Source organism: Aeribacillus sp. FSL K6-3256 (assembly GCF_037965805.1).
Lineage (GTDB): Bacteria > Bacillota > Bacilli > Bacillales > Aeribacillaceae > Aeribacillus > Aeribacillus composti.
Genome location: NZ_CP150188.1, coordinates 3,214,391 through 3,272,061 on the forward strand (window position 1 = coordinate 3,214,391; position 57,671 = coordinate 3,272,061).

Sequence of the window (57,671 nt, forward strand, 5' to 3'; positions counted from 1 at the left end):
AGCTGCTGCTAATTGTATTGCTGGAAAAAGGCTGCAATATAAGTGATCTTGAATAAGATTAATACTTTCAATGATATTCTGGTTCCCTACAGCAAATCCAACGCGCCAGCCGGCCATATTGTAGGTTTTCGACAATGTGTACATTTCAATGCCGATGTCCTTAGCTCCTTCCGCTTCAAGAAGGCTGGTCGGTTTTTTGCCGTCAAAGCCGATCGCACCGTACGCAAAATCATGGACAACGGTAATTCGATGCTTCTTTGCAAACGTAACCGTTTCCTCAAAAAACTTAAGATCGGCCGTTGCTCCTGTCGGATTGTTCGGGTAGTTTAAATACATCAATTTTGCCGCTTCTTTATCCTCCAACGGAATGGCGTTGTAATCAGGTAAAAACCGATTTTCTGCCAACAGCGGGAACGTTTTAAATTGAGCCCCGGCTAAAACAACGCCTGATAAATAGTCTGGATAACCCGGGTCGGGCAATAGCATTAGATCTCCTTCATTTAATAGGCACATCGGCAATTCAACAAGTCCAGTTTTCGTACCGAATAAAATCGCCACTTCTTTTTCTGGATCTATATCGACTCCGTATTGTTTCTTATAATATTCACTAGCCGCATGTTTTAACTCGATCAGACCTGAAAATGGTGAATATTTATGTGTTTTCGGGTCTTCTGCTGCGGTTTGCAGCGCTTTGACGATATGCGGGGGAGTCGGCTGGTCAGGATTTCCTTGTCCTAAATTAATAATATCTCTTCCTTCGGCTACAGCGTTATTCACTTTTTTCACAAGGGCAGAGAAAAATTGTGTTGGAAGCTTTTTTAAACGTTCTGAAATCTCCACTCTAATCCACCTTTTTTTATAAAAATAGTTGAAATTATCATAAAAATTCTATAGTCTTTATATAAAAATGTCTAGGGGCTGAAAATCATGAAAGTTGCTTGTATACAAATGAATATCATTTTAGGCGAACCGGACCAAAACTATGAAATCGCTCAAAAAAATATAATAGAAGCAGCAAGCCATCAAGCGGATACAATTGTTTTGCCTGAAATGTGGAATACAGGATACGCCCTTGATCAGCTTGATGAGCTTGCAGACAAAAATGGAGAAAAAACAATTGAGCTGCTGACATCCCTTGCTAAAACATATCATGTCAATATTGTCGGCGGTTCAGTTGCAACGGAAAAAAACGGACAATTTTTTAATACCATGTACGTTGTCAACCGATTCGGAAATATCACCGCTGAATACGACAAAGCTCATCTGTTTAAATTGATGGATGAGCATAAATTTATGAGTGCCGGCCAAAAAGTAAATATATTTGAGCTGGACGGCATCACTTGCGGTGGTGTTATTTGTTATGATTTGCGTTTTCCGGAATGGATTCGCACCCATGCATTAAAAGGTGCAAACATTATGTTCATTCCTGCCGAATGGCCGAAAAAGCGAATTGACCATTGGCAATTGCTTCTCCAAGCACGGGCAGTTGAAAATCAAATGTTTGTTGTAGCAGTAAACCGGGTCGGAGCGGATCAAAATAATGAATTTAATGGACACTCAATGGTCATTGCCCCTTGGGGCGAGCTTCTTGTTCATGATCAAACAGATGAAGGAATTTTTTACGCCCAACTGGATCTTCAAGAAATTGACCGTGTAAGAAAAACCATTCCTATTTTTCAAGACAGACGTCCGGAATTATATTTCGAATAAAATTTTACACCCCTTAAAAGAATGTGAAAGCATTCCCTTTTAAGGGGTTTTTGTATGAAAAGGCAATTAAACGCTTTTCATGTGTTTTAAACTTTTGGTAAAGGGTGGATAGGCAATCCCTTTTTCTGTAATAATTGCCGTAATGAGTTCATGATCGGTCACGTCGAATGCCGGATTATATGTTTGCACATTTTCCGGCGCCATCGGTTTTTCATACCATTTTGTCGTGATCTCCTCTGCTTTTCTCACTTCGATCGGTATATGTTCCCCTGTCGGACAATCTAAATCGATTGTTGAAAGCGGAGCACAAACATAAAACGGGATTCCATAATATTTTGCTAAGATTGCCACTCCGGAAGTTCCAATTTTATTGGCAGCATCTCCGTTTGCGGCAACTCGATCACACCCGACTAAAACCGCTTGTACTTTTCCCTCCTTCATCACAATGGATGCCATGTTGTCACAAATTAACGTTACATCCACACCAGCTTCCTGCAATTCCCATGCAGTTAGACGTGCACCTTGAAGAAGCGGTCTTGTTTCATCTGCAAAAACTTTGAAATGGTAGCCTCTTTCTTGGCCTAAGTAGATGGGAGCTAACGCAGTCCCATACCTCGCCGTCGCAATTGTTCCTGCATTGCAATGGGTCAGAAGACCCCAGCCGGGTTTTAATAATGACAGGGCATACTCCCCGATCGAATAACAGACTTGCTCATCCTCATTACGGATATGTTCTGCCTCTTCCTTCAGTGCGTTTTTAATTTCCTCGATGCTTTTGTCTTTTTCTACTTTCAGTCTATCCTCCATGCGATCTAAAGCCCAAAATAAATTCACTGCAGTCGGCCGCGATGAAGCCAAATACTGTTTGATTTTTTGAAAATCATCCAAAAGCTGTTCATAAGTCGACGCTTTTGATTGCTTCGTGCCTAAATAAACACCGAATGCAGCAGCAATTCCGATCGCAGGCGCTCCTCTAACCTTCAGATGGTAAATGGCCTCCCATATTTCTTCTGGAGTAGAAAGATGCAGAAATACTTTCTCATTCGGCAATAACGTTTGGTCGAGTATGATCACCGTATTGTTTTCATCATCCAGTTGTACGGATTGAATGGCTTTTACTGCTGTCATAAAACTTTTCCCCTTCAATAAATTTGCGGACACTTTGTAATAAAACATTCACAAAGTCGTCGCCTGTACGAATGTTTGCACGTTCAAGAATAAAGGTTTTACCAGCTGTTAAACAAATTTTTTCAGCCAAAGCTCGGGATTCTTTATTTTCAATTGACGTGATGTCTTTTACATGGGCGATCCCAATAATTCTTCTGCATAATTCAAGTCCGGCAGCGGCTGAGGCATCCTCAAGGATGGAATTTAAATACCATTCTTTAAAACTAGGTGCACTTGCAGTTCTTTCTTTTATATTCTCATCCCAAGCATGTAAAAATTTTTTTGTAAACAGCTCTATTACGTCTGAGATTGTTTGTTGAATATATTGCAAGTAGTCTTCCTTTGTTTCTTGATCTTCAATTGTAAAGCTTGCATTTACATAGGCGAAAATAAGGTTTGCAATCACATTCCCAATATCGAACCCAGCAGGTCCATAAAAAGCAAACTCAGGATCGATTATTTTTGTTGAATCTTCCTTTATAAAAATGGAACCGGTATGAAGGTCGCCGTGGAGGAGGGACTGTGCTTTTGTCATAAAATCAAACTTCAGTTTAGCTGTTTCCAATGCAAGCTTTGAATCATTCCAAATTTCTTCACGGATGAATTCTCGCGTTTCTGGAAATATATCATTTTGCTCACAATCGTAAAAAGGTTCTGTATACACGAGATCTTCTGTTATTTCACATAATTCTGGGTTTGTAAATTTTTGCACCAATGCTTTCTTCTCTTTATGATCGATAACGGCATCTGAAGTAAGCAATAAGGTGTTGACAAGAAACGTTGTAATATGGTCGGCAAACAAAGGAAATTTTTTATGTTTTAAAAGAGCTGTCCTCATAATTTCATGGTCAGATAGATCATCCATCACACAACAATTCATAATCGGATCATACGAATAAACCTTAGGTACAAATCCAGGCGCTAATTCCCCTTGCAGCTTCAATGCTTCGCTTTCAATCCGATTGCGATCTGGTGAAACTTTAAAGGCGTCTGAAATACGCGCAACCGGACCAGCTTGTTTAATAATGACAGACTGGCCGCTATTTTGATCAACGACTCGAAATACATAATTTAAGTTGCCATCGCCAATCTCTCGGCATTCCAATTCTGCGTTTTGTTCAAAAATATCGAGTTTTTTCTGTACATATTCGATGACATCTTGCTCAGTCATCGTAAAATATGTTGTAAAATCCTTCAAAAAAATTCCCTCCTCTATCTTTGTTTGTCATAAAGCGAAAAAAGAGTCTTTCATAATATCCATTCACAATATGGGGACGACATTATTACAAGACCACTTCGTCACCTGCTTGTAAAAGCCGATTTCGGCAAATGCTCCAAATGGATTCGGATTTCTAGATCCAAAGCAGCCGCCGCATCCATTAAATAGAGGGGGCTGTCTAATAAGTCGATTTTCCGGCTTATAGACGCCCCTTTAATGTTTTAGAAACGTTGATATATCAATGCTTATGATGTTTCGTTTTCAATGGATTTTGACTTTTGAAGACAGCCCCTTCCTAAAAATATAAATCTGCATCATTTATTCTTGATTTTCCCCATCCCGCCATAATACTTGATAAATTATCTGTGTTTACTTGGTTTTCAAGTGAAACTATATCCTCTTGTAACATAAGACAAGCCTATTTTTGTGGTGCTCTTTTAGCTGCAAGCTTCTTCGCAAAAATGTGTAAACCTATTAAAACCGGGTCAGCAGCCGCTGTGGTATTTTCATAGTTTCTTTGCATTCAGGAACATTGTTCACTGAGCTGGATGAATTGTGTATCCGAAGAGCAGCCAGTTATATGAAAAAGATGATGTTAAGCTTGCAGCTGTGAATGTTTAAAGCCGCTTTTTCATAAATTTTTTGTAAACTTAATTTACTTCTTCTTTTTCGTAAACTGGCACCCAGCCTTCTTCTGTCACAAAGATGCGGATCGCAACAACTTTTCGGTCATCAGCTAATGTGAAATAGTGGCGTCTGCCCTCTGGAACAGAAATAAGGTCTCCCGGATTAAGATGCACTTCAAAAAATTTCCCGTCCTGTCCTTGAATAACAAAAATTCCATGGCCGCTTACAATAAAGCGCACTTCATCATCTGTATGATGATGTTCACGCTGAAAATTTTTCAGCAGCTCTTCAAGGTTTGGCGTATGATCTGCTAAAGAAATGACATCCCAAGCTTTGTAGCCGCGTCTTGCTGAAATATCTTTAATTTCATTTTCAAAAGATTGTAAAATCGTTTGTTTTTCCTCATCATTTAAAAGATATTTCTCTTTTAAATGCTCTGGTAATTTGGCAATATCCCATTGCTCGTAAATAACACCTTGTTGATTTAAAAATGAAATCACTTCCTCTTGATTGCTGATAACTTCGTTTGTTCCTTGAATTTTAATCGTTGTCATGTAAAATACCTCCTTAAAATGTTTAATTATTTAAAGCTCCTGTACTCGCAAGGAGACCGGCTTTTGCTTGAATAAGAGCAAGCTGATACTGAAATAAAAATTCACAAGCTTCTAAAATTTTCTTCGCTTCAAAGCCATCTTTTCCCCATACAGTAATTCCGTGGTTGCGAATAAGAACTGCCCCTTTATCCTCCTTCACGAAATCGCCCAAAGTGCTTGCTAATGTAGGAATATGGGCATAATTATAAATAATCGGAATCTGTAATTCTGCATCTTCCTCCCAGCGGTCAAACGCTTTTATCAGTTCTTGTCCTTGAAATACAATTTTTCCAGCGTCACCATAAAGTTCGGAGATGACATTATTTGCAACCGTATGTACATGCAGGCTGCAGCCGGCTTTGCTTCTTTTATATATTTCGCAATGCAATAGCGTTTCTGCCGAAGGCTTCAGCTGTGTTGCGCCTACAGGATTTCCTTCTCCATCTACAAGCAAAAAATCTTCCTTCGTTTTTTTTCGTTTATCTTTGCCGCTTGCGGTCACAAGAAACTGAAGCGGGGAATCTTGAACTTTTATGGCTAAATTGCCGCTTGTCCCCATAAACCAATCCCTCGCAGCAAGCTCCTCTTTAATCTCCGCAAGCTCATGAACACGAGTTAAAACGACACTCATTTTGCGCCACCTTTTTCTTCTATGAAATTTGTTTTGTTTATTGTCTTCTCTAAAATGTCAATACAGTCGTAAAATGTTTCGAAAGATTGATAAGGAATAGAAAATTCTTGACATTTTTTTGATAAATAATCACGTGCAATAACTGTATCTGCAATCTTCGCGGCTTCTAAATCTGTGACGGAATCCCCGATGATGATGGAATGAGTGTCAGCATTTGCAATTTGCCGAATAATTGTCGGTTTGCAGCACCCACAATTTTGGTTGGGACACTTTTCATCACACGTATAAGGCCAATGAATGGTGATCGTTTCTCCGCTAAAATCCGCTTTATTGCAAAACAGTGCGGTAATAGAATCAAAAGGCTGCAACAGCGGTTTAATAAAAAAATCGATTCCGCCGCTGACAATGTATAAAGGAATGTTCATGTTTTTCGCATAATGAACAAAGTCGCGAAATCCTTCCCTTATTTCTGCAGTTTCTAAAATATAGTGAATGATGTCACCCTTTAAAGAAGATGGAAGAAGTGCAAACATCTTGCCGACTCCTTCCTGAATACTAATCGACTGGGAAAGGACGCCATCCTTCAATTGCTCCCACTCTTTTGGAGCGAAACGCTTCATGATGCTAACGATGTTATCTTTTTTTGTCACCGTTCCATCAAAATCACAAAATATTACTGGCTTCAATTGGACGGTGCCTCCTTCCATCCCCAGAGCCGAATTGCTTCTTGTAATTCTATGTCTTCAGCTGCTTCATTAAGGGGAACACCCCGGGAAACAGCGTCAACTGCCTGACGGAAAGCTTTTCCTCCGCCTTTAGCACCTTGCGGGTGACCGTGAACACCGCCTCCTGCATTAATGACACAATCTTTTCCAAAATCATGAATTAAAATGGGAACAAGACCCGGGTGAATGCCAGCAGATGGAACAGGAAAAACTGGTTTTAAAACTGATTCCTTCACCAATTCTTCTTTCACTTTTAAAACTTTGTCACGCTCCAATGCAACGCTGCCATATGGTGAAGGGAACAACGAAAAATCTGCTCCAGCAATTCTTATCAATTTTCCAAGCAATAAGGAATGAGAGAGCCCATATTTTTCGGATGAAGTAAACGATCCGCTAAACGCCGGATGAGCCATAATTGGGAGGGCGATTTCATCATCTTCCCTTAATGCTTGCAGCACATCGAGGCCATATGTAAAAACATTAAATAGCAAAATATCGGCACCTAATTCTTTTGCTTTTCTTGCCTTATCTTTCAATTCAAATGTTTTTCCCGTCAAATTGACCGCATACAAAGTTCGGTGCCCTTTTTCTTGATACACGTTATCAAGAACTTTTTTGCCTTCCTTTATTCTTGTTTCAAATGATGTGAGCGAATTTTCAAAAAGTATTTCGTCATCCTTTACTAAGTCGACGCCCCCGAGAGCCTGCTCCCGCAATTGGGCAAGAAGGTAATCCATATCACGTCCAATTACACCTTTAAAGATGCTCATCACTAACGGTCTGTCGTAAACGCCAAGTTTTTCTCGTAACCCCTGAATTCCAAATCGAGGACCTGGAAAATACCGAAAGATCTCATCGTCAAACTGCAAATCTAGTAATTTTATTTCTCCATCTAGTGATAATTTTCCAAAAGTTGTCGTTAAGATGGCAGGAATGTCTTTAGAAAAGTTTTCTCCCGGAAAGCGAATGTGAAGCTGTGCAATCGTTTTGCCGGAGGATGGATCCTCGCCTGTTTCTTTTATCTCAACCACTTGTCCTTTATGCTTTTTTAACTGCTCTTGCACTAAAAGAGGAAGGTCAGTCCACGAACCTACCGTTAATCCAAGAGCAATGCCTTCTGCTTTTTTTTCTAAATCTTCTCGTTTCGCAATGATTTGGTATACTGCTGTTACGTGACCCATTTTTTCAATCCTCTTCATTCAGATTTTTTTATATAAATAAAACCTCTTCAATAAGAAGAGGTTTTTTGTCAAAACAACTTCTTATCTTTCAACATCTCTGTTGGGAGAATTAGCACCGTGCTCATCATATGAGTCGGTTGCCGGGCTTCATTGGGCTCATCCCTCCACCTGCTCTTGATAAGAGTTTTATTATTAACTTTATAATTCTTATTCGTTTACTTGGATTATGCCACTATCCTTCCCCTCTGTCAACACTTTTTTACATCATATTCGATTCAAATTCGCTTACATTTTTCTGATGGCATGCTACAATTATTTAATGGTGCAGTTTACAATTTGAGGTATTTTCCGGAACTTGAGGTTGAGCCAAAACAGGAAAGCCTAAAAAAAGAGGACGAAAAAAGAAGGTACAACATCTTTTTAACGTCTTCCGATCGCATCATGCTAGATTACTAGACTTAGAAAAACTGGTTGAATTACGCAATTATAACGTTACTGGTTATCGTGAGACAATTTGTTTCTTGTACCGTTATTGGTTATGTTGCTTTTTGAATGATCCAGAAGAAGCCTTAAAACAAACGCTAACGTTTAATTTACAGTTTAATGAGCCTTTAAGAAGATCCACCAGAAGCGCTGAAAAGGCCTATTATGCACGGAATAACGAAGAAGCAAACCGAATAGCTAGAGAAAAAGGGTATCCTGGCGCTGGATATAATATCAGCAATAAAAAATTAATTGAATGGTTAGATAAGATATAACAGAGGACGAACAACGCCATTTAAGCACGATTATAGATGCGAATGAAAAGCGGAGAAGGAAACAAAAACGCCGGGAAATGGGCGTAAAAAGCCGTGAGGAGTATTTAAAAGAACAGCGCAATAAAACGGATAAGAACTTAGAAAAACTTAGACAAGCAATTGAGTTGAATCCTGATTTCTCGAATTACAAATTAGCTAAATTGCTAGGAATAAGTGAATCGTATGTAAGGAAAGGATGTTATATGTTATTTACTGGAACGGATGATTTAATTAAAAACGAGGATCGATCAATTAAAGAACATGATGTTTTATATTCTAGAATTAAACCTTTATCTTCACAAAAAATGGAAGGGTTAGTGGTGTACTTTCAACCCCATTGATGAAATTAAACCGTTTCTCAACTGAACAATTAATAGAAGTTTCATATAAAGTTAGGGAAATCCACGGTATGGTACACAAATGGATACCAGAGACAGTTATTGATGATACATTTATTAAGCAATATGTTGAATCATTTACTGTTGCCTTTGAACAGGAAATCACTGTACTTCCAAGGACATTTTTACGTGAATTTATATTCGTATTAGACGCTGCAAAAGAGGGGAACGATGTCCATTCTCTTTTAAATTATTAGTCCTAGTACTGTAGAAAGAATTAAACTGGATTTAAGTCAGTATTTTGGACACCAATAAGTGAAATTTAATTTTGATCTCATTGACATCGCTTGTCGCTTGACATGGAGCCTCTGCGGGCGTGGTGTTATGCGAAGGGTGAAAGGGGCAATGAATTCTTTCGCATGGCAAATAAGCCTACCACACCCGCCACTCCATGTAAAGCGGATGCTTGTAAAATTGTGAAGAGCACTACGCTGCCCTTTGATACTGTCTACTGTTTCTTGTGGCGTCATATAGCCCAGGCAGCTATGAATCCGTTTCCGATTGTACCAGCCTTCTAAAAATTCGAATAAGGCTCTTCTGGCAGCTTGAAAGTTCAAATAGTTGATTCTATAGATCTCTTCCTTTTTCAGAATTGCATGGAAAGACTCAATGCAGGCGTTATCGTATGGGCAACCTTTTTTTACTGAAGGAGTGTTTGAACTGCTTCTTTTCCATGTATTCTACAAATTTCTCGCTTGTATACTGGGATCCCAAATCAGAATGCAAGATCAATCCCGGACCTGGACGTTGTGCCTGATAAGCGTTTTCTACTGCCTTTAAAGCCAGTTCAGTCGTCATGTGACGGTCAAAAGCGTAACCAACAATCTTTCTGGAATGTAAATCCATTACGGAAGCCAAGTAGCACCAACCGTCTCTCAAAGTATGAATGTACGTAATATCCGTAACCCATTTCTCGTTGATGGTTGTCGTTGAGAAGTCCTGGTTCAGCAGGTTATCGTGTTCTTCCATCTTGCCCTTATTGGAATGGGGGCGATACTTTTTTCTGATAATGGAATAAATGCCTGCAGCCTTCATCAAATGCTGAACCCGTTTCAGGCTGACTTTGAGCCATTCTTTTTCAAGCATATGGTGGATCTTCGGTTCTCCGTATCTCTGCTTGCTTTCCGTATGGATTTTTCGTATTCTGTCTGTCAGCTCCCGGTTTTCCGTTTTGTTTTTGATTCTGTTTTTTGTTTGGATTGATAGTAGGTACTTCTCGGCACGCCAAGGACCGTACACATGGTTTTAAGGTCATAATGGTGTCTGGCTCTTATCTCGTCAATCATGGATATAACAGTGGTTTGAATCTACTTCTTTGCGAATATGACCATAGCTTTTTTAAAGATTTCATTTTCCTCTTTCAGCCGATGCAATTCTTTTTGCAGGTTCAGAAATTCTTCCGGGGTAAAAGAGCCCCCGTCATCCACCTTAACCGGTTTTTGTTTTCTGATCCATTTGTAGAATGTCGTTTCAGACAGGCCATATTCGATCAAGATCTGTTTTACTAGTGTTCCAGTTTGATAAAGCTCAACCACCATTTCCTTAAATTCAGCATGATAACGTTTACGTTTTTCGCTTGTGTTACCTATATCAGGACACATCCCTTCGTTAATATTATATTTCACTAAAGGGTGTCCATGAAACTATACTAGCATCAGTAGTTATATTATTTAAAAAGATTCTTAATCCAATTTCTGTCTGACACATGTAATAAACTCAACACTCTTGATGCGACTAAGTCAAAATCTTCTTCATTCTTTGCATCCTCATAGTTAAACCAAGTTTCATTGGATTCTTTTATATTTTCTGTGAGTCTATATCGGTAATCTATACCTACATCGTGTGCAGTCACTTTACTTGGCGGAATTTCTTCTCCCCAACTCGTTGTTACTCCTTCAATTGGGCAAATAGCTAAAACTACAACAAAAGATCCACCATAACGATTAAACTGAAAAGTTATTAAGTCAATATTATCTTCATTTTTCCTTCTAAAATGTGGAAATGAACCTTTAAAACCATGTTCTCTTAAATAAGGAACAACAATCTTTTTTAATGCATTAGTCATATTTAGACGGTCATTGGAAGCCATATTTAGTATTCCTCCAAAAATTCATTTTGTCTTTTATATCTTAATTATATATTATTATTAAAAGAAAGAGGTTCCCATGTGATTCAAAACGAACTAGTACACTTAAAATTCACAATTCTAATTTTAGTGACCTCTAGTCTAAATATTATTTATAAATTTTATAAGGTATTCCTTTAGATTTCAAATAGTTTAGTACAGGTTTACTTGCCCCTACTTTTCCTGTAGTATCACTTCTAAAGAAATGCCATTTAGCACCTTTTAGTTCCTTCTTTTTGATTAATAAGGCGTCTTTATCAATCTGTTTTCTTATAGTTGAAGTTAACGAAACATAACCAACTTTAGATTCATGTCCAATTCCAGAAGTATCGAGCACGTCTATATATCTACCACCTAAAGGAGTTCTAAAATATTCTTGTTTACTTCTTACTTTTACTAATGTTTCTAAATACTTCTCTCCAGCTCTTCCACTACTAAAAGATAATTTAGCTTTTTTTGCAGCTGATTTTGTAACTTGTTTACCTGATTGTTTGGAAACATACTTAATTGCTCCGCCAATTATACGTACAACAACACTTATTATAGATGCTTTAGCTTCATTTTCAGAGATGGTTATTTGTTCACCAGTATTTTTTTCTATTAAAATAGCTTTAAATTGTTCTTCAGTATTTTCAATTATTTTTACATCATATACTGTTTTTTCAATCTTATCCCCAACATCTAATACGGAACTAACTGTTATATCATTACCTTTTAGATTTGAATCTATAATTAAATCCGTAGCATATTCATCTGTATCAATATCTAATTGAAGTTTGATTCCATTGCTGTCTAGGTTTTGAATAGTAGGTTTAATTTTTTCTGCATTATTAATCCCGATACGGATCATAGGCATATTCGTTCATCAAAAATTCCTCGAAGCCTTCCCACACCTCCCTCTTGCCCTCATGGACGTAATGGCGCTGATTCACGAATTCGATCCGTGAGCCGTTGCGCTTCCACCCTTCGTGAACGATCAGGATTTGTCTTCCTTGGCCCGTTTTCTCTTCCCTTGGCGAGAGACAAACAGTCCATCGGCCTCCCACAAACAGCATCCGTCCATATTGCTGGTCAACCGGGCAGTGCAGCGGAGCTTCGGCTTCGAGCACCAACTGGCGGATCGCCTCATGGCTTATCACCGGATACCCGACCATCTGGGCAAGCGTACAAGCCGCTTTGCGATAAGAAGAGCACTCCACAACCAATCCCACCGCCGTTTCTTCTAGACAAGGACTGATTGACTGCGATCCATCAAACGCTAGAAGGGAGTCAAGCAAAAACGTGTAACGGTTTTGTTCTCGGTCTAAATAGTAGTTTCGCTCAAAGGTGACTTCGCCAAACAGGGTTTGAATCGTGGAGCGTCGTTTGTCTTTCAAGTGGTACCGGCGCTTGTCCCGGGTTTCCGCCAATTGTCGGTCGATGTCCTCCAACAAAGCCGTAAACAGCTCGGCGAAGGCGTTTTGCAGGGCCGAAACAAATCAAGTTCGATCTCTTTCCATGTCAACGAATTTGTGGTAAGATGTTGTTGAATATTCATGGGACTCTCTCCTCCTGTTTGATAGTGTGGTCAATAATCATCTTATCAGGGAGAGAGTCCTTTTTTCATGTTCCTGCTTGGGATCCTACCGCGCTTTCGCTTGGTGACCCCGATGAGGGGATTACGAACCTACGTTCCTACCCCCCTCATCGGGAATTCTAAGAATTTCTCCCACAAACATTTTACGCACACCAGAAAATATTTATGGAAAATGCAAAAAGGCTAGATAACGCTAGATACCATGCATGGTTTCATCATCATAACTCTGATTGATGGATTACTGTTGCAAAGAAAAAAGAAGGTAAATTCATCCAATATCATTACAAACCACAGGAATTGGCTGAAAAACTAACAGAATGGCTCGAAGAGGATGTTTATTTTAGCTAGAATACAATTTTATAAGCCTAGCCGACAAATTACGAATATAAGGCAATTAAAGTCGTTATATGTTGATTTAGATTTTTATTTGTTTAATTATAATTCGAACTGGATAATCGGCAAATTAGAATACGATTATTTTGGCCAATCGATTCCAGAGCCGAATATAATCATTTTTAGCGGTCAAGAAATGGTTTTAATTTGGCTTAAAGAGCCTGTTCCTTACAAAGCTTCACCGTTATGGCAAGCGGTACAAAATCACTTCTTAGAACAATTAAAAGAGCTAGGGGGCGACTCTAGGGCGGTTGATGCTTCAAGGGTATTCCGCATTGCTGGAAGCATTAATTCAAAAAACGGTGTAGAGGTAACAGGGCAATATCGTCATAAGGAACGTTATGTCTTGAGAACGTTAATTAAAGGAGAAATGATTTTTATGGAAACTTATACAACCCTCAAAAAGATTACTCCTTCCTATGACCCTTGGGAAGCTTATTTAGATATGAAGGAATACGGTGAATTAACATTATCAAATATAGAATTTACCACCACCACAATCTGCAATATGCGATGTGAGCATTGCGCTGTAGGATACACTTTATCTCCGAAAGATCCGGAAGGGCTGCCGCTCGATTTACTTTTAAAAAGGCTAGACGAAGTGCCGACATTGCGATCCCTTTCGATTACCGGCGGGGAGCCGATGCTTTCGATAAAATCTGTGGAAAATTATGTCGTTCCCATTTTAAAATACGCACATGAACGCGGGATACGAACCCAAATCAATTCCAATTTAACATTGGACTTGAAACGCTATGAAAAAATTATCCCGTATTTAGATGTTTTGCATATTTCCCATAACTGGGGAACAGTCGATGATTTTGTTGAAGCCGGATTTGCAATGATGAAAAAGAAGCCTCCATATAAAGAACGTGCAAAATATTTTGAACGAATCATTGAAAACTCTAGAGCTCTGGCTGAAGCGGGAGTAATTGTTTCAGCGGAGACGATGCTGAATAAACGGACGGTTCCTCATCTTGAAAAAATCCATAGACAAATTGTAGACGAAATGAAATGTCAACGCCATGAGGTGCATCCAATGTATCCAAGTGATTTCGCTAGCAATCTTGAAACGCTCAGCTTGGATGAGATACGCGAAGCAATTCATAAGCTCTTGGATATCCGCGACGAATCAGTGTGGATGCTGTTTGGAACACTCCCGTTTTACGCTTGCAGCGACAATGAGGAAGATTTAGCATTGCTGAAGCGATTGAGAGAAAGCAAAAACGTGACTGTTCGAAATGACCCTGACGGCAGATCCCGTCTCAATGTCAATATTTTTACAGGGGACATTATTGTGACAGATTTCGGCGATGTACCGCCGCTTGGAAACATCAAAAAAGATACTCTTTTATCAGCCTATGAAAAATGGATGCAATCCCCGATTGCCCAACAGCTGAATTGCCATTGTCCAAACGTAGCGTGTCTTGGACCGAATCTTTTAGTGAAAAATAGTTATTACCGAGACTTAGATTTTACAAAAAGAAAAGCGCGCATATAAATAAAAGGGCTTGGGCTTCTTTCGGCAATATATTTGCCTTTCGCCCGCCCTTTTCTATTATCTAGGCTGATTGGTAATAAGAAAGTGGAAGGATGCCCGATCCTGCACAGGAATCCATGCTCCAATGCCTTGTTGCGTAACATTTTTGACAACAATTTGCTTCTTGCTTCCCTTTAACATTAAATACACTTCTCCGTAAGTGACTTTTCCTTTTTCGTTGACAGCGGGAACGTATGCGTATAAATACCCCATTTTTTTCGGCGGGATATTATATACTTGATTTTTTTTCGTCCCGAAGCCGACAATTGTTTCAAATGCTAGCGGCATTTTCGATTTCTTTGCCGCCTTCATCAGCATCATTTTTTTGACATCTTTATGATCAGAAATTCTAGCGGTTAATCCTCCTTTTACCCGTTTTTGCGCCTCCTGTTTATAGCTAATTTGAACGGGCGACTTACCGCCTCGATTGTCAAAAAAGTTTGTATTGATTTTTTGATACTCCCAATTGACTGTTGTTTCCTCAGATTCATAATTCAATGCCCACCGTCCCAAGTAAATGGCGGCTCTATATCCTATGGCGGTTGGAGAAGGTGTAATGGAAGACTCATTTAACATTTTAATTAAAACAGGATTTTCAATCGGGACGTTGGATGTTTTGATTAACTCTTTTGTTAATTCACTTGGCTGTAAATAAGGAAGATTTTGACTCGGATTTGGATACGTATTTTCTTTTGAAATATCCATCACCGATTTGGGGATAGTTGGTGCTTCAGCGAAGCTTAAGCTTGAAAAAACCGATGCAAGCATGACTGAAATAAATAACGTCATTAGCTGTTTCATGTGGTTATCTCCTTTCAAGTAGCCTTTGCTTGTAGTTTTTTCAAGCTATTTGTATTTTATCCGCAAAATATCTTCCTATAATAGATAGAAGCCTATCCCCATGATGACATAAGCAGCAAGCAAAGTAGCCCCTTCAAACCAGTTCGTATCGCCGTCATTGGAAATTACAATCATGAGCAGTACTCCTGTCGCCATGGCAATCAACTCAGGAAGTGTAAAGACGAGCGGCATTTTTTCTGAAAACAGAAGCGAAATTAATACAAGCAAAGGCGCAACAAACATGGCAATCTGCAAGGTTGATCCGATGGCGATTTCAACCGCTACATCCATTTTATTTTTGTAAGCCATAATAATCGCAGACGCATGCTCCGCTGCATTTCCAACAATGGCAACGACAATTACCCCAATAAATAATTCACTCCAGCCAAGTTCATGTGCGACCGTTTCAAACGTATGTACAAGATTTTCCGAAACATATGCAACCGCAATTGTTGCCAAAAACAAAATGATGGTTGCGATCTTGCCAGACCATTCCGGGCTTTCGTGTTCTTCGATCTGCTCCTCTTTTTTCTGATAAACTCCCCGATGGGTTACCAATTTAAAAAACAACGCGGCTAAATAGAGCCCGATCATAATGATGGAAATGCCAATGCTTAACGTCAATGTGTCCGTATCATTCATTGTTTGTGCAAACACTTCTGGAATGACAAAGGCAACAATGACCGCAAACATTAACAATCCAGAATTATGTCTTGCGTCGTATTCATTAAACTTCTGCCGCTTGTACTTTAATCCACCAACAAAAAACGATAAACCTGCAACAAGCAGCAAGTTGCCGATTACAGAACCTGTGAGAGATGCTAAAACAACTGAAATTAAACCTGCTTTTAACGCAAAGATTGAAATAATGAGCTCAACAGCGTTCCCAAAAGTTGCATTCAACAGTCCGCCAATTCGTGGACCTGCCACAATCGCCAAGCTTTCTGTCGCTCTTCCCATAAAACTGGCGAGTCCGATAATCGTTAAACAATAAATTGCAAATAGAAGCAGTGCATTCCAATGCATCAAACTGCCAATAACGGACAACGGCAATCCAACAACAACCAAGATCGATAATATACGATTGAACATAAAGCTCACCACCCATATTTAGCAATAATTTTCCCGAAAACTTCGCTTACTTATTTTAACAAAAGTTGTTTAAAATAAACATTTCCTTCTAAAAAAAGGCCGTTTACAATTATGGAAAAAAATTTGTCCGTAAAAATTATTTTTATTCTGACATAAGCAATATATTTTGACAAATCTAAAAAATACAACAACAAGAAAAAAATGATGTCTGAAGCAGAAGCCTTTTGCCGATTACAGCTTCGGATGATTGACGGTATACTATAATGTGGTGGTTTTTGCAAACATTTCACAACGTTATCGTGCTTGGACCTTCTTCCCTTTTTAAAAATGAGGACAGCCGCATGTGTAAAGCCTGTCGATCATTTTGTAAAAAAACCCCTTTATTTTAATCAGGAAATATAGTATGATAATTTTAACGAAATGACCAAAATGTCCATTTAGTCAATCAAGAGGATGAGGAGCATGGCTATCGATCGAAAACAAAATATTATTGATGCGGCGACAAAATCTTTTTCCTTATTCGGGTATAAGGCAACGACGATAGAACAAGTGGCGAAACTCGCGAATGTAGGCAAAGGAACAATTTATACGTTTTTTAAAAGCAAAGAGGATTTGTTAGACGAAATTATTTCCTCAGTTATTGTAGAAATAAAAGAAACGGCAGAGCATGCAATGGACCCCGATCGTCCATTTCTTGAAAACGCCCATCGCGCTTTATATCGCATTGCAGAGTTTCGAAAGCAACATCCACTAACAATTAAGCTTCTCCAAGAAATTCGGGATATCGGGACTCCGGCCGTTCAAGAAGTGATGAAAAGATTGGATCGGGCGATTATCGCCTTTATCCGCGAAAAAATTGACAACGCCATAAAAAAAGGAGAAATTCGCAACTGTGATTCCGAAATCACCGCCTTTTTAATGTTAAAAATGTATATCGCCCTAAACTTTGATTGGGAAAAGGAACATGAGCCGCTGCCAAAGGAGAAAATCGCTGAATTATTTGAGCTGTATTTTTTAAAAGGATTGTCGAAATAGATAGTCCTTCTTCTTTTATCATAAAATGACTAAATGAGCAAAATGGTCAAAAGTACGAAAAAGGAAGGAGATAACCGTTGCGTGGAATCTCATTATTTTTACATGAGCTAAAAATGATTGTAGCGAATCGGAAAATTTTGATTCCTGTTATCGCTATTTTATTTATCCCCATTATGTATAGCGGAATGTTTATATGGGGATTTGGAGATCCGTATGGCCACTTAGAGAGATTGCCGGTCGCTGTAGTCAATCAAGACAAAGGGGCAACATTGAATGGGGAAAAGTTAAAGATCGGCGACGATCTAGTGGAAAATCTAAAAAAGAAAAAGCAGCTTTCTTGGGAATTTGTTGACGAGAAAGAAGCGGAAAACGGATTAAAAAACCGGAAATATTATCTAGTTATCAAAATTCCAGAAAACTTTTCAAAGCATGCAACTACGATAAAGGACGAACACCCTCAAAAAATGGAGCTCATTTATATGCCGAATGAGAGCATGAACTTTTTCGCAGCACAAATCGGGGATAAAACCATTGAAAAACTGAAAGAAGAAGTTGGTGATACATTAACGGAAACATATGCCGAAACAATGTTCCAAAATATTAAGAAGCTGGCAGAAGGGCTCGAATCGGCAAGCGAAGGAGCAAAGAAACTGCATGACGGCATTGATTCAGCAAAACAAGGAGCAATAAAGCTGAAGGACGGGGTTGATTCGGCCAAAGATGGTTCACAAGAGCTGTACAACGGCGCGCTCTCTGCGGAACAAGGAGTTCAAGAAATATATGGACATTTAAAAACGATGGCTGAAAAATCATTGATATTTAAAAATGGGCTGCAATCCGCTAGTTCCGGAGCCGAGCGTCTGAACAGCGGAATGAACCGTTTTAATTCCGGTCTTGAACAATTGATTGCAGGCCAAGAGAAATTGCTCGATGGTGCAGAAAAGGCAAGAAATGGTTCTCAGCAGCTGGCGGATGGATTAAAGCAATCACTTCATGGAATGAAACAAATAAATGAAAAAGCTCCTCAGCTCGCAAACGGAGCCGAGAAAGTACGAAGCGGAGCCAGCAATCTGTCGTCATCACTCGGACAATGGGCTAAGGGAGCAGAACAAACGAAAACGGGAGCGGCACAGGTGAGTGCCGGACTGGAACAACTGACAGCCCGGCTTGATGCTATGATCGCTCAAACATCTGATCCGCAGCAAAAAACGGCACTCAAAGAACTGCGTGCAAGTGTAGGGCAGCTGGCGGATGGAAGCAAACAAGTAACAAGCGGTATCAGCCAGCTTTCCGAAAATGCTGCAGCATTGAAAGATGGAGCTGATCAGCTTTCTTCTGGATCAGCGCAATTGCATAGCGGAACAGTCGCTTTAAGCGACGGTCTCAAACGACTAGTAGCAGGGCAAGAGCAGCTCGCCGCAGGTGCCGAATCATTAGCTGGCGGACAGAAGGAGCTCTCCCAAGGATTATCGACATTCGGTGAAAAAATGAATGAAGCGAAAAGCGGAATAACCCAGCTGATGGAAGGAAGCGGACAATTATCAGCCGGCTTGCATGATCTCGCTTCCGGTTCTGATCAACTGCAAGATGGCACTAATCAGCTTGCTGCTGGTTCCGGCGAATTAGCAAACGGAATGGAAAAACTCACAAATGGGTTAGGAAACTTTTCACACGGAATCGAGCAGCTCTCTAACGGGTCTGGTCAATTGACGGAAGGAATGACGACGCTGGATAAAGGTTCTAATGAATTGGCAGAAAAATTGCACGATGGAGCCAAAGATGCCAGCAACGTCAAAGCGGACAAAGAAATATACGATATGTTTGCAAAACCTATTAAAATTAAAAACGAAAAATTAAACGAAGTTCCTAACTATGGAACGGGGATTGCTCCGTACTTCTTATCGCTGGGATTGTTTGTCGGCGCCTTGCTCGTAACAATTGTGTACCCTCTTCGTGAACCAGCAACTACACCTAAAACGGGAATGAGTTGGTTTTTTAGCAAGTTTGGTGTTCTCGTTATGATCAGCGTCATGCAATCGTTGATAGCCGATACAATTTTACTAGCAGGAGTAGGCATTGAAGTGCAAAGTATTGCGAGATTTATCGTATTTACGATCATCACAAGCTTAACGTTCATGACGTTAATTCAGCTGCTTGTCACAACGTTAAGTGATCCGGGAAGATTTTTAGCAATCATTATCTTAATCTTACAATTAACTACAAGCGCCGGTACCTTCCCGTTAGAGTTAATCCCAACAGCGTTGCAGCCGCTCCACAACTGGCTGCCAATGACATATTCCGTAGCCGGCTTCCGTTCAGTCATTTCGAGCGGCGATTATGCGTTTATGTGGCAAAATGCATTTATTTTGCTCACTTTTATGATCGTGTTTGTTCTCGCAACGATCACCTACTTTACAATCCAACATAAACGCCGTTTTAGCGAGGCCGTATAACATTTTGTTTTTGAATTTGCCGGACGAACTTTTACACCTTCGACTCTAGCGTAATATCTGAAAGGAAATTTTTCAGAACTAAATGTAGTAAATCGGCAATGCCACAATTCCTCTTCATAAAAATGAAATAGAAGCAGATCTCTATCATCTGCTTCTATTTTTTGTTGAAACTTTTATTCATTCAGCGATTCGCCAAAAAGGCCTTCAAAAATGGATTCTTTTATAGGACGACGAGGGGTTGGTGCCTCTCTTTCCTGCAGGCTTTCCGGCAGAGCTTCTTTTTCCCCTTGATAGCCAATTGCAATGAGCGCATTGATTGCATACTCTTCAGGGATGTTTAAAACTTGACGTGCTTTTTCAAAGTCTATGCCTGTCATCGGATGCGTAATCAAGCCTTTTCTTGTTGCTTCTAATGATAAATAGCCCCAAGCTGCACCTGCATCAAAGGCGTGGGAACCGATTTCCCCCCGCTCGCTAGTCTTTTTAGAAATAATCAAGGCAAAAACCGGGACGTTTTTGCACCAAATTTGATTAAACTCGCCAATGAATGACATAAATCTTTTGCGATCTTCCTCTGTGCGAGCGATAATAAAACGCCACGGCTGGAAATTGAAAGCAGAAGGCGCCCAGCGTGCTGCTTCAAAAAGGCTTAGTAACACATCCTCCGGAACCTCTTTAGTTAAAAACGAACGCGGAGACCAGCGTTTTAAATAAATAGAATCAATTTCATATTCGGCCTGGCGGGCAAGCTTCGTTTGTGTCATCACATTACCTCCTAGAAATCAGATCGGAATTATACACATTTATTGTATTACATTTTTTTCTAAAAACAATTTTTTTGCTCATAAAAGCTTTTATTTTAGTTCAAATGTTTCCGTAATGTTGATGCTGCCTTCTACTGATTGAACCATTGGACAATTTTTGTGCGCCAGCTCCAAGCATTTTTGAATTTGCTCACGGTCCAAATCCTCGCTGGAACTTGAAATGATGAAATGAAGATGAATTTTTTCAATTCTGTTCGCTTTTTCTTCGTTCCGTTCAACTTCAGCTTGAATCGTAATATCGTCATAAACGATTCTTTTTTTATCTAAAATTTTTCTGAAAACACTTCCGCTGCAGCCAGCAATGGCGGAAACCATCAATTGAAATGGACGGAATCCGTATGTAACATCACCTGCCACATGCAGTTCTCCGTATTCAAAAGTTGTTTTATATCCAATTTCCTTCATTTGAAATTCCATGCTGTATCATCTCCTCCATTAATATCTACAATTTTATTGTAATTGATTAATTTTTTTATTTGCAATTAATACAAATTGCGGGAAAAAAATTAAAAAATAAGTTGAACATCTACTCCATCTGTTATATAATAGTTTCAAAATAAAAAAACTGTATCATAACATTATAGAGGAGAGGGGAAAAATGATGAAACGGCAGGAAAGAAAAAATATGATTGATTTTATTGAAAAAATAGGAAATATTGATCGGGAAACGCTTATGTATATGACGGATGCGGACATTGAACACATTTATGCTTCTATTTATGATCGATATTTAGAAATGGCTGAGTAGAAAACGCAAAAGAAGCCTTCCGCCGCCGGAGGTCCGATGCGAACATTCCCGCAAAAAAAGAAGCTTAAACGCGCAGACACTCACCTCTTGCCGAACTTTATTTAATATAAAATTAAAGCTCTGAACTCATGGCAAACATAGCTAAATTCTTGCTGAATACAAAAAAACCTGGGCTGTCGAAAAAGTCGACAGCCCGAGGAATGCGCTTGATAATATCTCTTTTAATGGTAGCCGTTTTGGCCGTTCGCACTTCCGCTTGTTTTATGCTTCGGCTTGGATTTTGAGTTTTGCTTGTTGTGTTGACCGCCTTTTTTTGATTGCTTTGCCACTCGTATGTCCTCCTGTTTACGTCAATTTTTTCAGCCTCATTTTTAATATGACCATGTGAAATGAAAAAAAGTCTTCGAAATAAATGGCGGCCTTTATTAATTATTGGAATTTTTTGATAAAATTGCATTGATCTCCCCGCCTAATATAATAATAACCGCGGAAAGATAAAACCAAATTAGAAGAATGATCACCCCGCCGAGGCTTCCATATGTCACGCTGAAATTCCCAAAATTTCCGACATAGTAAGAAAAAAGAAGAGAAACAACAATCCAGCCAACGGTAGCAAATAAAGCGCCTGGATATGCTTCAGAAATTTTCATCCGTTTATTTGGCGCAATAAAATACAGTCCTGTAAAAACGATGCACAAAATAACAGCACTTAATAACCATCTTATCGTATTCCATATCGTTAAAAACACTTCTGTAAATCCGAACGCCCGAAATATAAACAAGCCTATCTCTCTGCCAAACACCGGAAGCAGCAGTGCAACTAAAATGACTAAAATCATGGCAAAAGTCAACAAAATAGACATCAAGCGAGCTACCAGGAAATGACGGTTTTCTTCCACTTGATATGCTTTATTAAAAGCTCTGACAATCGCATTAATCCCATTTGAGGCAGACCAAATTGTTCCAATGACTCCGAACGACAAAAGGGTCACATTTTGAGTTTCAATAATATGCCTCACATTGTTTTCGATCAATTTCATTGTATTTCCCGGTGCATATTGTGCGACAAAATCAAGAACAACATCTGAAGAGAGGGGCAAATATGCAAGGAGATTCATTAAAAAAATAAGGAATGGAAAAAGAGACAAAAGAAAGAAGTAGGCTAACTCCGCAGCTAAACTTGATATTTCATCTTCTTTAAACCGTTTAAAAAGCTCTTTAGCGATTTGAAGAAGGTTGATGTGGTCATCCATCTTGGCACCTCATTTCAAACTAGTTTCTGTCAAAGGCGCTCCTTCCATTTCTCTTTTGCTTCTTTCATTATTTCCATTACTTTCGGTGTCGTTTCTTTTAATTCTTTCACTTTTTCAGAAACAAATTCAATATCTTCGATTGTTTGCTCGATTGTTCTTTTGACAGAGTTCATTTTTTCCTTTGTTTTATCAGCAATCTCCATCGGATTTTCTGCGCACTGCTTGATTTTGCTAAAAGCTGATCTGCTTTTGCTGATTACATCGTCCCTTGTTTTTTTATCCAATAAAGAAAGCGCTGCGCCTGCGATCGCTCCGATGAACAGCCCTTTTAACAATTTATTTTGCGATTTCATTTGACTTTCACCTCTTCTACGAAAGATGGTGTTCTTCTTTGATCTTCTGGAGCAGCCCTTTGCAGCCTTTGACAACCATGTCATAAACCTCTTCAAAGTTCCCAGTATAATACGGATCAGGGACGTCCAAAATATCAGCATCTGGTACGAAATCCATTAAACGACTGATTTCACCCGTATTGTTATATCCTGCCATCCGGCGCAAATTTCCTAAGTTTTCTCCATCCATGGCAATAATATAATCAAAATCTGATAAATCATTCTTATGAATTTGACGTGCTTTTAAACCTTCATAAGAAATTTGGTAACGGTCTAATATTTCTCGAGTCCCTCTATGCGGCGGGCTTCCTACATGCCAGCCTCCCGTTCCCGCTGAATCGACAAAAATTTTATCTTCCAGACCTTCCCGTTTAACTAAATCACGAAAAACCGCCTCAGCCATTGGCGAACGGCATATATTTCCTAAACAAACAAAAAGTACTTTTATCATTGCTGAAACCTCCTGAAACCATTGCTTCAATCGTTTTTTCATAAGCTGCAAAGAATAGTTTGGAAAGATCAATTTTTTTGATCATAATATTCAATCTTTCATAATACATGATACAATGAAACAAATAAAAAAACGAGAGGATGAAATCAATTGAATTTATGTGAAAAATCAGCAGAAAATATGGAATACATGATTAAAAAAATTACAGAAAAATTGAATATGATCAACATCAGTGCAGTTCAACCAACACATTTTAATGTAAATATGTATGAAGACCTAAAAGAAATTTATGACCATGTAATGAAAAAAAATACTTTCAGCCCCAGCGAAATGCAAGCAATTGCAGAGGAATTGGGGAACCTACGAAAGAGCACTCTTTAAGTGAATTGAGCTTTCTGCTGCTCGTTGCGAATGGGCTTGTGCAAATGACGGCAATTAGTGTTTAACTTAGCGATGTTGAAGTGTTGTGAAAACTCGCAGCTGCTGTCCTCATCAGCTTGCTTCAGTTGATTTGTTATATGTGGTTCTATACGCTTCTCAAAACGATGTTCGAGTCACATTAGGAACCGCCCAATCTGCCATCCATCAGAGGTTTAGCTTGGATTCTAAAGCAGGCGAATCGTGTACACGCTCCATTTTCATCATTCTCTTTTTTCTTTTGCAGGAGAAAAATAAAGATAGACCTCCTTGTTGTTTAGATGCCAGATTTCAGAAGAAATCGTTTTTACTTTAAAGCAGCTTTATAAATTCAGTATAAGCTGCTTTTTGTATAATAACTTTTTGTCAAAACGGTGTCTATTTTTTGAACAAAATGTGAATTTTTTGTTTCGTTTTTGTGACAAATGATTTATAATAAAAGAAAACGTTTTCTTTGTTTGGGGGTCAAAAAAATGGTCGTGACACTTATGAAATATTTTTATTTATTCGTTGCTCTCTTCTGTTTATTGTCTGGAATTTTGGTCGGTTTTGCAAAGGAGCTTCCGCTTTCGGTGATAGTCATTTTCTTAGGCTTTTTCAATCTTGCTTTATATTATGTCTTCCATAGAGAAGCCTTGAAAAAACAGCAAATTTAAAAGAATGGCGAAAATAAAGGCACCATTCTTTTTCGAAAACGTCAAATAAGCTTTTTATAAACTTTATCTTTATAAAATTGAGATGCAGATGTGTTGAATATATTCCTTTTCTTCACGATTCGTTCCAATGCTAATTGTTTTTCCGACAGCTTTTGTTGTAATTTTTTCCTTTCTGCTTCATCTTCACAGCATTTTAGTAAATCTTGAATAGTTAATAGTTCCTTTTTCAAGTCATTTTCTTGATCGACCATACCGGCGTTTCTCAAAAGACGATAAGCCATTCGGAGTTCTTCCGGAATATCAGACAAATCGTCATGCGGGAGAGGCTTCCCCATCCCGGGAAGTTCTTTAAACTCTCCCTCTTCATATGCCTTTTTGATCCGATCCTCAGCAATTTGTGCAAATATATCCACGCTTCATCCTCCCTTCGACCGTTATGTTCGTTCTTTTTCTAAACGCTTTACCCGCTTTTTCATCGCTTTTGTTAAATATCCGCCTTTAAAAGAACGAATTTCATATGAGCTTAAAAACGCTTTTGGTTCTATTTCATTGACAAGTTTTAAAAATTCTTCCTCCCGAGACCGTTTGGCAACAACTTCCAAACGATACCTAATCGAATTCATTCCTTCTCCTTGAAAGACCGTAACCCCAAAACCAGCCTCCCTCAATTTTTTTACTAATCCGGAATTTTTATCCATTAAATTCACATTGTATGTTACATATCCAAAAGCCAGCTTTTTCTCCAGTTCACCGCCCAACAACAGCCCTGCACCAAAACCGATAATATATGCACTAATATTGTAAATATTAGATAAATCTTGAAAAACTATTCCTAAAGCGACAATATAAATCGCTGCTTCTAGCAAACCTATACCAGCAGCAGCCTTTGTTTGATTTTTCACTAACAAAATAGTTCGGATCGTCAATACTGGTACATACAATAATTGCAGCAAAAAAATAAAAATTGCTTGTAGAAACATGTTGCCTAGACACTCCTTTGTTCCATCATACTATAAATTATTTTCAAAAAGAAAGAGCTATCATAAACTCAAAATCTGAGATTTGAAACTACATTTTTACAATTCATCTTGATCTGTTATTATGCTTCGAAACTTCCTTTTTCATGCGAATAGGCTGGCGCTTGAAATACATCGCTGTTCTCCATACCCACTCCAACGGCCCTAATTGAAAATATTTAAACCAAATATGGCTGATGATAAGCTGCACGGCAAAAATTGCGAGTGCAAGCCAAAAACCGGCGAAGGGGTATACTTTACCGTACAATCCCAATCCGTAATGATAAAAAATATATGTACAAATAACAGATTGCATGATGTAATTTGTCAATGACATGCGTCCAACAGGCGCAATCTTCTTAACAATTTGCCGACAGATTGGGTGAAAATATAAAAATATGAGAGAGATCACATAAAACAACATGAGAAATGGTGCACCGAACACCATGTAAAAACTATTTTTAGCGGTGACCGCAAAAATATTTAACGGAAGCCCAATGATAAGCCCGAAAAACCAGATGGCTGTTAATAACCTTCGATGCTTCTCCGGTTCTTGAAAAAGCTTTTGTTTCGCAAATATCATGCCAACTAAAAACATGCTGATATATGGGAGCATGTTTATTATATAGACAAGCGGTTGAAAAGGCCACATGCCAGACATAGACATGTAAAAAAGCCGATCATGAATACGCTGATGGAAAATATCAGTAAAACTTCCGTTTTGATATGAATGGATTGCGTTTCTTGCCTCCTCTTCCAGTAAGGCAGCCTGCTCTCTTTTTTGGACTAAAGCATCCTCACCATTGGATACAGCCGTCATCAAACCAATAAGGAGCAAATATAAACTAAATAAACATACAGTCCATACCAAAAGGGTTTTCCAGGAACACTTCCGGAAAAAAAGGAGAAGAAACCCCAGCACAGCATAATCCATTAAAATGTCTCCATCCCAAATGAAAAATGAATGAATTAGTCCAAATACAAAAAGCACCACCAGTCTGCGTATATATATAGAAACAAAGTTCCTGCCGTTTCCTAAAGCCCGTTCCTCCATGATGATGATTCCAAATCCGAACAATAATGAGAACATTGTAATAAACTTCATTTGTACAAATATTTCCAAAATATTTTTCGTTAGAAAATCCCATGTTCTCCATGTTTCAGTAAAAAAATTTTCGCTGCCTATTTGGTATAAATATACATCTGGATAGCTGAAATGCGCCATATTCACAAGTAAAATGCCAAATATCGCAGCCCCCCGCACCACATCCACTACTTCATAACGCTCACGTTTAAGATTCAAACCAAAACCCCCATTCTGAAAAAAGTTCTTATTGTTAACGCCCTTTTTTCATTACTTTTTGTCCAAAGGCTGCATTTCAGCTTTATCGTGTTTAAATTTATTTGAATATAGCGAAAAAAGAATGACAATTTTCTTATAGTCTATTATGATAGACATAAGATTCGAATATCAACAGATCCACAAGGGGAGCTATATGCTGAGAGTGGACGGATATTTCGTCCAGACCCTTTGAACCTGTTAGTTAATGCTAGCGTAGGGATGTGGAAGTATACTGATCCATGATACAGCCTTTTTCCCCCTTATGGATATTTGTTGATAGCAAATAATATACAGGGGGTTTTATTTTTGGAAAAAAATCGCTTATTACTATTAATAGAAGCAGCAATCTTTGCAGCATTGGCAGTTATACTTGATCTTCTCCCTTCCATTCAATTATCATCAGCCATTTCTATATCCATTGCCATGGTGCCTGTACTCATATTATCGTTTCGATCCGGTGCAAAGATTGGCTTCATTTCCGGCTTTTTATGGGGATTATTGCAAATTGTATTAGGTGATGCATACATCCTGACGCCTGTTCAAGGCTTCATCGACTATTTTCTAGCTTTTTCCTTTATCGGTTTAGCCGGTCTTTTCAGCAAAACTATCCAAAATAAGCTGAAAGATGGAAAGAAAAGCTCTGCTCTTGTTTTCATCATCTTTGGCGTCTTCATCGGAGCTTTTGCACGTTATTTTTGGCATTTTATCAGCGGTGTCTTTTTCTTCGGAGAATATGCACCAGAAGGAATGTCAGCGGTCGTTTATTCTTTGATCGTAAACGGCATTACGATGATAGGAGCCTTTGTATTATGCGCTGTCGTTACTGTTATTCTCATTATGGCGGCGCCAAGATTGGTTGTAAAATAAACAAAATCATCCTCTGCAAAACATGCAGAGGATAATTTTGTTTATAGGGTAAATACTTTCGTTTCAACAGTGTATTTTTTTAATTTTTCACGGCTTACATGAAAACCGATCCCCGGGTTATCAGGCAAGGCAATTTTTCCATTATAAACCGATATTTCCGGTTCAATAATATCTTCTTCCCAATACTTAGATGAACTGGATATATCTCCTGGCAGTGTGAATTGTTCAAGTGTCGCTAAGGCTATATTATGGGCCCGTCCAATCCCTGATTCAAGCATCCCTCCGCACCAAACTGGAACATTTTGCTCTTTGCAAAAATCATGGATTTTTTTTGCTTCTGTCAAACCGCCAACACGGCCGATTTTTATATTCATAATTTTGCAGCTTCGAAGTTCAACAGCCTTTCGAGCATCTTCGAAGGAACAAATACTTTCATCTAAACAGATCGGTGTGTCCAATTCTTTTTGAAGTTTGCTATGATCCACAATATCATCGTGCGCAAGAGGCTGCTCAATCATCATTAATTGAAACTCATCCAATTGTTTTAGATGATTTATATCTTTTAATGTATAGGCACTGTTCGCATCAGCCATTAAATCCAAGTTCGGAAAATGCTTCCGTATTTCCTTAACTACTTCAATATCCCAACCTGGTTTAATCTTTATTTTTACTCTCTTGTATCCTTCCTCCTGATATTGTTCAATAAGACTGATTAAATCTTTTATTGTTGGCTGAATACCGATGCTCACCCCAGCTTCAACTTCTTTTTTCATTCCCCCGAGAGCTTGTGAAAGAGGTATATTTTGCTGTTTTGCATATAGATCCCACACGGCACCTTCCAAAGCCGCTTTTGCCATATAATTTCTGCGAATAAAACGAAACGATTCAGCCAACTCACGAGGATGATGAAACGTCGTCTTTGATAAAATCGGAATGAGGAAATCTTCGATCATGTGCACAGTTGTTTTCACGGTTTCTTCTGTATACCATGGAATGGAAAAAGCAACCCCTTCTCCAAAACCGGCTGCACCATCATCATCCTTTACTTCTACGATCAACAATTCGCGATCGTGAATGTCTCCATAGCTAGTAGAAAATGGGGCTTTCAAACGCATCTGTAATATATGCAAAACAATTTTCTTAATTTTTATCAATTAAGAGCATCTCCTTTTTTAAACAAGCTCTCAGCTAAGTTCGACAAAATCATTGCCATTCGCCAGAGGGCTCGATATTTCCCGGAAAATATTTCTTAAAATAGCGAATCCACTCGAACGTTTGTTTTACACTAATTATAAAATAAACGCTTTCTTAATGTAAAGGAGCAAGGGATTTCTTTATTTCCCTTATTGTTTATTGAACTGCAAAATCTCAAATAAATAATGAGATCAATCGTAGAAACGAGTCTCATCATGAGATTAATTTTTCCACTCAATAGTTGTCTTCTTCTCTTTGTTGACTAGCAATTTAAAAACATCAGGTCTTGCATAATGCCCAACAGGATCAAAATCAAACTGGCTATAGGCGATTTGTTTCATATCCAGTTCTGCAATGATGATGTCTTCCTTGCCAAATACGGGCTCTGCCACATATTCGCCCAACGGTCCAACAATCGCGCTACCACCTCTGCTCATTACTTCAGGTGAAGAAGCAAGTTCATCATAACAAGCCAAATCTTTCGGATACATATCTTTTGTCACATATTGATTGGCAGACAAAACAAAGCATCTCCCCTCCAAAGCAATGTGGCGGATTGTTGACTGCCAAGTTTCCCTTGCATCAGCCGTTGGGGCAATATAAATTTGAATTCCTTGTGCATACATCGCAGCCCTTGCTAACGGCATATAATTTTCCCAGCAGATTAGCGCCCCTATTCTTCCATAAGGGGTGTCAAACACTGGTAATGTGCTTCCATCCCCTTCCCCCCAAACAATCCGTTCTGCTGCAGTCGGTTTTAATTTGCGGTGTTTTCCTAACAACTGTCCGTCAGAATCGAAAAATAAAACAGAACAGTAAAGTGTCCCGCCGCTAAATTCATTATCCCTTTCTGTAACGCCTATCACAAGGTAGACACCTGCTTTTCGAGCCGCTTCGCCCAGTTGTTCCGTCGTTTCGTCCGGAACAGCTACAGAATTGCTCCAGTATCTATACCAATCCTTCCTCCCTTCAGCCGAACGGCTCCCAATCGTTGTACCGAAAGATAAGCCTCTAGGATAAGCGGGAATAAAAGCTTCAGGAAATACAACAATCTTTGCTCCTTTTTCAGCAGCTTGATGTATGAGGCTAACCGCCTTTTTTGTCGTGGCGTCTCGGTCCATAATAACAGATGAGGCTTGTATAACAGCAACTTTAACCTTTTGTGCTCTGTTCGACATATTCTTCCCCTCCACCAAATTGAAAAATCTAAAGCCATCTTAAATGCCGAAGCTCATGAACCTTCAAAGTCAATAACCTTCGGAAGTTGCCCCCCTATTCATCTTCCATAAAAAAATCTGCACAGGAAGGAAAACACTTTGAATAATCCTCTTTTTAAGCATAGAAGGGCCGGCCCATGTATTAGAGTTCAAAATAATTGGATTATGTTTTTCCATGAGAGCTTTTCATGTGATATCTCATCTGAAGTAATTTAATGGTAATTTCTTAGCATGCTCCTTTGTACAATACAGCTGTGGCTGAGTGTCGAACTAACTATCAACACTTAATTCTATAGAAGCATTAAGCGTAAAATATGAGAAACGGTTTGAATTGGAGTATATTATTCATAATAAAAATGTTCAAAAATTTTTGGACCATCCAATCAAAGATTTTGTCAATCATCCAATTTCAATACTGCAACAGCCATTTATCCAAGACGAACCATAAAGTGAAATAAATTTGCCGAAAATCGCACATCTATTTTAAGGGTTTTCAACTTCAAGTAAAGAAAAAATCGGGCAGGACAGCTTTAAGCATTGCGTCCATGTTACAAAAGATAATGATTTTTCAGCAGCGTTCAAATCATGTGCTAAAAACTCCAAGTTAAAATAAAAGTGGATGGGTAAAATGTTACTGAATTGGATGGGCATTATTCTTTCATCTAGCGTTATAATTAATGTTTGAACAGGTTCAAATTTTGATGGATATAACAACATTTTCGATTATGTTCAATAGGAACATTCTATAGATAAATAACAAAGAACCTGGTTAACTTGCCATATAGCAGGAAGTGCCAAGCAAATCTAAAGGGTGAAGCATATGGACTGGAAACCGGATCGAAATGCAAAAAAGCCTATATATAAACAGCTGGCCGAATATATTGAAAATGGAATTGCGGATGGCACATTTCCCCCTGATAAACCGCTGCCTTCTGAACGGTTTTTGGCCAATAAGCTGCAAATAAACAGAAGCACAGTTGTGGCTGCATATGACGAATTAGAATCAAACGGACTTATCGAGAGAAAGAGAGGAAGCGGAACAACAATCAGCAAAGATATATGGGGCATGACAAAGAAGCGTGTACCAAGCTGGAATCGGTATATTGAGGCAGGATCGTTCTTGCCGAATTTACCTGTGACCCAGAGAATACGCAAAGAGATGGAAGAGCATAAACTAATCAATTTAGCTAGCGGTGAATTGTCGGAAGATCTTTTTCCAATCGACTCCTTGCGAGAAATCATTTCGACAAGGTCATTTATCGGAAGCCTAGGATATGATCATCCTCAAGGGAATGAGATATTAAGAAAAACTATCACAAAGCATGTGAAACGATATCGGAGAATTGAGACAAATCCGTCTTCCATTCTCATCACATCAGGAGCGCAGCAAGCTTTATATTTAATCGTCCAATGCTTATTAAAGCCGGGTGATGCGATAGCATTAGAAGAGCCTTCGTATTATTACAGTCTCCCGGTCTTTAAATCAACCGGAATTAGACCTTTCTATTTACCAGTTGACAAAGACGGTATAAACCCGGATGATTTGCTTCTATTGCATAAAAAACATCGAATCAGGATGATCTTTTTAAATCCTGCTTTCCAAAATCCATCAGGCGCTTTCCTTCATAAAAACCGGCGGGAAAAAATATTGGAAATATCGTCTGAGTATGGAATACCGATTGTTGAAGACGATCCTTACAGTTTAACGTCCTTTAATGGGGAAGAGACCTACCCGCTAAAATCAATGGATGAGCATGGAAATGTCTTATATATCAGCTCATTGTCGAAAATTGTTGCTTCTGGTTTGCGAATTGGTTGGGTTATTGGACCAAAGCCTGTGATTGAAAGATTGTCTGATGCCAAACAGCAAGTGGATTTCGGTCATGCCAGCTTTACTCAATGGATTGCCAATGATTTTCTGGAATCTGACGACTTCGATGCCCATATCAACTGCTTAGTCAAACGGCTCGAAAACAGAAGGGATCAAATTGTCAAAAGCCTTCGATTCTACTTAAAAGACGATGTTGATTTTTATATCCCGCAAGGAGGCATTCATTTATGGTGCAAAATAAAGAAAGACATTAATGAGATCCAGCTGCTAGAAGAGTCGATCAAGCGCGGGGTTATTTATGTTCCGGGCTCAACGCTTGGATCAAGTACAAAATATGTCCGTTTTACCTTCGCAAGAGAAAATGAAGAAAATATAAATGAAGGAATAAAAAGATTTGCTGATGCATTTTATAATATTCAGCATAAATAAATTTCTATTTTCAGGTGATTATCAAGCAAGGACATTAACGAATCAATTCTCTACCACAATGTAAAGAGACAGGGAGATGGTTTTATGTATAGTATGTTATTGACCGTAGGCATTATTATTTGTGTACTTGCACTCATTTTAACTGCGTTTATCGGAAAAGAAGTAGGAAACAAAATAGAAACATATAAAGCGATCGGGAACAGTCCCCATGATGAACTCGCAAGGTCAAGGGAATATGAAACAAGCTCCTTTCGCAATGTTCGCTCGTTGACATGGATTTATACCTTATTGTTTATTGTCATCCTCATTGTATGTCTTATTTTTCTGTTTTAATGCTAAAGAAACGAACCTATGCAAACAATAATGAACTAAATATATTTAAACCGAAATCCTCGACTAGCCCTTGCTAACGAAATGACGTTTAGCATGGTTGTTAGTTGAGGTTTTTTATTTTGGCTTTCATTGAATTTTCATAGCTCCAAAAACGTTTTTCGCCAAAATTTTTTGACAATAATAATTTACATTTATTTCAAAAAGTGATATCATTTTAATATAAAAATAATATGAGAGGGGCAATGAAAGTTGAAAGAAAAAAAGGCATGGTTTATTGACGGGTTTATTGGAATTGTATTAATCGTTGCACTTTTGCTCGGAGCAGCTTTTACATTTATCCAGGAGTTTATTGTTCCTGCAATTGTATTGGTTGTTCTTGCCGCACTGCTTGGAAGCGGGCTTACCATTGTACAGCCGAATCAAGCAAACGTTGTCATTTTCTTCGGACGTTATTTAGGAAGCATTCGGAAAAGTGGCCTTGCTTTAACGGTTCCATTAACTATTAGACAAAAGGTGTCCCTTCGCGTTCGAAATTTTAACAGCAAAAAGCTAAAAGTAAACGATGTGGAAGGGAATCCGATTGAAATTGCTTCGGTCATCGTCTTCAAAGTAATCGATTCCGCAAAAGCAACTTTTGATGTGGATGATTATGAAGAATTCGTGGAAATCCAAAGCGAGGCTGCCATTCGTCATGTAGCAACGAAATATCCTTACGATACGTTTGATGACCACAATATTACATTAAGAGGCAACGCCGATGTTGTTTCAAAAGAGCTGGCAGATGAATTGCAAGAAAGGTTGAACGTCGCTGGAGTTGAAGTAATAGAAGCTAGACTGACTCATTTAGCTTACTCGACTGAAATTGCCAGCGCCATGCTTCAGCGCCAGCAGGCAGCCGCCGTTTTATCTGCGAGAAAAAAGATTGTCGAAGGAGCCGTCAGCATGGCCCAAATGGCTGTCGAGCAGCTGGCTAGCAACGGAACGATTGAGCTTGATGAAGAAAGAAAGGTTAACATGGTGAATAATTTAATGGTTGCGATCATCTCCGATCGCGGCACCCAGCCGGTCATAAATACCGGAAGTCTATATTAATGGTTGTGTCGCATCATGGCAAAAAAGAAAAATTTCCCTTTAAGAATCGATCCTGAATTGTATGCCGTTATTGAACGTTGGGCGCAAGAGGAATTCCGCAGCGTCAATTCCCATATTGAATTTTTATTGCGGGACGCTGCTCGACGCGAAGGAAGGTTAAAGAAAAAAAAGGAGAAAGAATAAAACATCGATCATCTTTTCCGCAAATCAAAAATTGGCTGCTGACTTCCTTCAAATCTTGGCGCCCTAGACACCCTTGTCTTAAACAAAATACTGCTGCTTTAAAGCTTGGCGAATGTACAGATGCCCAGCACATACAAAAAATCCCTTATGGATAACCATGAGGGATTTTTTATGAGTGAAGAACTTTTTCTAAATGTTTCACTGTTGGTGTTAAATTAGCAAAGAAATACGCTTCGCGGAGTCTGCGGGAAGGTGCACTATACATGAGATATCCGGCGCTTCCGTGATGAAGCATGTTTGCCTGTACAGCTTCAAGGGTTAAATAAGCAGCTTCCAAACGTATCTTTGCAATTTCTTTCCAGTCGAGTCTTTGACCGCTGAACAATGCATGAATGTCATCTTGAATTTTGCGCTCTTGTGTTTTCAATTGACCCGGCTGTATTTTTAAAAAGCTGTTGCAGCCATTTTGTTTATTAATAACCTTTTCAATGGAGGCGATGGAAGATCGTATAACACCTAAACCAAGAGGTATTTGATATAAAATGAAAACCGGGCGGATTTTCTCCACAAAAAGATCCGCATCGTCAGATAAAACCCACTCATTCGGGACAAAAACATCTTGAAAAGTACAAGAATATGTTGCGCTTCCATTTAAACCTAGAAAATCATTTTTTTCCTTTAATATTAATCCTTCTGCATTGCTCGGAATGAAGCACATGATTCGTTTGTGTTCATCCACCTCAGCAATCACACCGAACCAATGATTGTCACCTAGATTGGATACATTCGGTAAAACACCTGAAAGTATATAACCATCTTCTTTAGGTTTTGCCTTTAAGTGCAATTTTTCAAGCCCTGCATAATATTTCATCGGATTCGATAAGCCTGTTGCACCTAAAATTTTTCCATTCTCCAGCAAAGGGAGCAATTTATTTTTTAATGAAAGATTATTGGAATTTCGTACATAAGTTAAAGCGGCCAGATGGCACCATAGGCAAAATGCAGTCGTCATACACCATTTTGCTGTTTCTTCTACTACTTTCATTTCTTGTAAAATATATTCCTTTTGCGACTTATGATTCGTAGAGAAAAATCCAGCTTTCCCTAGCTCCCGCAAATATTGCTCCTGATAAAAACCTTCCGCATCAATTTTTTTTACATATGGTTTCAATTCTTTTTCAATTAACTGCTCCAACGTTTCAACTTTTTCGTCCAAACTATTCATTTCAATCATCACCCGCGTTCATAATGTCCGAAATCAGGCATTCCAATTATTATTAAATAAATAATTCCTACGTGTTTAGTCGGTTTAAAGTTATTTTATTATATTAGGTTCAAAAAATCAATCTTTATTTTGCCGCCTCTCCTATTTTTTTGATAAAGATGAACCTGTATATGTATTTCAAAAGAGCTTTGAAAAAAGACAATAAACCAATGCTTGGTTTATTACAACTTCCTGAAAGTAGCTGGCATCCGCCAGCTACTTTCAGATAAAAATCGAAAAAATATAAAAGCAAGTGGAGAGAAACGCATTGTTTTTCTCCACTTGCTTCATTTTAGGGACTTATCGGACAGCCCCGCCTCTTAAAAAAAGGTTATTAAAATTGATTATTTATCTGCCAATATTTCCGTAATGGAGTCAATTGGTGTTTTTACTGCGTTGCGGGCACGCTTAACAGCCTCTTCATCTGGTGCATCGTAGAAGCAAAGGCATTTTGTCATATCTTCACAAACATAAGTTCTCGAAAATGTTACTTCAGGAACTTCTTGATAATGTACAGAGTTTTTCTTCTTTCTCTCCAAATATTGTTCCATTGTCAAATCTTCTGGTAAATTCCATTCAACCAAATAATTGACAACTTCATTATTTTTCTTTACATCTTCGAGTTCTTTTCCAACAAGACGAACTTGTTTTACTAGATGAATAGGTATCTGAATGTCTTTTAACGTTTCAGTGGCAGCTTTTTGATTTTCTGCTTCAACAATAAAGAATGCGCGTGAGAAATCCTTTGATACTTGAAGTTCAATTAATGATGCCTGATTTTCGTTTAATTTTCCTTGAAGCTCTGAAACTTTTTGATCTAATTCCTCTTTTGCTGATACAATACCATTTAAGGATGATTCAATTAAGTATAGCGCCATATTTTTATCCCCCACTTTTTTATTATCATAAAGTCATTTTAATATACTTAGTTCAAAAAATCAACTTAATCACTTTTAAATTATTTTATGTTAAAATGGATTGTAACAAATGGAGGAGATTAGTTTATGAAAATAAGATATGATATCCCTTGCAACATCGCGCAATCACTTAATATCATTGGAGATCGTTGGACACTGTTAATTATTCATGAAATTTTAAACGGAAATGCACTTTTTAATGAAATTAAAAAAGCTTTACCGGGAATTTCTTCTAATTTGCTTTCGGAACGTCTCAGATATTTAGAAGAAGAAGGCCTCGTTCAATCAGAGCTTTATTCACAGCATCCACCTCGATACCGCTATGTATTAACACAAAGCGGAAAAGATTTAGAGCATGTTTTCAATGCACTTATTATTTGGGGAAGCAAACATTTAAAAAAATGTTATAAAAAACTAATTGACCCGGCTACAGGTGATGAGGTGGACATTGCCTATTATTCCAAAAAAACAGGCGAACTTGTCCAAAATGTTGAAGTTATTTCTATTGAAAGTGAGCTTCAAAATATTAAATAAAAATGCTGTCAGGTCTTCTAAGACTAGTTTAAGGATAGGCGTGCTGGAAGCTCCGGCAATTGCCTTTCAGGAGGAGTTTTTCCACGCGTCTAGCCTCTTAGATACCAATTTTTACATAAATTCATTTCCCTTTGTCAATAACGAATACGAAGTCCATATTATAAATCCCCTATTCCAGGTTATCATCATTCCCTTGTTCTCCTTTTTCAACACCTTCCGTAAAATCCAGTATGCTTGAATCACCTACCTATTCTTAAAGCATCACTTTAAAAATCCCGCTTACAGCTTAAAATGTTTTCCTGCCTCCGGCTTCAAAAATGCCATCCGCAAACGTCCATCATAATAAAAATCTATAAAAACGCAATGACTAAGCTTATCCTCATTGAACTCCCATCACTTCTTCTACAAAACGTCCAGATACATCGGTGCAAACCGCTCACAATCAAAATAACACGATTCATTCTCAAAAATTAAAATCATTGACACTAAAAAATATTTTCTATATATAGTTGAAAAAACTAACAAAGTATAATAAAATGATCTACAAATATTAAAACTCACTATTCTTATAAGAATTATTTTGTTAATGAATTAACCGAATATTAATGAAAATCCGACGACTAAGAGGCGGTGTAATGAATGGATTCTCAGCAGTCTACAATTATTAAAGTTGAAAATTTGAGCAAGAGCTTCACAAATAAAAATAAAGAAATACACGTTCTAGACAATATTTCACTAGAAATAAAGCAAGGTGAAATCATCTCCATATTAGGAGAAAGCGGCTGCGGGAAAAGCACTTTTTTAAATATTATCGGCGGCTTTGAAAAGGCGGATAGCGGTCAAGTTTTGCTTGATGGGAATGTGGTGAATCAGCCGAATCGCAAATGCATAATGCTGTTTCAAGACTATGGACTGCTCCCATGGCGAACAGTGCTTAAAAATGTAGAATTGGGGCTGGAAGGTCTCAAGCTTCATCCTGCAGAACGAAAGGAAAGAGCGTTACATTACTTGGCATTGGTTGGTCTAAAAGGAAAAGAAGATTTGTTTCCTCATGAACTTTCTGGAGGAATGCAGCAAAGAGCAGGAATTGCCAGAGCACTTGCACTGAAGCCAGAATTAATTTTAATGGATGAACCGTTTGCAGCATTGGACACGTTTAATCGTTATTATTTGCAGGATGAACTGCTTCGCATCCAGCAAAAGGAAAAAACAACTATTATTTTAGTTACCCACGATATTGATGAAGCAATCTATTTATCAGACCGGATTCTCATTATGCATCCAAATCCCGGTCATATTCACAGGGAGATCAAGATCGCTCTCTCGAAGCCTCGAGACCGAAGCCATTCTGATTTTCAGTATTATCGAAAAATCATTTTTGAAGAATTCCACTTTAACCATCCTAATGTAACAACGGAGTATTATATCTAATTTTTCAAAGCAAGCTCACATTGTATATAAAAAAATAAAAATAGGAAAAGGGGAAATTAGATGAAAAGGATTATTCAATCTGGACTGATTCTATTAGTTATATCAGTATTGTTATTGACAATGGCTGCTTGTGGGGCAAACAGAAGCGATAATACTTCCGAAAGCGGCAAAGATGGAAAAAGAACAATCAAGATCGGGTATTTGCCGATTACTCATGCAGTACCTCTGTTTATCGAGAAGGAATTAGAAAAATATGAAAAATTCAATCTGGAACTCGTGAAATTTGGTTCGTGGCCCGAGCTTGTAGACGCCTTAAACACAGGCAATATTGACGGAGCTTCCATGCTAGTTACTTTGGCTATGAAGGCAAAAGAGCAAGGCATTGATTTAAAAGCTGTCGCATTAGGACATCGAGATGGGAACGTACTTGTCGTAGCAAATGATATTAATAGTGTTAAAGACTTAAAGGGGAAAAATTTTGCTATTCCACACAAATTCTCCACTCACAATATTTTGCTTTATCAAATGTTAAAACAAAACGGATTAAAGTACGATGATGTAAAGGCTGTCGAGATGCCTCCAGCAGAAATGCCGGCAGCTTTATCTGAGGGCAGAATTGCTGGATATGTCGTTGCAGAACCTTTTGGTGCAGCTTCCGTATCGATCGGAAAGGGCAAGGTACTATTTCAAGATAATGAAATTTGGCAGAATTCCATTGACTGTGCACTAGTACTGCGCGGTGAATTTATCGAAAAGGAAAAAGAGATTGCTCAGGATTTTGTTAATTATTACTTAAAAGCTGGTGAGGTAGCAGAGCACAAGGATGAGCAAACAATTGAAATGTCCTCCAAATATATGAAAGCGGACAAAGAAGTAATGGATTTATCTTTTAAATGGATTGCTTATGACGATTTAATCATTCATGAAAAAGACTATAAAGAATTAACGAAAAACTTGATTGAGATGGGCTTACAAAAAAATCCGCCATCTTATGAAGAATTTGTAGATAATTCGCTAATAGACAATGCAAAGCTTCCATAAGGAGGATTCCTATTCCTCTCACTCATTTTGAGCAAACCGAAAGATGGACGCGAATTTAAAGATGTTCTATGGTTAAGCAGGTACTAGGCATGTTGAACAACAGAAGCCCTAATGATGGAAGTATACTAAAATGACAGTTCCGCATGGTTGATGATGCATAAATTCACCAATTAATTTGAGAAAAAAGAGAAGTGATAGGATGATTAAATATAAGAATTTCATAAATGTCATCATTGGTTTTGCTATCTTGATTACCTTGTGGCAGTTAATTATTTTCATTGGAAAATATGATTCAGCACTTTTCCCTTCACCCATTCAAGTATGGGATGGAATACTTTCGCTTATTAAAGATGGTACACTGTTCGAACATTTTCAAGTGAGTATCATGCGATTTTTGGCTGGATATCTTTCTGCCGTTGTATTAGCGATCATTTTAGGGCTTATTTTTGGCAGAATTCCACTATTATGGGGAGTGATTGACCCAATTATCCAAGTATTGCGGCCTGTTTCGCCAATCGCATGGTCGCCGTTTATTGTACTTTGGTTTGGGATTGGCAATATGCCGGCAATCGTAATTATTTTTATTGCTGCCTTCTTTCCTGTTTTGCTATCGACAGTATCTGCTGTAAAGAACGTTGATAAAACTTATTTGAAAGTGGCGCAAAATTTCGAGATTAAAAAATTCGAGCTATTGCGCAAAATCATTTTTCCTGCCACATTCCCTTATATTGCGAACGGTCTTCATATAGCTGTAGGTACAGCTTGGATTTTTCTTGTAGCAGGAGAGATGGTTGGAACGCAGTCAGGACTTGGTTATTTAGTTGTCGACGCCAGAAATTCCATGAGGCTTGATTTAGTCATGGCTGCTATACTATTTATCGGCGTATCCGGGCTGCTTCTCGATAAAGCGGTCGGACTTATTGAAAACTGGATTAATCGTATTTGGGGAAGAGCATAATCGCTGTGCAAGGCAAACTTTCCTGTTTCAAGGGACATCTCCGCCCTACAAGTTGAAAGTGCTTTTCCAACTAACCATCTAGTTGCCTATATTAATTTTTCAGAGGATAGTATGTTCATGATAAGAGCATACATCCTCTTTTTTTATACACATCTTTCTTATTTGGAACCAGTCTCTCCAGCGACTTTAGAAAACGGCAAAAATAATTCGGCTATTAAAAATAATCTTTCATGCAAAATCATGCTAGATGTAAATCTTTTGTAAAGCAAAATTTACAATGAATTAGCTTTGGCACAATATCTGCTTAATATTTGTTTTTTATATTTCTTTTAAAAGCTTTTGATCCTCTGCCCCCATCCAAAGAGCAAGCATATTCTGCCCAACAAGATGTTTCGCGCAATCCAAAGTATAACAAACGTTTGCCAATCGAATTGCTTTTATAACAAAATACTTTGTTAAATCTTGAGAGCAGATTCGGAATTTTAAAAGAAAGGAAATTTAGCTGTGGCAAAAAGCAATGCAGGAACAATTTTGTTGGAAAGATTAAAAAAACATAAAATGGTAGCAGCTATTAAAGAACCGAAATATATTGAGAAAGCGATCAAGAATAAAGAACATTTAAGTGCTGTCTTACTAATGACAGGGACCATTTTAACGGTAAAAAGATATGTTGATTTCATCCAGTCTGAAGGGCTCCCCGTCATATTGCATGTTGAAAAAATAGGCGGTCTGGAAATGGATGGCGATGGAATTGACTTTGTAAAAAAGAATGTCCAGCCAACGGCGATCGTTACAACGAGGAACGGCATTATAAAAAAGGCAAAATCAAGCGGTTTATTTGTTATTCAGCGAATCTTTTTAATTGACACGGAAGTTTATCATAATTTAGTGAAGGATGCGGACCAAATCCGCTCAGATATAATAGAAATTATGCCGTGCCGTGCTCCGGATTTTTTAAAGAAATTCACAAAGGTTTCGCAAGTTCCCGTTATAACAGGAGGGCTGTTGACTTTGCCTGAACATGCGAAGGAAGCGATAAATAATGGCGCACTCGCTGTAACGACGTCCAACTCAAAATTGTGGGAAATGGATTTAAATAAATTTTAAAAGAGAATTTACATATGATTTATACTAGATTAACAATTCTCATCTATATTATAAGTAACAAGTGAATAATTACTGGTGCAAATAGAGAGACCTCAAATTTAATGTATATGGAATAGATATATACATTATATTTGGAGTCTCTTTTTTTGTTATGCAAGCAATTGGAGGTGATTTCGACATCATTTAATAGATTTGTCAGGTCGGGAGATAAAAAGCATTTACACCTAAAATATTAATGCAAACGATCTGCCAACCTGTCATTGGCATAACGATGAAAAATAGCTTTATCTGAAATTGAAGACAGCTTGTAGAAGCCGCTTGCTCGAACACGGACGGTGATAGCCAGTCAAAGGCAACACGATTTGTTAACTGATTCATGTAAAGAATTTTCTAAATAGCCGAAATGTCACGACATTTTGAAGATCCTTTCATTAATTACGGTCAAACAATTTGGTGAGGAGGAATATAATGAAATCATTTGTAAAATTGATTTGCGCATTTACATTAGTATTTATGTTAGCAGCTTGTAACAACACGAGCAAGCAGGCAGCCAATGACTCTCCTTCTAAATCAGAGGACGGCAACAAAAAAACGGTTATCGAATACTGGCACGTAAATGCTGAAACTCAAGGCGGAAAAACAGTAGAAGAGTTAGTGAAGGAATTTAATGCACAAAGTGATACTGTAGAAGTCGTAGCCAAATACAACCCGGACATGTATAAAGGGTTGATGCAAAATTTACAGGCTGAAGTAGCTGCGGGCAATTCACCAGCAGTTGTACAAGTAGGATGGGCATTTTTAGACTACTTCTCAAATAATTTTCATTATGTGCCGCCGCAAGAAATAATAGATAAATATTTTCCAGAAGATAAAACATTTTTAAAAGATCATTTCTTAAAAAATGTTTTGGATTTAGCGAAAAATTCGGATGGTGAACAAGTCGGGATTCCATATTCGTTAAGCAATCCAGTCCTCTATATTAATCGAGACCTTTTACGAAAAGCTGGACTAGATGAAAATGGGCCAAAAACGTGGGAAGAGGTAAGAGAATTTTCCAAAATAATAAAAGAGAAAACAGGAAAATATGGGTTTTATTTGCAGGAGCCGGCAGATAACTGGGCTACACAAGCTTTATTAGAAAGCAACGGAGCCAAAATGATTACGGACGGAAAAGCAACATTTGCTTCAAAAGAAGGAATTGAAGCGTATCAACTATGGGCTGATATGGTGTTAAAAGATAAAACAGCCTTGCATTTGCCTTGGGATCAAGGTGTACAAAGCTTTATCGATGGCAATGTCGCCATGGTCTATACAACGATTGCCCAACGTTCGCATATCCAAGCGAATGCCAAATTTGACGTAGCGGCAATCAAATCGCCAGCATGGGAAGGAAAAGAAGTAAGACTGCCGGCAGGTGGCGCAATGCTGGCTATTACAGCAAAAGATGAAGACCAGCAAAAAGCAGCATGGGAATTCATGAAATTTCTTTATAGCGTTGAATCAATGGCCAAATGGACAGAAGGAACAGGTTATGTGCCTCCACGTAAAGATGTTGCAGAAGCAGAAAATGGACTTAAATCATTTTTAGAAGAAAATGAAATGATGAAGCCTGCCATAGAACAAATGGACAAGATTGTTCCTTGGGCATCATTCCCTGGAGACGCCGGTTTACAGGCAGAGCAATTATTAATAGATGTACGCGACGAAATTCTTACAGGAAAAGTATCAGTAGAAGAAGGTTTAAAATCAACGGAAAAATCCATCAATGAATTGTTAAAGTAAAAGGAAATGTCTACAAAGGGTGACTAACATTTATAACAATTTTTCAAAAAAACTTCCTTTAGTCACCCTCCTTTTAACTTTTATTTTCGGTATCAGTACGGAGGGTAATAAAAATATGAGTGATGGGACGGTTTTAAAAAATAAAGAGAGTTGGAAAGCGTATTGCTTATTGATTCCAACGTTAATTATATTTTCGATATTCATGTTCTGGCCATTTTTATACACAATTTATTTAAGCTTTTTTGACTGGAACATGATTACTCCGACAAAAGAATTTGTAGGATTGAAAAACTACATTGATGTTTTATCTGATCGAAATACATATAAAATTTTGGGAAATACATTTATATATATTGCTTTCTTATTAGTTATAAACTGTATCATACCGTATCTTTTTGCTTTCGTTTTAGATTTAATTTTAAAACGATTTAATGGTTTTTATAAAAGCGCCTTGTTTCTGCCGGCATTCATCTCATTGGTCGTCGGTTCGATATTGTTTACGTGGATTTTAAATCCAGTTTCCGGACCTGTTGCCATTATTTTAGGATGGTTCGGCATTGAAATGCCGATTTGGAGCAAATTAGACGGCTGGGTCATATTGGTTTTAAGTTTGATTACATCCTGGAAAGTATTTGGCTATAACTTTATCGTCCTTTATGCTTCTATCAACGGTATTTCACGCGAAATAATAGAAGCAGCCCGTTTGGATAATGTTCCTTTATGGAAAATATTCTTTCATATTGTCTTGCCTATGAGCAGCGCTACTGGCATTTATGTGTTTATTATTACAATCGTCCAAGGACTGCAGTATGTATTCACGCCTATAAAAGTGATAACACAAGGCGGTCCAAATTACGCCAGCTCCAATGCGATCTATCACGCCTATCACGAAGCCTTCGTACTTTACAGAACAGGACATTCTGCAGCTTTATCAATTATGACGATGTTAATCTTTTTCATATTATTAGCTCTTGAATTTAAGTTTGTTGAAAGAGGTATCTATTATGAAAATTAAACGATCTGTTGCGATACCTTGGCACATTATTTTTATCATTACAATCATTATTCTTTTATATCCGATCGTTTTTGCATTAGGTTCATCGTTTAAAACGTTGGAAGATGCCTACAACAATGTTTTGAACATAGTTCCGTTAAATCCGACATTCGAAAACTATATCACATTCTTTAATAGTTTACCCGCTTTCAAAATTACGATGAATACGTTCATTATTGCCTCTGTTGCGACAATTTTCAAACTGATTACTTCATTTTTAGCAGCGTATGCTTTCGTATTTTTGCAGTTTAAAGGGAAAAACATTTTATATTTTATGTTAATTAGTACAATTTTTATCCCTTTTACCGTAACAATGATTCCAAACTATTTGATCATATCGGGTATCGGTTTAGTCAACAGCGTTTGGGGTGTTATTTTGCCGCAGCTCGCCAATGCGCTTGGTATCTTTTTAATGAGGCAGTCGATGAAAACAATCCCCATATCGTTAATTGAAGCAGCCAAATTAGATCATATTGGACACGCCCGGATTATGAAAGATATCGTTCTCCCATTAGTGAGGCCGGCTGTCACATCAACAGGCATCTGGTTTTTCATTACTACCTGGAACGAATACGTATGGCCGGTGCTCATTTTAAAAAGCAAGGAAAATTATACATTGCCTCTTGCTTTACAGATGTACATCAGCTCAGAAGGCGGCACGAATTTTACTGTCGCCATGGCCGTATCAGTCATCACAATGATAATACCTTTAACTTTATATTTAATTTTCCAGAAGTATATTATAGGAACATTTACTTCTTCTGGAATTAAATAACGGAGGATGGCACAATGAAGGAAATAAGATTTGAAAACGTTTGGAAATCCTATGGAAAAACACATGTTGTAAAAGGGCTCAATCTTACCATTCATCCTGGAGAACGTTTAGTTCTTCTAGGTCCGTCCGGATGCGGCAAATCGACAACTTTACGCATGATTGCAGGCCTTGAAGAAATTACTTCGGGCGACTTATATTTGAATGGCGTAAAGGCGAATGACATTCCAAGCGGAAAAAGAAATGTAGCGATGGTATTTCAAAATTATGCATTATATCCTCATATGAATGTCGTTGAAAATATTACGTACGGTTTAAAAGTTCAGAAGGTTCATAAAGACGAAATTCAAAAAAGATTAAATGCTGTGTTAGAAATGCTCCAGCTGAAAGGATATGAAAACAGATTGCCGAAAGATTTATCCGGCGGGCAAAGGCAGCGTGTCGCTTTAGCAAGAGCCGTTGTAAAAAAATCTGATTTCTTTCTGCTTGATGAACCATTATCAAATTTAGATGCGCAGCTAAGAGTATCTGCGCGCAAGGAACTAGTGAAAATCCATGAAATGTATAAGCAAACAATCGTTTATGTTACACATGATCAAATTGAAGCAATGACTATAGGGGATCGTATTGCGTTAATGAATCAAGGGCAATTGCAAATGGTAGATACGCCGGAAAATGTATATAACCGCCCTGCAAACATCTTTACGGCAAAATTTATCGGCTCACCTCCAACGAATATTGTCGATATGGATTATTATGATGGCAAGGTTATGATCGGGAAACAATCATTTTTATTGCATCCGATGTGGATCCGACAAATAAATGAATGCAATGCCAAAACGTTTGTTTTTGGAATTCGTCCTGAACATCTAGAAATTTATAAAACTCCCCAAGAAAACACATTAAAAGGCACAGTGAAATACGTGGAAAACCAAGGAAGCAGCTACAGTATTTATATAAATTTAGAAGGTCATGAAGTGATTGCGATGAGTGAAAAAAAGAATTGGCATCCGGGGGAAATGGTCTATTTAAAACCAAAAATGGATCGTATTCATATTTTTGATCAAGAATCCACACAATCAATAGGCTATCCGCAAGAGCTGGATCTGAATGAAAGCAGTCCGATGAATCACAAAATCAATGTGGAAACATATCTTTCATGAGGTGGTTGTTTATGAAAAGAAAAATCTGTTATTCTGATTTGCCGCTTGTATCAAAAGATCCTTTAAAAAATGTCCATGACTTAATTGAATATGGAGCTGATAAAGTTGAACTATTAATGGATGGCGAAAAATGGGATGACATGGAAAAATCATTCAAAAAATTGTCTTCCAAACTAAAAGAATTGCCCATCGGCTACACCATTCATCCGCCAGCATGGGATATTAACTTAACAAGTGAAAATAAAGCGATTCGGGAAGCTTCATTTTTTGAATACAAAAAAGCGATTGAGTTTGCCGGCATGATTCAGGCTTCGCATGTTGTGATCCATCCTGGGTTCTGTTTTTCTCCGGTTTTTGACAAACGTTTAGCAAAGCAGCGAGCTGAAGATTATATCCATCAATTATGTGAATTTGCTAAACCTTTGAACGTCAAGCTGGCAATCGAAAACGTCGGATACAACGGCAGTTCGATTTTTACGCAAGATGAGTTTATAAGCTTTTTAGAAAATATTCATGACACGGCAGGATATTTACTTGATATTGGCCACGCAAATTTAAACGGTTGGGATATTCCGCAAATAATGAAGCAGACAAAGGATCGACTGATTGCCCTCCATGTTCATGATAATAACGGAACAGGAGACGATCACTTGCCAATCGGTGAAGGAACCGTCCCATGGCAAGAAATCTTTAAAACGATTCATGAACAATCAATCGATTGTCAGCTCATCCTAGAATATGCCCCCGGAACACCGTTAGAAAAGTTACGCGAAGGCAAAGAAATTCTTCTAAAAGAACTTTCAACAGAATAAAGGTGGAGTATTGTATTGTTACACATTGACGATTTTGATGCATATTGTTTTGATTTAGATGGAACTATATATATTGGCAATAAACTTTTGCCCGGTGTAAAAGAAACGATCGACCGATTAAGGCGCCATAACAAAAAAATTCTTTTTATCACAAATACATCGACACAAACAAGAGAAGAATGCAGAAAGCGGCTTCATCATTTAGGAATTCAAGCGAAACTGGACGAAATCATGACAGCTTCTTATTTGTCAGCTGTATATTTTTTAGAGAAATCTCCGGACTCTTTAGTCTATATTGTAGGTGAAAAAGCGATTTCGGAAGAATTCCACAAATTTTCACTAAAAATGACCGACAATCCTATGGACGCGACCCACGTACTTGTCGGGCTTGATCGCTGCTTCACTTACGAAAAACTCAATTTGGCAATGAACGCGGTTCGTAATGGAGCCAAATTAATTGCAGCCAATCCGGATTCGCTTTGTCCAGTTCCTGAAGGGTATATTTCAGATACACTGGCAATAGCGAAAGCAATAGAAGCTGCATCAGGACGGCCGATCGATCAGGTGATCGGGAAGCCTTCCTCTTTTTACGGCAAAAAAATTCTTGAAAAATTAAACATAAACAGCAACAGGTGCTTAATCATTGGCGATCGTTTAGAAACCGATATTTTGCTTGGAAAAACAAATAATTGCCGCACATGCCTTGTATTAACAGGAGTCTCTAGAAAAGAAGATATTGAAAAAAACAAAATTTACCCGAATTATATTGCACAAAATTTACAGTATTTGTTTTTCATGAAATAAATCGATGCTTTCATACATACTGATTTTTAGGTAAAAAGTTCAAACCCAGGTGGACGTGATTCATCCTCGAAGCTGTCACGCTCCACCTGTTTTTTATACACACAATCAGCCATTAAATTTTTTGACGACAACATCATTGAAAATACTCATCCAAAGCGACAATCATCGCCCCCATCCGCTCCAGCTCTGGAGCCACGATGCGCTGCACCCCATATTCCTTCAATTCTCCAGCAGTTACTTTGCCGACGGCTGCTGCCACAACATTTTGTTGAAATGCCTCTATAAGGTCAGATGTTGCTCCTTTTTTTTCAGCCAATTTAAAAAGCACTCTTACTTGCGGGGCAGCTGTAAACGCAACAGCATTCAGCTTATTCTCGATTATTTCATCCAGCAGCTGCTCAACGGTCTCAGGATTAGGTACAATGGAGCGGTATGGCAAAATTTCATGCAAAATCGCTCCGTTCTTTTCAAACCATTCTGAAAGCTTTGGCACCGGTTCTCCATGCAATTGTAAAAAAACATGCTTGTCTTTAAAAGAAAATCCTTCAATAGCCCGAAGCAGCCCGTCATTCGTTCCGTCATCATCGGCAGCATCCGGCTGAATGCCGATTTGTTTAAGAGCCGCTTTCGTTTTATAGCCGCGGGCAGCTATTTTTGCTTCCTTTAAAACATTTATAAATGAATCCAAAATGCCGATCTTTTCTGCCGCTTCCAACAGAGCGTTCGTCCCTATTCCTGTCGTAAACACAGCCCAGTCAGTCCCTTTTTCAACAATGCTTCGAAGATCAGCCTCCAAATCCGAAGGAGAGCATTTTATTGTTTCTTGAATAGCTCGAATAACAGGCTCCCCTCCTTTTTTACGAATTAACGTGGAAATTTCCTCGCTCTTTCGAGAGCCTGTGATGGCGATCCGTTTCCCATGTAAATTTCCCATGCCTTTCTTCCCCCTTTTTCTCTATCATACTATAAATACTCCGTTCATCCCTTATTTTCAAATGAAAAAGTTTGAGTCAAGTATTTGTGGGCAACTTTTTTATGGAAGTAGCGTTAGAGCCGTTATGGAATTTCAATGCTTTTGTATGTTAGCGGTAGACGGGATTATAGGAAAAGCACACCTGGCTTTCTGTCTTAATAAGTGCCGGTGTTGTTTTTGGCTAACTTTATCTGCAAAAAGGATCACCATTTTCTATGTTCATCTATTATTCTATTTACCAGAAATATTTTACTAATTTACCAAATTTAAGTTGAAAAAAGTTAAGTTTAATATATAATGAAAATGAAAAGGAATTTTTTCCTAATACTTTATTAACAGAGGAGGAGAATTCTTAATAAAGGGAAAATTGGAAAAGTATTGAGTACAGTCTTGTCCTTATGCATGTTATCGGTAATTTTGCCAGCTGTATCTCATGCAAATTCTACTTCTTCTGAGGACATAGTCCAACAACAGTTAGAAACTTTTGAAAGAGTGGAGAAAGAGATCGAATCTGACCCAGAACTAGTTCAACCTGATAAAAATTCATCATCTTATAATTTTAAAGCTAATAATTTTCAAGCGTTAGCAGCACCATCATATCCAAAAAGAAAAGGAGTTATATTAGTAACTAAAGATGGAAAATTTGGTTCTCTAGTAGGTCATGCAGGAATCATATACTCAGAAACAAAAACAGTTGAATCTTTCCCAAAAGAAGGAGTGAAAACATTCAAAAATAATTGGAATACAAAATATAAAACTGTTTATGCGGTAACGACAAAGGGAACAACTGTCGCTCAAGATGCAAAAGCTGCAGACAGAGCGTATTCACACAAAGGAAAACCTTATAATTGGGAATTTACGAATATCAACACTACAAAAAAATTTTATTGTTCGCAATTAGTATATGAAGCATATAAGTATTCTACAGGTTTAAACTTAAATCATGGCGGAGGAATCGTATTTCCAATTGATTTAGTTAACTCTTCTCACACGTATATCATTTATATTAAAGGAGTTTAACAAATGAACCTTTTTAATACGATAACAAACAGATACAAAATGATCTTTATCTGTTTGTTATCCTCCATGATCTTTTTACAAGGATGCTTCTCAACGGAAACAAAAAACATCGAAGATTACAAATATGCAGTGATTTATACAGATATGTTTGAGAAAGCAGTTATACACCTGTACAATGAAAAAGGAAGGTTTCTTTCAAAACATAAAACGAAATACAGAGGAATGCCTCTTGGAGCTTTTATGGAAAGACCTATTCATATGAATAATAAAGTATATTACGCTAATCCACAATCTAAATACAACACCAATGAATTTATATTAGAGTTAAATAAAAGTAATTTGCAGATTAAAGAAATTCCTAACGAAGAAAAAATTGCTCCCACAGTTTGGACTGTTGATAAGGAGTTTGCTTACATGTCTGAAGGAGATCTTACTTCCTCTGATCTTGCCAAAACAAATATAGCAACAGGAAAACAGGTCGCATCCACTGAGCTCAAGGGGCAAGCCATTCATATGATTGAACATTCAGACAAATTATATGTATTAACCTTTATACACTCCAATCCAGATGATATTTACGGTATTATCAATGTAATCAATAAAAAAGATCTATCTTTAATTGAAACAATAAAAATAGACGATATGATGTATTCATCAGATATGGAGCTCGTTGACAACGATCTTTTCCTAGTAAAAACATCAGATGGAAAAGACAATCAGTCAAATGAATTAATAAAAATAAACTTGATGAACAAGAAAATTGAAAAGATTACTCTTCCGTTCAAATCCTTGAGTGATATGCATGTACACAAAGATCATATCTTTATCACACAAGGAGATATACAACGAGAACCTACGGAAAAGAAAATTGCGAAACTTCATTTAAATTCTTCTAAAATTGATGTATTTACTACAGAAATTGAAAACTATGTATCATATATTCATGAAGATCAATTTATTACATCAGACGGCACAAAGATACAAATTTATAATCTTGATAACTTCAAAAAAGAAAAAGAATTTAAATTAGAAGGAGATGAGAGTCTATTCACTTCATTTTTCATCAATGATTAAAAGCCAATACTATGTAGCAAGGTATTGGCTTTTTGCAATGCCTCCTCACGGTGTCTAACTAGCGAGTCTCATAATCAATGATGTTAGACTAAAAAGTAGACACAGATTATTATAGTAATAATAGACTGAAAAATGAGGTGTCTACATGACAAAAAAACAAAGGCGGTACGAGGAAGACTTTAAGCGTCAAACTGTTCGTTATATTTTGGAGGAAGCGAAATCCGTTGCACAAGTGGCTCGTGAGCTCAAAATTAACGAAAATACTCTTCACGGCTGGATGAAAAAATATAAGCAAGAACCTGAAATAACAGAAACCCAAACGTTTCGATCCGAAGACCACGAAGTTCGTGAACTGAAGAAACGTATTCGGGATCTGGAGGAGGAAAACTCCATCTTAAAAAAGGCGATGCACTTCTTCGCGAAAGACCATCGGTAAAATATTCATTTATCCATGAGCATCGCTTCGATTACCGATTGGAGAAGATGTGCGAAGTATTGAAAGTTTCTCGAAGCGGTTATTATAAATGGCGTGATCGTCCCAAAAGTGCTAGACAAGAGCGTCGAGAAGAATTGACGCAGGAAGTGCGTCGTGTGTATATCGAATCTCGCCAACTGTATGGGAGTCCAAAGGTTGCCAAAAAGCTTAATCATGAAGGCATTAAGGTTTCACAGAAGACGGTTTCCCGCATAATGAACAAAGAGGGAATGAAGTCTCGTACCGTGAAAAAGCATAAGGCTACCACTAACTCAAAACATAACCATCCGGTCCACGAAAATGTCTTAAACCAACATTTTACTGTTACGAAACCAAATGAAGTATGGGTAGCTGATATCACATACATTCCAACGGATGAAGGTTGGCTTTATCTAGCTAGTATGATGGATTTGTATTCAAGGAAAATAGTCGGCTGGCATATAGACTGTTCCATGAAAAAGGAGCTAGTGTTAAGTGCTTTAAAGCAAGCCTATCAGCGTCAACAACCACAGGGTTCTATCCTCCATCATTCTGATCGAGGGAGTCAATATGCTTCAAATGACTATCAAGCTAAGCTAATGGAATACGGAATGAAATGTAGCATGAGCCGCAAAGGAAATTGTTATGACAACGCTTGTATTGAATCATTTCATGGGGTTATAAAAAAAGAACTAATCTATCAGACTCGTTATAAAACAAGGGAGGAAGCAAAAAAGAGCATATTTGAGTATATAGAAATATTTTACAATAATAAACGTATTCACTCCGCAACAGAGTATTTTTCGCCATCTGAATACGAACGTATGTACTATAAAAAGGGAGCTTAATGAACATATTAATAGAATAGTTAGACCCGAAAATTTACCTTTTAAAAATAATTAGGACAACGTCGTAATTACTTTTAAAAGGCCACCAAGCGATAGCGCGGTAGCTGCGAAAAAAAATCTATAAATTTTTGTGTCTACTTTATTGACCTAATATCATCAAATGTTGACCTCGTCTATGACTTTCAGCATATGTATGTGTTTCTTGCGTCTGTTTCTCTTATGAAAAAGGTTGAGACGTTCAAACACATACTAATCAATTCGACATGTCGTCATACCTCCCTGGGTAAGGGTGAAGTCTTTCCTTCCACCTGTCTTCTTCATTTACTCTGTACCATCTTCGACAGAAAGGACTTTGTTTCATCCAATGGCAACTAGCCTCATATGAAGTTCGTGTTTCGAGAGACACCCTAAGTTTGCTGCCCGCTTCCTTCAGATTCCACATCACCACGGACACCCTTACGTTAAGCTAACTGCTACTTTTGTCTTCACAGCTCGGGACTTTCACCCTAGAGATTACACCCATGCCCGGGCGCATATGAAAAAAGAGAGCTGTTTTCAGCTCCCTTTTGAAAAATTATTGGATCGCATTATCCACTTCTTTCACCATTTCAGCAACCGAAATCAATCCGCCGCCGGATAAATACCAGTAGTTAGGATCTAAGTACACAATATTGCCGTTTTTGTAGGCATTTGTCTTTTTCACTAATTCATTTTCTACTGTTTGTTTTGCAGATGATTGGCCGCCTACAACAGCACCGCGGTCTACCACAAATAAGTAATCAGGATTTTTTTCAACGATATATTCAAATGAAATGCTTTGTCCGTGTGTAGAAACTTCAATGTTTTCATCTACAGCTTTAATTCCAAATTCATCATGGATGAGTCCAAATCTAGATTTCGGTCCATATGCGCTGACTTTCCCTTCATTGGCTAAAATAACTAATGCATTATTTCCAGACGCTTCTGCTTTTTCTTTTAGCTTTTTAATCGATTCATCGATTGCTGCCAGTTCTTTTTCAGCTTCCTCTTCTTTACCGAAAATTTTTCCAAGTGTTTTCACATTTTCATGGAATGACTCTAAATATTTCGTTGTATCAACACCCATAAAGATGGTTGGTGCAATTTTCTCAAACTCTTCATAAACCTCTGATTGTCTTCCGGAAATAATGATCAAATCAGGCTCAATCGAACTGATTTTTTCAAAATCCGGTTCTTTTAAACCGCCGACATTTTCATATTTATCGTCACTGTATTTGTCTTTTAAATAGGATGGAAGGTTATCCTTCGGTACACCTGCCACTTCAACGCCAAGCTTATCCAATGTGTCAAGAGCACCAAAATCAAAAACGACGACTTTTTCTGGATTTTTCTTCACTTTTGTTTCGCCAAGCTGATGCTTAATCGTCAGTTCTTCTGACTCCTGTTTCGTGTCATTTTTTTCACCTTCTCCGCTAGTTGCTCCGTTCGAGCCGCAAGCTGCAACAACAAAAACCATTAAAGAAGCAATGAGAAAAACTAAAAACTTTTTCATAAAAATTACCCCCTGTATATTTTTTAAATGATGTCGGCAATTCTTTAAACATCTCGCAATTGAATAAGAAAATCATTATCATTTCGAATTCTTTGTAAGGAAGAGCTGACAGCTCTTCCTTCTGCTGAGATGTTTATCAAAATGCCTCCATCAATACTACCCTTTAAGAAAAGTACACACATATTTTGCAATTGTTTATTTGCTGGATGTTTATATCCATATCATATACGTCTTTTAAGACAGAACGATCTATGACTTGATCAGTTGGCCCGACGTGTACGAGTTCTCCATCTTTCATTGCAACCACATAATCGGCATACACCGATGCAAAATTAATATCGTGCAGTACAATGACAATTGTTTTTCCAAGCTCATCGACAAGTTTTCTTAGCATTTTCATAATTTGCACAGAGTGCTTCATATCTAAATTGTTCAATGGCTCATCAAGCAAAATATATTCGGTATCCTGCGCGATCACCATAGCGATAAAAGCCCGCTGCTTTTGGCCTCCGCTCAACTGATCAAGAAATTTATGTTCAATCTCTTCAAGCCCCATGTAACGGATCGCTTCATCCACATGCCTTTGATCTTCTTTTGTTAATCTTCCGCTTGAATACGGAAATCTGCCGAAAGAGACAAGTTCCCTGACTGTTAAGCGAAGATTAATGTGGTTTGATTGCTTTAAGATCGAAATTTTTTTCGCCAAATCGTTGCTTTTGCATGCGCCAAGTTCTTTTCCGTCAATCAATATTTCTCCATCATCTTTTTTTATTAATCGGCTGATCATTGATAGCAGTGTGCTTTTCCCAGCTCCGTTTGGGCCGATGAAGGCTGTGATTTTTTGTTTCGGAATTTTCAGCGAGACGCCTTTTACTACAAATTTGTTTCCGTACTGTTTTGAAACATTTTTTACTTCTACCATGATCGATTCTCCTTTAATAGAAGATAAATAAAATAAACCCCTCCAACAAAATTAATGACAACACTTAACGTAGTTGAAAATGCAAACACTCTTTCGACCAATAGCTGACCGCCAACCAACGCAATGATGGAAAAAAGAACGGTCCCGATCGTTAAAACACTATGTTTATATGTGTTTAAAAATTCCCTTGCCACGTTAATCACGAGAAGGCCTAAAAACGTCATCGGACCGGTTAAAGCTGTCGAAATCGAAACGAAAACAGCCACAATGATCAAAAGCCTTTTGACAACATGATCGTAATCAATGCCGAGATTAATCGCATGCTCCCTTCCAAGTGCCAGCACATCTAAATATTTGAAATATTTCAGTGAATAAAGACCCGCCAGCAACATAACGGCAATCGACAAGTACAGCAAATCCGTATTCACGTTATTGATGCTGGCAAACATTCTGTCCTGCACAATTAGAAATTCGTTAGGATCTATCAGCACTTGCATAAAAGAAGTCAAGCTGTTAAATAATGTTCCGAATATAAGTCCAATCAGAAGAAGAAAATAAATGTCTTGACCTTCGCCTCGAAGAAGGAATTTGTAAAAGATCAGTGCAAACAGCATCATAAAGCACAAGGAAAGCGCAAAGTTAATATTTTTATCGATCATCGCAACATGTGTTGAACCAAATAAAAAGACAAGCATGGTTTGCAAAAGCATATATAAAGAATCTAAACCTAAAATGCTCGGAGTTAAAATTCTGTTGTTTGTAATCGTTTGAAATACTAACGTTGAAAAACCGATTGCTACACTTGTAATAATAACCGCCAGCATCTTCACCGAACGGCGCGGCAAAGCATAATCCCAATTTTTGCCGAGGTCGATGAACAAAAAGGTGATAATTAAAAGGACTGCAACCACTAGAAGAGATGTTATTTTCGCTCTATAACCCATATGCTTTTCTCCTCATTAGTAAGTAAACAAAAATGGCACTGCCGATGACACCGACGGTTAAGCTGATCGAGATTTCGTACGGATATATAATGATTCGCCCTAAAATATCGCAAAACATAACGAAAACAGCACCGAGCAAAGCGGTATGAATCAAATTCTTTTTCAAATGGTCTCCATTGTATATAGCGACAATATTCGGAACGACAAGACCTAGAAACGGAATGGTTCCAACCGTCAATACAACAGATGAAGTGATCAAAGCTACGATAACAAGTCCGATATTGACAACTTGTTTATAATTCAAGCCTAAATTTTTCGAAAATTCCTCTCCCATTCCAGCGACAGTGAATTTATTCGCATACAAGTATGCAATTAATACAAAAGGAATGCTGACGTACAATAATTCATATTGGCCTTTTAAAATTAACGAAAAATCTCCTTCCAGCCATGAGGAAACATTTTGAATCAAATTATTTTTGTATGCAAAAAAAGTAGTGATAGATCCAATGATGTTGCCGAACATCAGCCCGACTAGAGGAACAAAAATAGTATCTTTATATTTGATTTTCTCCAATATTTTCATAAAGATAAATGTTCCTAAAAGTGCAAAAGCAAATGCAACAATCATTTTTTGAATCGGACTAGCGTCTGCAAAAACCATGATCGCAACTAAAATCCCCAATCTGGCGGAATCCATCGTTCCTGCCGTAGTTGGGGAAACGAACTTGTTTCTGCTCAGCTGCTGCATAATAAGACCGGCAATGCTTATGCTCGTTCCTGCAATAATAATGCTAATGACACGCGGAATTCTGCTGATGATCAAAATTTGTATTTGTTCATCTGTCAAATTGAATAAATCAGTTGGTTTAATATCTTTTACCCCGATAAAAATCGATGCAATTGAAAGAATAATGAGAGCAATGATCAAATATCGTTTTTTCATTTTTTAACTCTTTCCGTAATAAATTAATAATGATATTCGTTATTAATTATAATAAGAATAAGACTCATTTTCAACACATTTAGAAAAATGTCTGAATTTGTCCACAATTTGATGGATGAAGAAGATTAAACCTCTCTTATAAACATCATTTTTTACCATAAATTTCATTGAATGCTAGCTTCCTTGTAGTAAAATCCTCTTATCAAATATTTTCTCCCGCCAAAATTTTACTTACAGAAAATGTTTAAAGATTTGATGAACTTGCATAATTATAAATTGTTTGGTTTTTTTATTGACAAAATAATGTTCATACCGATAATATATATGAATAAATATTTTATTTTACTTATAATTATTCATTTGATTAAATGAGGGAGTATACATGCACATTCGAAGAGCGACTATGAGCGATACAGATGCCATCTATCAATTAATTAAACATTATGCATTGGAAGGAAAGCTGCTCAGCAGAACGTACGCATCTATTTATGAAAATTTACAAAATTTTTATGTTGCAGATGAAGGCGGAGCAGTGGCTGGCGTTGCCAGCTTGCATATTTTAGACAAAGATTTGGCTGAAATCCGCTCGCTGGCCGTTGACCCTGACCATACCGGAAAAGGCATCGGAAAAGAGCTCGTAAAACAAATCATTTATGAAACAAACAGGTTGGAAATTGAAAATTTGATTGCCTTAACGTATCAAATCGAGTTTTTTACCAAACTAGGATTCGATATCGTTGACAAGCAATCTCTCCCGCAAAAAATGTGGAAGGATTGCATCAATTGTCCGAAACTTCCATCGTGTGACGAAACAGCTATGTTAAAAAAAGTATGGCAGACAGAACTAGCGAAACAATAAAAATAATTCATCACACTTTTTTATTGCCCGCCTCAAAGAAGCCGCACCGTTGCAGTTTTCAATAGTAAATAAAATGAAAGGAGCTATCTAGAAAGTCAAATCCCTATCGTAAACAAA

The 57,671-nt window shown here is 37.9% G+C and carries 59 protein-coding genes, 1 pseudogene and 2 riboswitches (1 of these 62 cut by a window edge); of the genes and pseudogenes, 30 read left to right on the forward strand and 30 right to left on the reverse strand.

Going from position 1 to position 57,671, the window contains the following annotated elements:
• On the reverse strand, positions 1–840 hold the 5' portion of the coding sequence (locus tag NSQ84_RS15500; RefSeq protein ID WP_339212076.1) for a pyridoxal phosphate-dependent aminotransferase. Its footprint begins 324 nt before the window's first position; only the first 840 of its 1,164 coding nucleotides appear in the window; the start codon lies at positions 838–840; its stop codon lies off the left edge, out of view.
• An 87-nt stretch (positions 841–927) separates the two neighbouring features.
• Here NSQ84_RS15500 and NSQ84_RS15505 point away from each other — a divergent pair, with 87 nt between their 5' ends.
• Positions 928–1,710 (forward strand): carbon-nitrogen family hydrolase, encoded by a 783-nt coding sequence (locus NSQ84_RS15505; RefSeq protein WP_339212079.1) that lies wholly within the window; start codon positions 928–930, stop codon positions 1,708–1,710.
• 66 nt (positions 1,711–1,776) lie between these two features.
• Here NSQ84_RS15505 and mtnA read toward each other — a convergent pair whose 3' ends face one another.
• From mtnA to NSQ84_RS15535, 6 genes are all read right to left on the reverse strand, one after another.
• Entirely contained in the window at positions 1,777–2,838 is a 1,062-nt protein-coding gene (mtnA, locus tag NSQ84_RS15510; protein ID WP_339212081.1) for an S-methyl-5-thioribose-1-phosphate isomerase, read from the reverse strand.
• Positions 2,798–4,075 carry an S-methyl-5-thioribose kinase gene (mtnK, locus tag NSQ84_RS15515; protein ID WP_339212083.1) on the reverse strand — a complete coding sequence of 426 codons (1,278 nt, stop codon included), beginning with the start codon at positions 4,073–4,075 and terminating at the stop codon, positions 2,798–2,800. The genes mtnA and mtnK overlap by 41 nt, the downstream gene beginning before the upstream one ends.
• A 671-nt stretch (positions 4,076–4,746) precedes the next feature.
• Positions 4,747–5,277, reverse strand: a complete 531-nt coding sequence (locus tag NSQ84_RS15520; protein ID WP_063386759.1) for a cupin domain-containing protein — start codon at positions 5,275–5,277, stop codon at positions 4,747–4,749.
• Positions 5,278–5,299: 22 nt separating this feature from the next.
• A complete protein-coding gene (locus tag NSQ84_RS15525; protein ID WP_063386760.1) occupies positions 5,300–5,947 on the reverse strand; it encodes a methylthioribulose 1-phosphate dehydratase in 648 nt (215 codons plus the stop codon).
• Complete coding sequence (locus tag NSQ84_RS15530; protein ID WP_063386761.1) at positions 5,944–6,654, reverse strand: 2-hydroxy-3-keto-5-methylthiopentenyl-1-phosphate phosphatase; 711 nt, start codon at positions 6,652–6,654, stop codon at positions 5,944–5,946. Before NSQ84_RS15530 ends, NSQ84_RS15525 begins: the two co-directional genes overlap by 4 nt.
• Positions 6,630–7,853, reverse strand: a complete 1,224-nt coding sequence (locus NSQ84_RS15535; protein ID WP_063386762.1) for a 2,3-diketo-5-methylthiopentyl-1-phosphate enolase — start codon at positions 7,851–7,853, stop codon at positions 6,630–6,632. Before NSQ84_RS15535 ends, NSQ84_RS15530 begins: the two co-directional genes overlap by 25 nt.
• A gap of 78 nt (positions 7,854–7,931) precedes the next feature.
• A riboswitch (SAM riboswitch) is annotated at positions 7,932–8,037 on the reverse strand.
• A 364-nt stretch (positions 8,038–8,401) separates the two neighbouring features.
• Between NSQ84_RS15535 and NSQ84_RS15540 the strand changes: the two genes are divergently transcribed.
• From NSQ84_RS15540 to NSQ84_RS15550, 3 genes are all read left to right on the forward strand, one after another.
• Positions 8,402–8,611 carry a hypothetical protein gene (locus tag NSQ84_RS15540; RefSeq protein WP_339212085.1) on the forward strand — a complete coding sequence of 70 codons (210 nt, stop codon included), beginning with the start codon at positions 8,402–8,404 and terminating at the stop codon, positions 8,609–8,611.
• A gap of 77 nt (positions 8,612–8,688) precedes the next feature.
• A complete protein-coding gene (locus NSQ84_RS15545; RefSeq protein WP_339212086.1) occupies positions 8,689–8,991 on the forward strand; it encodes a hypothetical protein in 303 nt (100 codons plus the stop codon).
• Entirely contained in the window at positions 8,991–9,245 is a 255-nt protein-coding gene (locus tag NSQ84_RS15550) for a BREX system ATP-binding domain-containing protein (protein ID WP_242009363.1), read from the forward strand. Before NSQ84_RS15545 ends, NSQ84_RS15550 begins: the two co-directional genes overlap by 1 nt.
• Positions 9,246–9,494: 249 nt before the next feature.
• On the opposite strand, the pseudogene NSQ84_RS15555 reads toward NSQ84_RS15550, so the two are convergent.
• The 4 genes and pseudogenes from NSQ84_RS15555 to NSQ84_RS15570 form a co-directional block, all read right to left on the reverse strand.
• Positions 9,495–10,649 (reverse strand): annotated as a pseudogene (locus tag NSQ84_RS15555) (IS3 family transposase); the annotation flags it as partial.
• A 65-nt stretch (positions 10,650–10,714) separates the two neighbouring features.
• Complete coding sequence (locus NSQ84_RS15560) at positions 10,715–11,137, reverse strand: DUF4304 domain-containing protein (protein ID WP_144598486.1); 423 nt, start codon at positions 11,135–11,137, stop codon at positions 10,715–10,717.
• A 145-nt stretch (positions 11,138–11,282) separates the two neighbouring features.
• Positions 11,283–12,029 (reverse strand): SAR2788 family putative toxin, encoded by a 747-nt coding sequence (locus NSQ84_RS15565; RefSeq protein WP_311066510.1) that lies wholly within the window; start codon positions 12,027–12,029, stop codon positions 11,283–11,285.
• Positions 12,004–12,606 carry a UPF0236 family protein gene (locus NSQ84_RS15570; RefSeq protein ID WP_339212088.1) on the reverse strand — a complete coding sequence of 201 codons (603 nt, stop codon included), beginning with the start codon at positions 12,604–12,606 and terminating at the stop codon, positions 12,004–12,006. The genes NSQ84_RS15565 and NSQ84_RS15570 overlap by 26 nt, the downstream gene beginning before the upstream one ends.
• 915 nt (positions 12,607–13,521) lie before the next feature.
• On the opposite strand from NSQ84_RS15570, the gene yfkAB reads away from it, so the two are divergent.
• Positions 13,522–14,643, forward strand: a complete 1,122-nt coding sequence (gene yfkAB, locus NSQ84_RS15575; protein ID WP_063386763.1) for a radical SAM/CxCxxxxC motif protein YfkAB — start codon at positions 13,522–13,524, stop codon at positions 14,641–14,643.
• A gap of 57 nt (positions 14,644–14,700) precedes the next feature.
• On the opposite strand, the gene NSQ84_RS15580 is transcribed toward yfkAB, so the two are convergent.
• Positions 14,701–15,483 carry a YfkD famly protein gene (locus NSQ84_RS15580; protein ID WP_082829409.1) on the reverse strand — a complete coding sequence of 261 codons (783 nt, stop codon included), beginning with the start codon at positions 15,481–15,483 and terminating at the stop codon, positions 14,701–14,703.
• Positions 15,484–15,558: 75 nt separating this feature from the next.
• Positions 15,559–16,614 carry a calcium/proton exchanger gene (gene cax, locus NSQ84_RS15585; protein ID WP_130156871.1) on the reverse strand — a complete coding sequence of 352 codons (1,056 nt, stop codon included), beginning with the start codon at positions 16,612–16,614 and terminating at the stop codon, positions 15,559–15,561.
• 462 nt (positions 16,615–17,076) lie between these two features.
• Between cax and NSQ84_RS15590 the strand changes: the two genes are divergently transcribed.
• Both NSQ84_RS15590 and NSQ84_RS15595 read left to right on the forward strand, forming a co-directional pair.
• Positions 17,077–17,649, forward strand: coding sequence for a TetR/AcrR family transcriptional regulator (locus tag NSQ84_RS15590; protein ID WP_066247743.1), 573 nt, complete (start codon positions 17,077–17,079; stop codon positions 17,647–17,649).
• A 77-nt stretch (positions 17,650–17,726) separates the two neighbouring features.
• A complete protein-coding gene (locus NSQ84_RS15595) occupies positions 17,727–20,102 on the forward strand; it encodes a YhgE/Pip domain-containing protein (protein ID WP_066247741.1) in 2,376 nt (791 codons plus the stop codon).
• A gap of 173 nt (positions 20,103–20,275) precedes the next feature.
• Here the strand turns inward: NSQ84_RS15595 and NSQ84_RS15600 are convergent, their stop codons facing one another.
• On the reverse strand, positions 20,276–20,866 hold the full coding sequence (locus NSQ84_RS15600; protein ID WP_063386768.1) for a nitroreductase family protein: 591 nt from the start codon (positions 20,864–20,866) through the stop codon (positions 20,276–20,278).
• Positions 20,867–20,956: 90 nt separating this feature from the next.
• On the reverse strand, positions 20,957–21,343 hold the full coding sequence (locus NSQ84_RS15605; RefSeq protein ID WP_063386769.1) for an OsmC family protein: 387 nt from the start codon (positions 21,341–21,343) through the stop codon (positions 20,957–20,959).
• Between the two features lie 184 nt (positions 21,344–21,527).
• Here NSQ84_RS15605 and NSQ84_RS15610 point away from each other — a divergent pair, with 184 nt between their 5' ends.
• Complete coding sequence (locus NSQ84_RS15610; RefSeq protein WP_063386837.1) at positions 21,528–21,674, forward strand: BH0509 family protein; 147 nt, start codon at positions 21,528–21,530, stop codon at positions 21,672–21,674.
• A 425-nt stretch (positions 21,675–22,099) separates the two neighbouring features.
• On the opposite strand, the gene NSQ84_RS15615 is transcribed toward NSQ84_RS15610, so the two are convergent.
• From NSQ84_RS15615 to NSQ84_RS15625, 3 genes are read right to left on the reverse strand one after another with little or no spacing between them, the layout of a single operon-like run.
• Positions 22,100–22,927 carry a YihY/virulence factor BrkB family protein gene (locus NSQ84_RS15615; protein ID WP_063386771.1) on the reverse strand — a complete coding sequence of 276 codons (828 nt, stop codon included), beginning with the start codon at positions 22,925–22,927 and terminating at the stop codon, positions 22,100–22,102.
• Positions 22,928–22,956: 29 nt separating this feature from the next.
• Positions 22,957–23,280, reverse strand: a complete 324-nt coding sequence (locus NSQ84_RS15620; RefSeq protein WP_063386772.1) for a YtxH domain-containing protein — start codon at positions 23,278–23,280, stop codon at positions 22,957–22,959.
• 16 nt (positions 23,281–23,296) lie between these two features.
• Positions 23,297–23,770, reverse strand: coding sequence for a low molecular weight protein-tyrosine-phosphatase (locus NSQ84_RS15625; protein ID WP_130156865.1), 474 nt, complete (start codon positions 23,768–23,770; stop codon positions 23,297–23,299).
• Between the two features lie 150 nt (positions 23,771–23,920).
• On the opposite strand from NSQ84_RS15625, the gene NSQ84_RS15630 reads away from it, so the two are divergent.
• Together NSQ84_RS15630 and NSQ84_RS15635 are read left to right on the forward strand one after the other, a co-directional pair.
• Positions 23,921–24,151, forward strand: coding sequence for a DUF1128 domain-containing protein (locus tag NSQ84_RS15630; RefSeq protein WP_063386774.1), 231 nt, complete (start codon positions 23,921–23,923; stop codon positions 24,149–24,151).
• Between the two features lie 509 nt (positions 24,152–24,660).
• On the forward strand, positions 24,661–24,843 hold the full coding sequence (locus tag NSQ84_RS15635) for a hypothetical protein (protein ID WP_063386775.1): 183 nt from the start codon (positions 24,661–24,663) through the stop codon (positions 24,841–24,843).
• A gap of 41 nt (positions 24,844–24,884) precedes the next feature.
• Here the strand turns inward: NSQ84_RS15635 and NSQ84_RS15640 are convergent, their stop codons facing one another.
• The 3 genes from NSQ84_RS15640 to NSQ84_RS15650 all read right to left on the reverse strand — a co-directional run bounded on the left by NSQ84_RS15640 (position 24,885) and on the right by NSQ84_RS15650 (position 27,162).
• Entirely contained in the window at positions 24,885–25,256 is a 372-nt protein-coding gene (locus NSQ84_RS15640) for a DUF1992 domain-containing protein (RefSeq protein WP_063386776.1), read from the reverse strand.
• Positions 25,257–25,277: 21 nt separating this feature from the next.
• Complete coding sequence (locus NSQ84_RS15645) at positions 25,278–25,823, reverse strand: DUF2179 domain-containing protein (protein ID WP_063386777.1); 546 nt, start codon at positions 25,821–25,823, stop codon at positions 25,278–25,280.
• 103 nt (positions 25,824–25,926) lie between these two features.
• Positions 25,927–27,162 (reverse strand): DUF418 domain-containing protein, encoded by a 1,236-nt coding sequence (locus tag NSQ84_RS15650; RefSeq protein WP_242009353.1) that lies wholly within the window; start codon positions 27,160–27,162, stop codon positions 25,927–25,929.
• A 172-nt stretch (positions 27,163–27,334) separates the two neighbouring features.
• Positions 27,335–27,438: riboswitch (TPP riboswitch) on the forward strand.
• A 69-nt stretch (positions 27,439–27,507) separates the two neighbouring features.
• Here NSQ84_RS15650 and thiT point away from each other — a divergent pair.
• Positions 27,508–28,068 (forward strand): energy-coupled thiamine transporter ThiT, encoded by a 561-nt coding sequence (thiT, locus tag NSQ84_RS15655; RefSeq protein ID WP_066247732.1) that lies wholly within the window; start codon positions 27,508–27,510, stop codon positions 28,066–28,068.
• A 41-nt stretch (positions 28,069–28,109) separates the two neighbouring features.
• Here thiT and menC read toward each other — a convergent pair whose 3' ends face one another.
• Positions 28,110–29,219: an o-succinylbenzoate synthase gene (menC, locus tag NSQ84_RS15660; protein ID WP_242513771.1), complete on the reverse strand. Its 1,110-nt coding sequence runs from the start codon at positions 29,217–29,219 to the stop codon at positions 28,110–28,112.
• A gap of 264 nt (positions 29,220–29,483) precedes the next feature.
• Complete coding sequence (locus tag NSQ84_RS15665) at positions 29,484–30,440, reverse strand: carbon-nitrogen hydrolase family protein (RefSeq protein ID WP_063386780.1); 957 nt, start codon at positions 30,438–30,440, stop codon at positions 29,484–29,486.
• 859 nt (positions 30,441–31,299) lie between these two features.
• Here NSQ84_RS15665 and NSQ84_RS15670 point away from each other — a divergent pair.
• The 4 genes from NSQ84_RS15670 to NSQ84_RS15685 all read left to right on the forward strand — a co-directional run bounded on the left by NSQ84_RS15670 (position 31,300) and on the right by NSQ84_RS15685 (position 34,347).
• A complete protein-coding gene (locus NSQ84_RS15670; RefSeq protein WP_339212090.1) occupies positions 31,300–32,739 on the forward strand; it encodes a PLP-dependent aminotransferase family protein in 1,440 nt (479 codons plus the stop codon).
• An 84-nt stretch (positions 32,740–32,823) separates the two neighbouring features.
• Entirely contained in the window at positions 32,824–33,072 is a 249-nt protein-coding gene (locus tag NSQ84_RS15675; RefSeq protein ID WP_063386782.1) for a hypothetical protein, read from the forward strand.
• 249 nt (positions 33,073–33,321) lie between these two features.
• Complete coding sequence (locus NSQ84_RS15680) at positions 33,322–34,164, forward strand: SPFH domain-containing protein (RefSeq protein ID WP_063386783.1); 843 nt, start codon at positions 33,322–33,324, stop codon at positions 34,162–34,164.
• Positions 34,165–34,179: 15 nt separating this feature from the next.
• Positions 34,180–34,347: an Arc family DNA-binding protein gene (locus NSQ84_RS15685; protein ID WP_065095528.1), complete on the forward strand. Its 168-nt coding sequence runs from the start codon at positions 34,180–34,182 to the stop codon at positions 34,345–34,347.
• A gap of 169 nt (positions 34,348–34,516) precedes the next feature.
• Here the strand turns inward: NSQ84_RS15685 and NSQ84_RS15690 are convergent, their stop codons facing one another.
• Both NSQ84_RS15690 and NSQ84_RS15695 read right to left on the reverse strand, forming a co-directional pair.
• Entirely contained in the window at positions 34,517–35,572 is a 1,056-nt protein-coding gene (locus NSQ84_RS15690) for an acyl-CoA dehydrogenase family protein (protein ID WP_339212091.1), read from the reverse strand.
• 383 nt (positions 35,573–35,955) lie between these two features.
• Positions 35,956–36,489 (reverse strand): DUF4242 domain-containing protein, encoded by a 534-nt coding sequence (locus NSQ84_RS15695; protein WP_063386785.1) that lies wholly within the window; start codon positions 36,487–36,489, stop codon positions 35,956–35,958.
• Between the two features lie 126 nt (positions 36,490–36,615).
• Here NSQ84_RS15695 and NSQ84_RS15700 point away from each other — a divergent pair, with 126 nt between their 5' ends.
• From NSQ84_RS15700 to NSQ84_RS15750, 11 genes are all read left to right on the forward strand, one after another.
• Positions 36,616–37,062, forward strand: coding sequence for a helix-turn-helix domain-containing protein (locus NSQ84_RS15700; RefSeq protein WP_066247718.1), 447 nt, complete (start codon positions 36,616–36,618; stop codon positions 37,060–37,062).
• Positions 37,063–37,701: 639 nt separating this feature from the next.
• The gene (locus NSQ84_RS15705; RefSeq protein WP_327848580.1) at positions 37,702–38,493 is read left to right on the forward strand and encodes an ABC transporter ATP-binding protein; all 792 of its coding nucleotides are present in this window, start codon (positions 37,702–37,704) and stop codon (positions 38,491–38,493) included.
• A 60-nt stretch (positions 38,494–38,553) separates the two neighbouring features.
• Complete coding sequence (locus tag NSQ84_RS15710; RefSeq protein WP_327873279.1) at positions 38,554–39,534, forward strand: ABC transporter substrate-binding protein; 981 nt, start codon at positions 38,554–38,556, stop codon at positions 39,532–39,534.
• A gap of 199 nt (positions 39,535–39,733) precedes the next feature.
• Positions 39,734–40,492 carry an ABC transporter permease gene (locus tag NSQ84_RS15715; RefSeq protein ID WP_063386789.1) on the forward strand — a complete coding sequence of 253 codons (759 nt, stop codon included), beginning with the start codon at positions 39,734–39,736 and terminating at the stop codon, positions 40,490–40,492.
• 504 nt (positions 40,493–40,996) lie between these two features.
• The gene (locus NSQ84_RS15720; RefSeq protein WP_327848578.1) at positions 40,997–41,599 is read left to right on the forward strand and encodes a glycerol-3-phosphate responsive antiterminator; all 603 of its coding nucleotides are present in this window, start codon (positions 40,997–40,999) and stop codon (positions 41,597–41,599) included.
• A 468-nt stretch (positions 41,600–42,067) separates the two neighbouring features.
• Entirely contained in the window at positions 42,068–43,381 is a 1,314-nt protein-coding gene (locus tag NSQ84_RS15725; RefSeq protein WP_066247712.1) for an ABC transporter substrate-binding protein, read from the forward strand.
• Between the two features lie 115 nt (positions 43,382–43,496).
• A complete protein-coding gene (locus tag NSQ84_RS15730) occupies positions 43,497–44,396 on the forward strand; it encodes a sugar ABC transporter permease (RefSeq protein ID WP_063386791.1) in 900 nt (299 codons plus the stop codon).
• The gene (locus tag NSQ84_RS15735; protein WP_003252244.1) at positions 44,386–45,210 is read left to right on the forward strand and encodes a carbohydrate ABC transporter permease; all 825 of its coding nucleotides are present in this window, start codon (positions 44,386–44,388) and stop codon (positions 45,208–45,210) included. Before NSQ84_RS15730 ends, NSQ84_RS15735 begins: the two co-directional genes overlap by 11 nt.
• Positions 45,211–45,224: 14 nt before the next feature.
• Positions 45,225–46,370 (forward strand): ABC transporter ATP-binding protein, encoded by a 1,146-nt coding sequence (locus NSQ84_RS15740; RefSeq protein WP_063386792.1) that lies wholly within the window; start codon positions 45,225–45,227, stop codon positions 46,368–46,370.
• A gap of 11 nt (positions 46,371–46,381) precedes the next feature.
• Positions 46,382–47,182 carry a sugar phosphate isomerase/epimerase family protein gene (locus tag NSQ84_RS15745; protein ID WP_063386793.1) on the forward strand — a complete coding sequence of 267 codons (801 nt, stop codon included), beginning with the start codon at positions 46,382–46,384 and terminating at the stop codon, positions 47,180–47,182.
• Between the two features lie 15 nt (positions 47,183–47,197).
• Entirely contained in the window at positions 47,198–47,986 is a 789-nt protein-coding gene (locus tag NSQ84_RS15750; RefSeq protein WP_339212093.1) for an HAD-IIA family hydrolase, read from the forward strand.
• Between the two features lie 133 nt (positions 47,987–48,119).
• Here the strand turns inward: NSQ84_RS15750 and NSQ84_RS15755 are convergent, their stop codons facing one another.
• Entirely contained in the window at positions 48,120–48,920 is an 801-nt protein-coding gene (locus NSQ84_RS15755) for a uroporphyrinogen-III synthase (protein ID WP_339212095.1), read from the reverse strand.
• Between the two features lie 441 nt (positions 48,921–49,361).
• Between NSQ84_RS15755 and NSQ84_RS15760 the strand changes: the two genes are divergently transcribed.
• From NSQ84_RS15760 to NSQ84_RS15770, 3 genes are all read left to right on the forward strand, one after another.
• Positions 49,362–49,979 (forward strand): YiiX/YebB-like N1pC/P60 family cysteine hydrolase, encoded by a 618-nt coding sequence (locus tag NSQ84_RS15760; RefSeq protein ID WP_339212096.1) that lies wholly within the window; start codon positions 49,362–49,364, stop codon positions 49,977–49,979.
• 3 nt (positions 49,980–49,982) lie between these two features.
• Positions 49,983–51,053, forward strand: coding sequence for a hypothetical protein (locus NSQ84_RS15765; protein WP_339212098.1), 1,071 nt, complete (start codon positions 49,983–49,985; stop codon positions 51,051–51,053).
• Between the two features lie 145 nt (positions 51,054–51,198).
• A protein-coding gene (locus NSQ84_RS15770) for an IS3 family transposase (protein WP_235600473.1) occupies positions 51,199–52,355 on the forward strand; the annotation gives its coding sequence in 2 pieces (ribosomal slippage) (positions 51,199–51,457 and positions 51,457–52,355; 1,158 coding nt in all).
• A 574-nt stretch (positions 52,356–52,929) separates the two neighbouring features.
• Here NSQ84_RS15770 and NSQ84_RS15775 read toward each other — a convergent pair.
• From NSQ84_RS15775 to NSQ84_RS15790, 4 genes are all read right to left on the reverse strand, one after another.
• On the reverse strand, positions 52,930–53,886 hold the full coding sequence (locus NSQ84_RS15775) for a siderophore ABC transporter substrate-binding protein (RefSeq protein WP_339212100.1): 957 nt from the start codon (positions 53,884–53,886) through the stop codon (positions 52,930–52,932).
• Between the two features lie 163 nt (positions 53,887–54,049).
• Positions 54,050–54,808 carry an ABC transporter ATP-binding protein gene (locus NSQ84_RS15780; RefSeq protein WP_339212102.1) on the reverse strand — a complete coding sequence of 253 codons (759 nt, stop codon included), beginning with the start codon at positions 54,806–54,808 and terminating at the stop codon, positions 54,050–54,052.
• Positions 54,802–55,752 carry an iron chelate uptake ABC transporter family permease subunit gene (locus NSQ84_RS15785; RefSeq protein ID WP_339212104.1) on the reverse strand — a complete coding sequence of 317 codons (951 nt, stop codon included), beginning with the start codon at positions 55,750–55,752 and terminating at the stop codon, positions 54,802–54,804. Before NSQ84_RS15785 ends, NSQ84_RS15780 begins: the two co-directional genes overlap by 7 nt.
• Positions 55,742–56,695, reverse strand: a complete 954-nt coding sequence (locus NSQ84_RS15790; RefSeq protein WP_339212106.1) for an ABC transporter permease — start codon at positions 56,693–56,695, stop codon at positions 55,742–55,744. Before NSQ84_RS15790 ends, NSQ84_RS15785 begins: the two co-directional genes overlap by 11 nt.
• Positions 56,696–57,077: 382 nt before the next feature.
• Between NSQ84_RS15790 and NSQ84_RS15795 the strand changes: the two genes are divergently transcribed.
• Complete coding sequence (locus tag NSQ84_RS15795; protein WP_063386801.1) at positions 57,078–57,554, forward strand: N-acetyltransferase; 477 nt, start codon at positions 57,078–57,080, stop codon at positions 57,552–57,554.
• Positions 57,555–57,671 lie beyond the last annotated feature (117 nt).

Coding starts and splice junctions, on each gene's coding strand:
- NSQ84_RS15505 (WP_339212079.1), top strand. CDS start 928: ATGAAAGTTGCTTGTATACAAATGAATATCATTTTAGGCGAACCGGAC.
- mtnA (WP_339212081.1), bottom strand. CDS start 2,838: ATGACAGCAGTAAAAGCCATTCAATCCGTACAACTGGATGATGAAAAC.
- NSQ84_RS15520 (WP_063386759.1), bottom strand. CDS start 5,277: ATGACAACGATTAAAATTCAAGGAACAAACGAAGTTATCAGCAATCAA.
- NSQ84_RS15525 (WP_063386760.1), bottom strand. CDS start 5,947: ATGAGTGTCGTTTTAACTCGTGTTCATGAGCTTGCGGAGATTAAAGAG.
- NSQ84_RS15530 (WP_063386761.1), bottom strand. CDS start 6,654: ATGGAAGGAGGCACCGTCCAATTGAAGCCAGTAATATTTTGTGATTTT.
- NSQ84_RS15535 (WP_063386762.1), bottom strand. CDS start 7,853: ATGGGTCACGTAACAGCAGTATACCAAATCATTGCGAAACGAGAAGAT.
- NSQ84_RS15545 (WP_339212086.1), top strand. CDS start 8,689: ATGGGCGTAAAAAGCCGTGAGGAGTATTTAAAAGAACAGCGCAATAAA.
- NSQ84_RS15550 (WP_242009363.1), top strand. CDS start 8,991: ATGAAATTAAACCGTTTCTCAACTGAACAATTAATAGAAGTTTCATAT.
- NSQ84_RS15560 (WP_144598486.1), bottom strand. CDS start 11,137: ATGGCTTCCAATGACCGTCTAAATATGACTAATGCATTAAAAAAGATT.
- NSQ84_RS15565 (WP_311066510.1), bottom strand. CDS start 12,029: ATGCCTATGATCCGTATCGGGATTAATAATGCAGAAAAAATTAAACCT.
- yfkAB (WP_063386763.1), top strand. CDS start 13,522: ATGGAAACTTATACAACCCTCAAAAAGATTACTCCTTCCTATGACCCT.
- NSQ84_RS15580 (WP_082829409.1), bottom strand. CDS start 15,483: ATGAAACAGCTAATGACGTTATTTATTTCAGTCATGCTTGCATCGGTT.
- cax (WP_130156871.1), bottom strand. CDS start 16,614: ATGTTCAATCGTATATTATCGATCTTGGTTGTTGTTGGATTGCCGTTG.
- NSQ84_RS15590 (WP_066247743.1), top strand. CDS start 17,077: ATGGCTATCGATCGAAAACAAAATATTATTGATGCGGCGACAAAATCT.
- NSQ84_RS15600 (WP_063386768.1), bottom strand. CDS start 20,866: ATGACACAAACGAAGCTTGCCCGCCAGGCCGAATATGAAATTGATTCT.
- NSQ84_RS15605 (WP_063386769.1), bottom strand. CDS start 21,343: ATGGAATTTCAAATGAAGGAAATTGGATATAAAACAACTTTTGAATAC.
- NSQ84_RS15610 (WP_063386837.1), top strand. CDS start 21,528: ATGAAACGGCAGGAAAGAAAAAATATGATTGATTTTATTGAAAAAATA.
- NSQ84_RS15615 (WP_063386771.1), bottom strand. CDS start 22,927: ATGGATGACCACATCAACCTTCTTCAAATCGCTAAAGAGCTTTTTAAA.
- NSQ84_RS15620 (WP_063386772.1), bottom strand. CDS start 23,280: ATGAAATCGCAAAATAAATTGTTAAAAGGGCTGTTCATCGGAGCGATC.
- NSQ84_RS15625 (WP_130156865.1), bottom strand. CDS start 23,770: ATGATAAAAGTACTTTTTGTTTGTTTAGGAAATATATGCCGTTCGCCA.
- NSQ84_RS15635 (WP_063386775.1), top strand. CDS start 24,661: ATGGTCGTGACACTTATGAAATATTTTTATTTATTCGTTGCTCTCTTC.
- NSQ84_RS15645 (WP_063386777.1), bottom strand. CDS start 25,823: ATGTTTCTACAAGCAATTTTTATTTTTTTGCTGCAATTATTGTATGTA.
- NSQ84_RS15665 (WP_063386780.1), bottom strand. CDS start 30,440: ATGTCGAACAGAGCACAAAAGGTTAAAGTTGCTGTTATACAAGCCTCA.
- NSQ84_RS15670 (WP_339212090.1), top strand. CDS start 31,300: ATGGACTGGAAACCGGATCGAAATGCAAAAAAGCCTATATATAAACAG.
- NSQ84_RS15675 (WP_063386782.1), top strand. CDS start 32,824: ATGTATAGTATGTTATTGACCGTAGGCATTATTATTTGTGTACTTGCA.
- NSQ84_RS15685 (WP_065095528.1), top strand. CDS start 34,180: ATGGCAAAAAAGAAAAATTTCCCTTTAAGAATCGATCCTGAATTGTAT.
- NSQ84_RS15690 (WP_339212091.1), bottom strand. CDS start 35,572: ATGAATAGTTTGGACGAAAAAGTTGAAACGTTGGAGCAGTTAATTGAA.
- NSQ84_RS15695 (WP_063386785.1), bottom strand. CDS start 36,489: ATGGCGCTATACTTAATTGAATCATCCTTAAATGGTATTGTATCAGCA.
- NSQ84_RS15700 (WP_066247718.1), top strand. CDS start 36,616: ATGAAAATAAGATATGATATCCCTTGCAACATCGCGCAATCACTTAAT.
- NSQ84_RS15705 (WP_327848580.1), top strand. CDS start 37,702: ATGGATTCTCAGCAGTCTACAATTATTAAAGTTGAAAATTTGAGCAAG.
- NSQ84_RS15710 (WP_327873279.1), top strand. CDS start 38,554: ATGAAAAGGATTATTCAATCTGGACTGATTCTATTAGTTATATCAGTA.
- NSQ84_RS15715 (WP_063386789.1), top strand. CDS start 39,734: ATGATTAAATATAAGAATTTCATAAATGTCATCATTGGTTTTGCTATC.
- NSQ84_RS15725 (WP_066247712.1), top strand. CDS start 42,068: ATGAAATCATTTGTAAAATTGATTTGCGCATTTACATTAGTATTTATG.
- NSQ84_RS15730 (WP_063386791.1), top strand. CDS start 43,497: ATGAGTGATGGGACGGTTTTAAAAAATAAAGAGAGTTGGAAAGCGTAT.
- NSQ84_RS15735 (WP_003252244.1), top strand. CDS start 44,386: ATGAAAATTAAACGATCTGTTGCGATACCTTGGCACATTATTTTTATC.
- NSQ84_RS15740 (WP_063386792.1), top strand. CDS start 45,225: ATGAAGGAAATAAGATTTGAAAACGTTTGGAAATCCTATGGAAAAACA.
- NSQ84_RS15745 (WP_063386793.1), top strand. CDS start 46,382: ATGAAAAGAAAAATCTGTTATTCTGATTTGCCGCTTGTATCAAAAGAT.
- NSQ84_RS15755 (WP_339212095.1), bottom strand. CDS start 48,920: ATGGGAAATTTACATGGGAAACGGATCGCCATCACAGGCTCTCGAAAG.
- NSQ84_RS15760 (WP_339212096.1), top strand. CDS start 49,362: ATGTTATCGGTAATTTTGCCAGCTGTATCTCATGCAAATTCTACTTCT.
- NSQ84_RS15765 (WP_339212098.1), top strand. CDS start 49,983: ATGAACCTTTTTAATACGATAACAAACAGATACAAAATGATCTTTATC.
- NSQ84_RS15775 (WP_339212100.1), bottom strand. CDS start 53,886: ATGAAAAAGTTTTTAGTTTTTCTCATTGCTTCTTTAATGGTTTTTGTT.
- NSQ84_RS15780 (WP_339212102.1), bottom strand. CDS start 54,808: ATGGTAGAAGTAAAAAATGTTTCAAAACAGTACGGAAACAAATTTGTA.
- NSQ84_RS15785 (WP_339212104.1), bottom strand. CDS start 55,752: ATGGGTTATAGAGCGAAAATAACATCTCTTCTAGTGGTTGCAGTCCTT.
- NSQ84_RS15790 (WP_339212106.1), bottom strand. CDS start 56,695: ATGAAAAAACGATATTTGATCATTGCTCTCATTATTCTTTCAATTGCA.
- NSQ84_RS15795 (WP_063386801.1), top strand. CDS start 57,078: ATGCACATTCGAAGAGCGACTATGAGCGATACAGATGCCATCTATCAA.